The sequence below is a fragment of the Streptomyces sp. NPDC000941 genome, from assembly GCF_053599555.1.
Genome location: NZ_JBSFMM010000093.1, coordinates 1 through 42,535 on the forward strand (window position 1 = coordinate 1; position 42,535 = coordinate 42,535).

46 protein-coding genes are annotated in these 42,535 nt (G+C 71.4%); 17 read left to right on the forward strand and 29 right to left on the reverse strand.

The genetic code is table 11. The annotated features are described in order from the left end of the window. Positions 1-53: 53 nt before the first annotated feature. The 4 genes from ACWDSL_RS27490 to ACWDSL_RS27505 form a co-directional block, all read right to left on the reverse strand. Positions 54-1,181, reverse strand: a complete 1,128-nt coding sequence (locus ACWDSL_RS27490; RefSeq protein ID WP_450489780.1) for a GuaB3 family IMP dehydrogenase-related protein — start codon at positions 1,179-1,181, stop codon at positions 54-56. A 70-nt stretch (positions 1,182-1,251) separates the two neighbouring features. Next, positions 1,252-2,754, reverse strand: a complete 1,503-nt coding sequence (gene guaB / locus ACWDSL_RS27495) for an IMP dehydrogenase (RefSeq protein ID WP_450489782.1) — start codon at positions 2,752-2,754, stop codon at positions 1,252-1,254. 111 nt (positions 2,755-2,865) lie between these two features. Further along, on the reverse strand, positions 2,866-3,477 hold the full coding sequence (locus tag ACWDSL_RS27500) for a sigma-70 family RNA polymerase sigma factor (protein ID WP_089509638.1): 612 nt from the start codon (positions 3,475-3,477) through the stop codon (positions 2,866-2,868). A 324-nt stretch (positions 3,478-3,801) separates the two neighbouring features. Further along, positions 3,802-4,413 (reverse strand): response regulator transcription factor, encoded by a 612-nt coding sequence (locus ACWDSL_RS27505; protein WP_003948568.1) that lies wholly within the window; start codon positions 4,411-4,413, stop codon positions 3,802-3,804. Positions 4,414-4,801: 388 nt separating this feature from the next. On the opposite strand from ACWDSL_RS27505, the gene ACWDSL_RS27510 reads away from it, so the two are divergent. Beyond that, complete coding sequence (locus tag ACWDSL_RS27510) at positions 4,802-5,122, forward strand: WhiB family transcriptional regulator (RefSeq protein WP_014178839.1); 321 nt, start codon at positions 4,802-4,804, stop codon at positions 5,120-5,122. A gap of 125 nt (positions 5,123-5,247) precedes the next feature. Here the strand turns inward: ACWDSL_RS27510 and ACWDSL_RS27515 are convergent, their stop codons facing one another. Further along, positions 5,248-6,198 carry a LysR family transcriptional regulator gene (locus ACWDSL_RS27515; RefSeq protein ID WP_450489785.1) on the reverse strand — a complete coding sequence of 317 codons (951 nt, stop codon included), beginning with the start codon at positions 6,196-6,198 and terminating at the stop codon, positions 5,248-5,250. A gap of 125 nt (positions 6,199-6,323) precedes the next feature. On the opposite strand from ACWDSL_RS27515, the gene ACWDSL_RS27520 reads away from it, so the two are divergent. Continuing rightward, entirely contained in the window at positions 6,324-7,046 is a 723-nt protein-coding gene (locus ACWDSL_RS27520) for an MOSC domain-containing protein (RefSeq protein ID WP_450489787.1), read from the forward strand. A gap of 48 nt (positions 7,047-7,094) precedes the next feature. Beyond that, positions 7,095-7,904: an SDR family NAD(P)-dependent oxidoreductase gene (locus tag ACWDSL_RS27525; RefSeq protein WP_450489789.1), complete on the forward strand. Its 810-nt coding sequence runs from the start codon at positions 7,095-7,097 to the stop codon at positions 7,902-7,904. Positions 7,905-8,000: 96 nt separating this feature from the next. Here ACWDSL_RS27525 and groL read toward each other — a convergent pair whose 3' ends face one another. From groL to ACWDSL_RS27540, 3 genes are all read right to left on the reverse strand, one after another. Beyond that, positions 8,001-9,623 (reverse strand): chaperonin GroEL, encoded by a 1,623-nt coding sequence (groL, locus tag ACWDSL_RS27530; RefSeq protein WP_450489791.1) that lies wholly within the window; start codon positions 9,621-9,623, stop codon positions 8,001-8,003. Between the two features lie 91 nt (positions 9,624-9,714). Then, complete coding sequence (groES, locus tag ACWDSL_RS27535) at positions 9,715-10,023, reverse strand: co-chaperone GroES (RefSeq protein WP_014178834.1); 309 nt, start codon at positions 10,021-10,023, stop codon at positions 9,715-9,717. A 274-nt stretch (positions 10,024-10,297) separates the two neighbouring features. Then, entirely contained in the window at positions 10,298-11,209 is a 912-nt protein-coding gene (locus ACWDSL_RS27540) for a polysaccharide deacetylase family protein (RefSeq protein ID WP_450489793.1), read from the reverse strand. 90 nt (positions 11,210-11,299) lie between these two features. Between ACWDSL_RS27540 and ACWDSL_RS27545 the strand changes: the two genes are divergently transcribed. Next, entirely contained in the window at positions 11,300-12,487 is a 1,188-nt protein-coding gene (locus ACWDSL_RS27545) for a THUMP-like domain-containing protein (protein WP_450489795.1), read from the forward strand. 80 nt (positions 12,488-12,567) lie between these two features. Here the strand turns inward: ACWDSL_RS27545 and ACWDSL_RS27550 are convergent, their stop codons facing one another. Beyond that, positions 12,568-13,050: an ATP-binding protein gene (locus ACWDSL_RS27550; protein WP_450489797.1), complete on the reverse strand. Its 483-nt coding sequence runs from the start codon at positions 13,048-13,050 to the stop codon at positions 12,568-12,570. Between the two features lie 164 nt (positions 13,051-13,214). On the opposite strand from ACWDSL_RS27550, the gene ACWDSL_RS27555 reads away from it, so the two are divergent. Continuing rightward, the gene (locus tag ACWDSL_RS27555; protein WP_450489799.1) at positions 13,215-14,069 is read left to right on the forward strand and encodes a Scr1 family TA system antitoxin-like transcriptional regulator; all 855 of its coding nucleotides are present in this window, start codon (positions 13,215-13,217) and stop codon (positions 14,067-14,069) included. Positions 14,070-14,099: 30 nt separating this feature from the next. Then, on the forward strand, positions 14,100-14,303 hold the full coding sequence (locus tag ACWDSL_RS27560) for a DUF397 domain-containing protein (protein WP_450489801.1): 204 nt from the start codon (positions 14,100-14,102) through the stop codon (positions 14,301-14,303). Here ACWDSL_RS27560 and ACWDSL_RS27565 read toward each other — a convergent pair. After that, positions 14,266-15,828, reverse strand: coding sequence for an MFS transporter (locus ACWDSL_RS27565; RefSeq protein ID WP_450489803.1), 1,563 nt, complete (start codon positions 15,826-15,828; stop codon positions 14,266-14,268). The two genes, ACWDSL_RS27560 and ACWDSL_RS27565, sit on opposite strands and share 38 nt — an antisense overlap. A gap of 92 nt (positions 15,829-15,920) precedes the next feature. Between ACWDSL_RS27565 and ACWDSL_RS27570 the strand changes: the two genes are divergently transcribed. Further along, positions 15,921-16,658, forward strand: a complete 738-nt coding sequence (locus tag ACWDSL_RS27570) for a TetR/AcrR family transcriptional regulator (RefSeq protein WP_450489804.1) — start codon at positions 15,921-15,923, stop codon at positions 16,656-16,658. 88 nt (positions 16,659-16,746) lie between these two features. Then, on the forward strand, positions 16,747-17,124 hold the full coding sequence (locus tag ACWDSL_RS27575) for a hypothetical protein (RefSeq protein ID WP_089509649.1): 378 nt from the start codon (positions 16,747-16,749) through the stop codon (positions 17,122-17,124). Positions 17,125-17,158: 34 nt separating this feature from the next. Here the strand turns inward: ACWDSL_RS27575 and ACWDSL_RS27580 are convergent, their stop codons facing one another. The 5 genes from ACWDSL_RS27580 to tsaB are packed head-to-tail and all read right to left on the reverse strand — an operon-like array spanning position 17,159 to position 20,567. Continuing rightward, entirely contained in the window at positions 17,159-17,863 is a 705-nt protein-coding gene (locus ACWDSL_RS27580; RefSeq protein WP_450489806.1) for a hypothetical protein, read from the reverse strand. A gap of 5 nt (positions 17,864-17,868) precedes the next feature. Beyond that, positions 17,869-18,174 carry a hypothetical protein gene (locus tag ACWDSL_RS27585; RefSeq protein WP_450489807.1) on the reverse strand — a complete coding sequence of 102 codons (306 nt, stop codon included), beginning with the start codon at positions 18,172-18,174 and terminating at the stop codon, positions 17,869-17,871. Continuing rightward, positions 18,171-19,313, reverse strand: a complete 1,143-nt coding sequence (gene tsaD, locus ACWDSL_RS27590) for a tRNA (adenosine(37)-N6)-threonylcarbamoyltransferase complex transferase subunit TsaD (protein ID WP_450489809.1) — start codon at positions 19,311-19,313, stop codon at positions 18,171-18,173. Before tsaD ends, ACWDSL_RS27585 begins: the two co-directional genes overlap by 4 nt. Then, positions 19,306-19,848 carry a ribosomal protein S18-alanine N-acetyltransferase gene (gene rimI / locus ACWDSL_RS27595; RefSeq protein WP_450489851.1) on the reverse strand — a complete coding sequence of 181 codons (543 nt, stop codon included), beginning with the start codon at positions 19,846-19,848 and terminating at the stop codon, positions 19,306-19,308. Before rimI ends, tsaD begins: the two co-directional genes overlap by 8 nt. 50 nt (positions 19,849-19,898) lie before the next feature. Next, positions 19,899-20,567 carry a tRNA (adenosine(37)-N6)-threonylcarbamoyltransferase complex dimerization subunit type 1 TsaB gene (tsaB, locus tag ACWDSL_RS27600; RefSeq protein ID WP_450489811.1) on the reverse strand — a complete coding sequence of 223 codons (669 nt, stop codon included), beginning with the start codon at positions 20,565-20,567 and terminating at the stop codon, positions 19,899-19,901. Positions 20,568-20,794: 227 nt separating this feature from the next. Here tsaB and ACWDSL_RS27605 point away from each other — a divergent pair, with 227 nt between their 5' ends. Further along, entirely contained in the window at positions 20,795-21,367 is a 573-nt protein-coding gene (locus ACWDSL_RS27605; RefSeq protein WP_450489813.1) for a hypothetical protein, read from the forward strand. 25 nt (positions 21,368-21,392) lie between these two features. Here ACWDSL_RS27605 and ACWDSL_RS27610 read toward each other — a convergent pair whose 3' ends face one another. The 4 genes from ACWDSL_RS27610 to alr form a co-directional block, all read right to left on the reverse strand. Beyond that, positions 21,393-21,614 carry a hypothetical protein gene (locus ACWDSL_RS27610; RefSeq protein ID WP_450489814.1) on the reverse strand — a complete coding sequence of 74 codons (222 nt, stop codon included), beginning with the start codon at positions 21,612-21,614 and terminating at the stop codon, positions 21,393-21,395. Between the two features lie 195 nt (positions 21,615-21,809). After that, a complete protein-coding gene (gene tsaE / locus ACWDSL_RS27615) occupies positions 21,810-22,337 on the reverse strand; it encodes a tRNA (adenosine(37)-N6)-threonylcarbamoyltransferase complex ATPase subunit type 1 TsaE (RefSeq protein WP_385613962.1) in 528 nt (175 codons plus the stop codon). Between the two features lie 106 nt (positions 22,338-22,443). Beyond that, positions 22,444-23,673, reverse strand: a complete 1,230-nt coding sequence (locus tag ACWDSL_RS27620; RefSeq protein WP_450489816.1) for an alpha/beta fold hydrolase — start codon at positions 23,671-23,673, stop codon at positions 22,444-22,446. Between the two features lie 2 nt (positions 23,674-23,675). Then, on the reverse strand, positions 23,676-24,830 hold the full coding sequence (gene alr / locus ACWDSL_RS27625) for an alanine racemase (RefSeq protein ID WP_450489818.1): 1,155 nt from the start codon (positions 24,828-24,830) through the stop codon (positions 23,676-23,678). A gap of 65 nt (positions 24,831-24,895) precedes the next feature. On the opposite strand from alr, the gene ACWDSL_RS27630 reads away from it, so the two are divergent. After that, positions 24,896-26,344 carry an NAD(P)H-hydrate dehydratase gene (locus tag ACWDSL_RS27630; protein WP_450489819.1) on the forward strand — a complete coding sequence of 483 codons (1,449 nt, stop codon included), beginning with the start codon at positions 24,896-24,898 and terminating at the stop codon, positions 26,342-26,344. A 205-nt stretch (positions 26,345-26,549) separates the two neighbouring features. On the opposite strand, the gene ACWDSL_RS27635 is transcribed toward ACWDSL_RS27630, so the two are convergent. Continuing rightward, entirely contained in the window at positions 26,550-27,116 is a 567-nt protein-coding gene (locus tag ACWDSL_RS27635) for a GNAT family N-acetyltransferase (protein WP_450489821.1), read from the reverse strand. After that, positions 27,116-28,390 (reverse strand): hypothetical protein, encoded by a 1,275-nt coding sequence (locus tag ACWDSL_RS27640; protein ID WP_450489823.1) that lies wholly within the window; start codon positions 28,388-28,390, stop codon positions 27,116-27,118. The genes ACWDSL_RS27635 and ACWDSL_RS27640 overlap by 1 nt, the downstream gene beginning before the upstream one ends. A 239-nt stretch (positions 28,391-28,629) precedes the next feature. On the opposite strand from ACWDSL_RS27640, the gene ACWDSL_RS27645 reads away from it, so the two are divergent. Both ACWDSL_RS27645 and ACWDSL_RS27650 read left to right on the forward strand, forming a co-directional pair. Next, complete coding sequence (locus tag ACWDSL_RS27645) at positions 28,630-28,965, forward strand: hypothetical protein (RefSeq protein ID WP_450489825.1); 336 nt, start codon at positions 28,630-28,632, stop codon at positions 28,963-28,965. A gap of 50 nt (positions 28,966-29,015) precedes the next feature. Continuing rightward, positions 29,016-29,150: a hypothetical protein gene (locus tag ACWDSL_RS27650; RefSeq protein ID WP_450489827.1), complete on the forward strand. Its 135-nt coding sequence runs from the start codon at positions 29,016-29,018 to the stop codon at positions 29,148-29,150. A 259-nt stretch (positions 29,151-29,409) separates the two neighbouring features. Here the strand turns inward: ACWDSL_RS27650 and ACWDSL_RS27655 are convergent, their stop codons facing one another. Both ACWDSL_RS27655 and ACWDSL_RS27660 read right to left on the reverse strand, forming a co-directional pair. Further along, a complete protein-coding gene (locus tag ACWDSL_RS27655) occupies positions 29,410-30,348 on the reverse strand; it encodes a sigma-70 family RNA polymerase sigma factor (protein WP_450489829.1) in 939 nt (312 codons plus the stop codon). A 10-nt stretch (positions 30,349-30,358) separates the two neighbouring features. Then, entirely contained in the window at positions 30,359-31,549 is a 1,191-nt protein-coding gene (locus tag ACWDSL_RS27660) for an NAD(P)/FAD-dependent oxidoreductase (RefSeq protein WP_450489831.1), read from the reverse strand. Between the two features lie 401 nt (positions 31,550-31,950). Between ACWDSL_RS27660 and ACWDSL_RS27665 the strand changes: the two genes are divergently transcribed. After that, positions 31,951-33,072 (forward strand): hypothetical protein, encoded by a 1,122-nt coding sequence (locus tag ACWDSL_RS27665; protein WP_450489833.1) that lies wholly within the window; start codon positions 31,951-31,953, stop codon positions 33,070-33,072. An 84-nt stretch (positions 33,073-33,156) separates the two neighbouring features. Here ACWDSL_RS27665 and ACWDSL_RS27670 read toward each other — a convergent pair whose 3' ends face one another. The 4 genes from ACWDSL_RS27670 to ACWDSL_RS27685 all read right to left on the reverse strand — a co-directional run bounded on the left by ACWDSL_RS27670 (position 33,157) and on the right by ACWDSL_RS27685 (position 35,790). Continuing rightward, complete coding sequence (locus ACWDSL_RS27670; protein ID WP_450489835.1) at positions 33,157-33,342, reverse strand: DUF2283 domain-containing protein; 186 nt, start codon at positions 33,340-33,342, stop codon at positions 33,157-33,159. 101 nt (positions 33,343-33,443) lie between these two features. After that, positions 33,444-33,953 (reverse strand): hypothetical protein, encoded by a 510-nt coding sequence (locus tag ACWDSL_RS27675; protein ID WP_450489837.1) that lies wholly within the window; start codon positions 33,951-33,953, stop codon positions 33,444-33,446. 65 nt (positions 33,954-34,018) lie between these two features. After that, a complete protein-coding gene (locus tag ACWDSL_RS27680) occupies positions 34,019-34,918 on the reverse strand; it encodes a serine hydrolase (RefSeq protein WP_450489839.1) in 900 nt (299 codons plus the stop codon). Then, on the reverse strand, positions 34,915-35,790 hold the full coding sequence (locus ACWDSL_RS27685; RefSeq protein WP_450489841.1) for a LysR family transcriptional regulator: 876 nt from the start codon (positions 35,788-35,790) through the stop codon (positions 34,915-34,917). Before ACWDSL_RS27685 ends, ACWDSL_RS27680 begins: the two co-directional genes overlap by 4 nt. A 118-nt stretch (positions 35,791-35,908) precedes the next feature. On the opposite strand from ACWDSL_RS27685, the gene bla reads away from it, so the two are divergent. Next, entirely contained in the window at positions 35,909-36,829 is a 921-nt protein-coding gene (gene bla, locus ACWDSL_RS27690; RefSeq protein WP_450489843.1) for a class A beta-lactamase, read from the forward strand. 221 nt (positions 36,830-37,050) lie between these two features. On the opposite strand, the gene ACWDSL_RS27695 is transcribed toward bla, so the two are convergent. Together ACWDSL_RS27695 and glmS are read right to left on the reverse strand one after the other, a co-directional pair. Next, a complete protein-coding gene (locus ACWDSL_RS27695; protein ID WP_089509669.1) occupies positions 37,051-37,419 on the reverse strand; it encodes a holo-ACP synthase in 369 nt (122 codons plus the stop codon). A 52-nt stretch (positions 37,420-37,471) separates the two neighbouring features. Then, on the reverse strand, positions 37,472-39,319 hold the full coding sequence (glmS, locus tag ACWDSL_RS27700; RefSeq protein ID WP_450489845.1) for a glutamine--fructose-6-phosphate transaminase (isomerizing): 1,848 nt from the start codon (positions 39,317-39,319) through the stop codon (positions 37,472-37,474). A 178-nt stretch (positions 39,320-39,497) separates the two neighbouring features. Between glmS and ACWDSL_RS27705 the strand changes: the two genes are divergently transcribed. The 3 genes from ACWDSL_RS27705 (at position 39,498) to ACWDSL_RS27715 (ending at position 42,467) form a co-directional block, all read left to right on the forward strand. Then, positions 39,498-40,319, forward strand: a complete 822-nt coding sequence (locus ACWDSL_RS27705; protein ID WP_450489847.1) for a hypothetical protein — start codon at positions 39,498-39,500, stop codon at positions 40,317-40,319. A gap of 101 nt (positions 40,320-40,420) precedes the next feature. Beyond that, entirely contained in the window at positions 40,421-41,470 is a 1,050-nt protein-coding gene (gene coaA, locus ACWDSL_RS27710; RefSeq protein ID WP_450489849.1) for a type I pantothenate kinase, read from the forward strand. 55 nt (positions 41,471-41,525) lie between these two features. Next, entirely contained in the window at positions 41,526-42,467 is a 942-nt protein-coding gene (locus tag ACWDSL_RS27715) for a DUF389 domain-containing protein (protein ID WP_450489853.1), read from the forward strand. Positions 42,468-42,535: the final 68 nt, after the last annotated feature.

The window sequence follows — 42,535 nt, forward strand, 5'->3', positions numbered from 1 at the left end:
GCATCGCGGTCGGGGCCCAACCCGTTTGTGCCGCACCCGTTTGTACTGCGCGCTCAGCGATTGTCGTGCTGCGAGGGAGCGACCGTCACCTCGACCCGCTGGAACTCCTTGAGCTCCGAGTAGCCCGTCGTGGCCATCGCCCGGCGCAGCGCACCGAAGAAGTTCATCGAGCCGTCGGGGGTGTGGGAGGGGCCCAGCAGGATCTCCTCCGTGGTGCCCACCGTGCCCAGGTTCATCCGCTTGCCGCGCGGCACCTCGTCGTGCACGGCCTCCATGCCCCAGTGGTGACCCCGGCCCGGCGCGTCCGTGGCCCGCGCCAGCGGCGAGCCGATCATGACCGCGTCCGCACCGCAGGCGATGGCCTTGGGCAGATCGCCGCTCCAGCCGACGCCGCCATCGGCGATCACATGCACATACCGGCCGCCGGACTCGTCCATGTAGTCCCGGCGAGCGGCGGCGACATCGGCGACTGCGGTCGCCATCGGCACCTGGATGCCCAGCACATTGCGCGTGGTGTGCGCGGCGCCGCCGCCGAACCCGACCAGCACACCGGCCGCGCCCGTCCGCATCAGATGCAGCGCGGCGGTGTACGTGGCACAGCCGCCCACGATGACCGGGACGTCCAGCTCATAGATGAACTGCTTCAGGTTCAGCGGCTCGGCGGCGCCGGAGACATGCTCGGCCGAGACCGTGGTGCCACGGATCACAAAGATGTCGACCCCGGCGTCCACGACGGCCTTGGAGAACTGCGCGGTGCGCTGCGGGGAGAGCGCGGCGGCCGTCACCACGCCCGAGTCGCGCACCTCCTTCAGCCGCTGTCCGATCAGCTCTTCCTTGATCGGCGCGGCGTAGATCTCCTGCATACGCCGGGTCGCGGTCTGCTCGTCCAGCTCGGCGATCTCCGCGAGCAGCGACTCCGGGTCCTCGTAGCGGGTCCACAGGCCCTCGAGGTTGAGCACCCCGAGACCGCCCAGCTCGCCGATGCGGATGGCGGTCTTCGGGGAGACCACCGAGTCCATCGGGGCGGCGAGGAACGGCAGCTCAAAGCGGTAGGCGTCGATCTGCCAGGCGATTGAGACCTCCTTCGGGTCCCGGGTACGACGACTCGGCACAACGGCGATGTCGTCGAACGCGTACGCCCTGCGGCCGCGCTTGCCGCGCCCGATCTCGATCTCAGTCACGTGGGTGCCTTTCGCTCTTCAGGTCTGCCGTCCCAGTATCCCTGCCCTCTTCGCCGCCCCCTCGTACGGGCTAACGAGCGGAGTAGTTGGGTGCCTCGGCGGTCACCTGGATGTCGTGCGGGTGGCTCTCCTTGAGCCCGGCCGCCGTGATCCGTACGAAGCGGCCCTTCTCCTTGAGCTCCGCCACATTCGCCGAGCCGACATAGCCCATCGACGCCCGCAGACCGCCCACGAGCTGGTGCGCCACCGAGGCGAGCGGGCCCCGGTAGGGCACCTGGCCCTCGATGCCCTCGGGCACCAGCTTGTCCTCGGAGAGCACATTGTCCTGGAAGTAGCGGTCCTTGGAGTACGAGCGGGCCTGGCCGCGCGACTGCATCGCGCCCAGCGAACCCATGCCCCGGTAGGACTTGAACTGCTTGCCGTTGATGAAGACCATCTCGCCGGGCGACTCCTCGCACCCGGCCAGCAGGCTGCCCAGCATGACCGTGTCAGCGCCCGCCGCGATCGCCTTCGCGATATCGCCGGAGAACTGCAGGCCACCGTCGCCGATCAGCGGCACCCCGGCCGCATGGCACGCCTGCGCGGCCTCGTAGATCGCCGTCACCTGCGGCACACCGATGCCCGCGACCACCCGGGTGGTGCAGATCGAGCCCGGCCCGACGCCGACCTTGACCCCGTCCACACCGGCGTCGATCAGCGCCTGGGCGCCGTCCCGGGTGGCGACATTGCCGCCCACCACATCGACCCTGATGTTGGACTTCAGCTTGGCGATCATGTCGAGGATGCCCCGGCTGTGGCCATGGGCACTGTCGACCACGAGGAAGTCCACCCCGGCCTCGACCAGCGCCTGCGCCCGGTCGTACGACTCGTCCCCGACGCCGACCGCCGCGCCGACGATCAGCCGACCGTCGGCGTCCTTGGCCGCGTGCGGATACTTCTCGGCCTTCACGAAGTCCTTGACGGTGATCAGGCCCTTGAGCACGCCCGCGTCGTCGACCAGCGGCAGCTTCTCGATCTTGTGGCGGCGCAGCAGCTGCATCGCGTCCTCGCCGGAGATCCCGACCTTGCCGGTGACCAGCGGCATCGGGGTCATGACCTCGCGGACCTGGCGGCCCCGGTCCGTCTCGAAGGCCATGTCACGGTTGGTGACGATGCCGAGCAGCTTGCCCGCCGCGTCCGTCACCGGGACGCCGCTGATCCGGAACTTTCCGCACAGGGCGTCCGCCTCGGCCAGCGTCGCATCCGGCCGGACCGTGATCGGGTCGGTCACCATACCGGACTCGGACCGCTTGACCAGGTCGACCTGGTTGGCCTGGTCCTCGATCGACAGATTGCGGTGCAGCACGCCCACACCGCCCTGACGGGCCATGGCGATGGCCATCCGGGACTCGGTCACCTTGTCCATGGCGGCGGACAGCAGCGGCACATTGACCCGGACGTTTCGAGAGACTCTGGACGAGGTGTTGACCGCGTTCGGCAGCACCTCGGAGGCGCCCGGCAGCAGCAGCACATCGTCGTACGTCAGCCCGAGCATCGCGAATTTCTCAGGCACTCCGTCGACGTTGACAGTCATGACACCCTTCCAATGGTCTTGCCCCAGCGCGGACTCCCATGCTAACGGGCGCGACAGGTGCCCCATTCCTGCCTGTGGAAAACCCCGTGGCCTGCTGAAACCCGCCGAGACCTACTGCTCGGCGAGCGCTCGCAGCCTGCTCAGGGCCCGGTGCTGGGCCACCCGCACCGCACCAGGCGACATCCCGAGCATCTGCCCGGTCTCCTCCGCGGTCAGCCCGACCGCGACCCGCAGCAGCACCAGCTCGCGCTGGTTCTCGGGGAGGTTCGCCAGCAGCTTCTTGGCCCACTCGGCGTCGCTGCTCAGCAGCGCCTGCTCCTCGGGGCCGAGCGAATCGTCCGGCTGCTCCGGCATCTCGTCCGAGGGCACAGCCGTGCTGCCCGGGTGGCGCATGGCCGCGCGCTGGAGATCGGCGACCTTGTGCGCGGCGATGGCCACGACGAACGCCTCGAAGGGCCGGCCGGTGTCGCGGTAGCGCGGCAGCGCGCACAAGACCGCGAGGCAGACCTCCTGCGCCAGGTCGTCCACGAAATGGCGGGCATCGCCCGGCAGCCGCGAAAGCCGCGTACGGCAATAGCGCAGGGCGAGCGGATGCACATGGGCGAGCAGATCGTGGGTGGCCCGCTCGTCCCCCTCTGCGGCGCGCCGGACAAGGGCGCCGATGGCCCCTTGGGTCCCGGAGCCGCCGACCGGCGGGGACCCCTGGGTCTCGTCGTCGCGCATCCGTCCATGGTGCCTTGGCGCCGCGCCTTCCGCGGCACCGCGTCCGTAGTTGTGCGCTGAAGCGTTATGAGCAGGTGCGCCGGCTGTCGTCACGTCCTGCGCTCTCCCCTCACGCCCGACCGACATGTCCCCGAGGAACTCCACACCTTCAAGGATGCGGCATCGCCCGGCGAACCAACATAAGCCGCCGCCCTTCGCCCCGCCCGCCACCCGACGGGCGGGGACCGTCGGCCCCCTGTTTTGGGCTCTTGCCTCCCCCGGCCACCGCTGGGAAGTGCCCCCGTTGGGGCGTTACAGCCGCCGCGGCCGGGGCCCGGGCCGGGTCTAGCGAACCAGGCCCCAGCGGAAGCCGAGCGCCACCGCGTGTGCCCGGTCCGAGGCGCCGAGTTTCTTGAACAGCCGCCGGGCGTGCGTCTTGACGGTGTCCTCGGACAGAAACAGCTCACGGCCGATCTCCGCATTGGACCGGCCGTGGCTCATGCCCTCCAGCACCTGGATCTCACGGGCGGTGAGCGTCGGCGCCGCGCCCATCTCGGCGGAGCGCAGCCGGCGCGGGGCCAGCCGCCAGGTCGGGTCGGCCAGCGCCTGGGTCACGGTGGCGCGCAGCTCGGCGCGCGAGGCGTCCTTGTGCAGATAGCCACGGGCCCCGGCGGCTACGGCCAGCGCGACACCGTCCAGGTCCTCGGCGACCGTGAGCATGATGATCCGGGCGCCGGGGTCGGCCGAGAGCAGCCGCCGCACGGTCTCGACACCGCCGAGGCCGGGCATCCGCACGTCCATCAGAATCAGATCCGAACGGTCGGCCCCCCAGCGGCGGAGGACTTCCTCGCCGTTGGCCGCCGTCGTCACACGCTCGACGCCGGGCACGGTCGCCACCGCACGGCGCAGCGCCTCTCGGGCAAGCGGGGAGTCGTCGCAGACGAGGACGGATGTCATGACCGCCCTCCGCAGCTGATGCGCGTCACCTTGAGCCTCCAGGCTGGTACATATCGTCACCTGTGCGATTGACAGCCTCGGACATCCGTCCGAGAGCTTTACCCATCAACCGCCTCCGCACTCTCAACGACGGTCACCCGAAAGAGTTACGGGGTCCAGCGGCCACCTTCGACACTCTACGTGAGGGAACGGACACAGAGCTGCTTCATCGCGGCCGCCGCGCCTCACCCCGACTTTCGCCCTCTTCGATGGCATTTGGCGACCTTGCTTCCAATTTGCCGGTCTCTGTGGCTAGATTCGCAATGAGTCATATTTACATCTACTTACACAGTAGGTGTACGACCCAGGACGCAGCGTCCGCACCAGATCGCTTCGAGGAGATAAGGCAATGGCAGATTTCTCCCGTCTTCCCGGTCCGAACGCCGACCTGTGGGACTGGCAGCTGCTGGCCGCGTGTCGCGGGGTCGACAGCTCGCTCTTCTTCCATCCGGAGGGAGAGCGCGGCGCTGCCCGCAGCGCTCGCGAGATGTCAGCCAAAGAGGTGTGCATGCGATGCCCTGTACGCGCGGAGTGCGCGGCGCACGCGCTGGCGGTTCGTGAGCCGTACGGCGTGTGGGGCGGACTGACCGAGGACGAACGTGAGGAGCTCATGGGGCGGGCACGCCACCGGGCCGTGGCCACCTCGGGCGCCGGAGCTCCCGGCGCCTGATCGCGCCCGCGATCACCACAATTCTGAAGAAACGTATCGGCACCGACCGCGGAGCCTTCTACTGAGGGCTCGGCCGCCGCTGCCGCCCGCCCAGGCCTGCCTCCGAACCGTCGTTCAGCCGCCCGTCACGGCCGCGGTTCGCCTCGCGCCGCCGACTCCAGCCGATCCAGCATCGCCGCCACCGCCGGGACCCGGGCGAGGTCCGGCAGGGTGAGCGCGACGACCTCCCGCCGCACGGCCGGCTCCACCGCCACCATCGCGGCGCCCTTGGCCCGTACGGCCTCCAGCGCCAGCTCCGGCAGCACCGCCACCCCAAGCCCGGCCGCCACCAGCCCGATCACCGCCGGATAGTCGTCCGTCGCGAAGTCGATCCGGGGCGTGAAGCCCGCCGCCTCGCACACATCCACCAGATGCCTGCGGCAGCGCGGGCAGCCCGCGATCCACGGCTCCTCGGCCAGTTCCCCGATGCCCACCGCGCCGGCCCCCGCCAGCCGGTGCCCCTCGGGCACCACGCCCACCAGCCGGTCGCTCAGCAGCGGCCGTACGACCAGGTCGTCCTTGCCCCACGGGCCCTCGGCCGGAGCGATCAGCTCCTCCGCGTCCGCCACCGCCGGCTCGACCTCCGGGTAGCGGAAGGCCACGGCGATCTCGACGTCGCCCGCGCGCAGCAGCTCCACCGAGCGCGGCGGCTCGGCCTCCACCAGCGAGACCCGGGTCCCCGGGTAGTCCTTGCGCATCTCGGCGAGCGCGGTCGGCACAAGCGTCGAGCTGCCGCTGGGGAAGGACGCCAGCCGCACCCGGCCGGCCCGCAGCCCGGCGATCGCGGCGACCTCCTCCTCGGCGGCGGTCAGCCCGGCCAGGATCCCCGCCGCATGCCGCACCAGCGCCGCGCCGGCCTGCGTCAGCCGCATCTCCCGGCCCGTACGGATCAGCAGCGGCGTGCCCGTGGACTGTTCGAGGGCCTTCATCTGCTGGCTGACGGCGGGCTGGGTGCAGCCCAGCTCGCGGGCGGCCGCGGAGAAGGAGCCCGTGGCGGCCACGGCGCGCAGCACCCTCAGATGACGAGGCTCGATCATGCTTCGAGCATAAGCGACCCTTGGGTACGACCTCGAATATCGCGTCGCCGCTTTGGTCGCTGCTTTGACGCTCGAAGGCCGAAACAGCTTTGAACCGCGCCGCCGCGGTCCCTTAGCGTGTTGTCATGACCCGTATCCCCGAGGCCGGGCCCGCGCACCCGCCGACCGCGACCGTGCTCACCGTGAACGTCGGCCGCCTCATGCCGGTCGAGTACACCGACGCCCCCTCCGGCGGCACCGGTATCGACAAGCGCCCCGCCGACGGGCCGGTGCGGGTGGTGGCCCCGGGCCCCAAGGGCGAGGCCGGGAGCGGACTCGTCGGCGACACGGTCAGCGACACCCGTCACCACGGCGGGAACGATCAGGCGGTGTACGCCTACGCGCGCGAGGACCTGGACGCCTGGGCGCGCGAGCTGGGCCGCGAGCTGCCGAACGGCGTCTTCGGCGAGAACCTCACCACCCAGGGCCTCGACGTGACCGGCGCCCGGATCGGCGAGCGCTGGCGGATCGGCCCCGACCTGCTGCTCGAGGTGGCCTCCGCGCGTATCCCGTGCCGGACCTTCGCGTCCTGGCTGGGCGAGGAGCGCTGGGTGAAGCGGTTCACTCGCGCGGCCGTCCCCGGCGCGTATCTGCGGGTCCTCGAACCGGGCGAGATACGCGCCGGGGACCCGGTCGAGATCGTGCGCCGGCCCGACCACGAGGTGACCGTCGGCTTTGCCTTCCGCGCCGCCACCACCGAACGCGCCCTGCTGCCGCGGGTGCTGGCCGCGGGCGACGCGCTCCACCCCGAACTGCGGGAATCCGCGCGCTCTTTCCCCGGAACTCCTTCCATCACATCGAAGAACTGATCCGGACGAGTGCGCTCCGACCCCCTCCATGGCCGCTAACGTGCGCGTATGACGACTGCGTTGATTACGGGAACCACAGCGGGCATCGGCGCCGCCTTCGCGAGCCGGCTCGCGGCGGACGGGCACAACCTGGTGCTGGTGGCGCGGGACGAGAAGCGGCTGCGCGAACAGGCCGCCGACCTCCACGACCGCCACGGGGTGGAGGCGGACGTGCTGCGGGCCGACCTGTCCGAGGACGACGGCATCGCGGCGGTCGAGGCGCGCCTGGGCGACCGCACGCACCCGATCGATCTGCTCGTCAACAACGCCGGGTTCGGCAACAAGGGCCGCTATCTCGAGGTGTCCCTGGCGGATGAGCTGCGGATGATGAAGGTGCACTGCGAGGCCGTCCTGCGGCTCACCACCGCCGCGGCCGAGACCATGCGCGCCCGGGGGCGCGGCGGGGTGATCAACGTCGCCTCGATCGCGGCGTTCTTCCCGCGCGGCACGTACGGGGCCAGCAAGGCATGGGTCGTGCAGTTCACCCAGGGTGCGGCGCGGGACCTGGCGAGCTCGGGGGTGCGGCTGATGGCGCTGTGCCCGGGGTTCGTACGGACCGAGTTCCACGCGCGGGCCGGGATCAAGCCGGACAGCGTGCCGAGCTGGATGTGGCTGGACGCGGACCGGTTGGTGACGGCGGCGCTCAAGGACTTCGCGCGGGGCAAGGCGCTGTCGATCCCGGATCCGCGGTACAAGGCCATGACGGGGCTGGCGAAGATCGCGCCGCGGGCCGCGGTCTCGGTCATCTCGTCGAACGTGGGACGGCCCCCCAAAGGACAGCCGAAGGACAGCCGAAGGAACGCCGACCCCGAGATCTGAAACGGCCCCGGCAGACCTGAGACCGCCCCGGAACGCATCAGGCGCGGCCACCCGCGAGGGGTGACCGCGCCGTGCGTGGAGTGCGCGGTGGGCGCGTCAGTGCGAGTGACCGTGGCCGTGGCCCGCGGCCTCCGGCTCTTCCTCGGCCGGCTTCTCGACCACCAGCGTCTCGGTGGTGAGCAGCAGGGAGGCGATGGACGCCGCGTTCTCCAGGGCGGAGCGGGTGACCTTGACCGGGTCGATGACGCCGGCCTTCACCAGGTCGCCGTACTCGTCGGTCGCGGCGTTGAAGCCGTGGCCCTTCTCGAGCTCGGCCACCTTGGAGGTGATGACGTAGCCCTCAAGGCCCGCGTTCTCGGCGATCCAGCGCAGCGGCTCGACGGCGGCGCGGCGGACGACCGCGACACCGGTGGCCTCGTCGCCCTCCTTGCCGAGGTTGTCCTCCAGCACCTTCACGGCGTGGACGAGCGCGGAGCCACCACCGGAGACGATGCCCTCCTCGACCGCGGCGCGGGTCGCGGAGATGGCGTCCTCCAGACGGTGCTTCTTCTCCTTGAGCTCCACCTCGGTGGCGGCGCCGACGCGGATCACGCACACGCCGCCGGCCAGCTTGGCGAGGCGCTCCTGGAGCTTCTCGCGGTCCCAGTCGGAGTCCGTGGCCTCGATCTCGGCCTTGATCTGGTTGATCCGGCCGGTGACGTCCTCGGACTTGCCGCCACCGTCGACGATGGTGGTGTCGTCCTTGGTGATGGTCACCCGGCGGGCGGTGCCCAACACGTCCAGGCCGACCTGGTCGAGCTTGAGGCCGACCTCCTCGGCGACGACGGTGGCGCCGGTGAGGGCGGCCATGTCGCCGAGCATCGCCTTGCGGCGGTCGCCGAAGCCGGGGGCCTTCACCGCGACGGCGTTGAAGGTGCCGCGGATCTTGTTGACGACGAGGGTGGACAGGGCCTCGCCCTCCACGTCCTCGGCGATGATCAGCAGCGGCTTGCTGCCACCCTGGATGACCTTCTCCAGCAACGGCAGCAGGTCCTGGATCGAGGCGATCTTGCCCTGGTGGATCAGGATGTACGGGTCGTCGAGGACGGCCTCCATGCGCTCCTGGTCGGTGACCATGTACGGAGACAGGTAGCCCTTGTCGAAGGCCATGCCCTCGGTGAAGTCGAGCTCCAGGCCGAAGGTGTTGGACTCCTCGACGGTGATCACACCGTCCTTGCCGACCTTGTCCATCGCCTCGGCGATGAGCTCGCCGACCTGCTTGTCCTGGGCGGACAGCGCGGCCACGGCGGCGATGTCGGACTTCTCGTCGATCGGGCGGGCGGTGGCCAGCAGCTCGTCGGAGACCGCCTTGACGGCCGCGTCGATGCCCTTCTTCAGGGCGGCCGGGGAGGCGCCGGCGGCCACGTTGCGCAGGCCCTCGCGGACCAGCGCCTGGGCCAGCACGGTGGCGGTGGTGGTGCCGTCGCCCGCGATGTCGTTGGTCTTGGTCGCCACCTCCTTGACGAGCTGGGCGCCCAGGTTCTCGTACGGGTCCTCGACCTCGACCTCACGGGCGATGGTGACACCGTCGTTGGTGATGGTCGGGGCGCCGAACTTCTTGTCGATGACGACGTTGCGGCCCTTGGGGCCGATCGTCACCTTGACGGTGTCGGCGAGCTTGTTGACGCCGCGCTCGAGGGCGCGACGGGCGTCCTCGTCAAACTTCAGGATCTTCGCCATGGGTTGCGTATGTCCTCTCGAACGAACCGCGCCCCGGCCCCGGTATGGACAGGGGTACCGGGGCGCGGCTCACAGGCAAAACTTCGGTGACTTACTTCTCGATGATCGCGAGGACGTCGCGAGCCGAGAGGACGAGGTACTCCTCGCCGTTGTACTTCACCTCGGTACCGCCGTACTTGCTGTAGAGCACGACGTCGCCGACGGAGACGTCGAGCGGGAGACGGTTGCCGTCCTCGAAGCGGCCCGGGCCCACGGCCAGGACGACGCCCTCTTGGGGCTTCTCCTTGGCAGTGTCCGGGATAACCAGGCCAGAGGCCGTGGTCTGCTCGGCGTCGAGCGGCTGGACCACAATGCGGTCCTCGAGCGGCTTGATGGCAACCTTGGAGCTGGCGGTCGTCACGATCCGACCTCCCCCTTCGGAGATCTCACGGGGTTAACTGTCTGAGGTGGCGACCAGGTGGATCCGTCGTCGCGGGTGCCGGACCTGCCCGTCGCTGTGTTTGGCACTCATCGATGCCGAGTGCCAGCCACGACATTATGACGCGGTTAGCACTCAGTCAACCAGAGTGCCAAAGCGGCGGGGTGACGCGGCGCCCTTCAGATGCCCCTCGGGCGCCCCGGCAGCGCCCCTCAGGCGGCCCTCAGGCGGCCCTCAGACGGCCTCCGGGCGCCCCTCAGAGGTAGTCCTCCAGCCGCGCCACGGCGAAGCCCTGCGACTGGATCTCCCGCAGCAGCGAGGTCATCACATCGGTCATCGTCCGCCCCTCCTGCTGGGCGGGGCCGCGGAAGTGGGCCAGGATGATGTCGCCGGAGTGCAGCCGGTCGCCGGCCGCGTACTCAAGACCGCCGGCCTTCATCTCGGCCGACCACATCACGAGCGCCCGCACCCCGCAGGCCGCCGCCGCGCGCACGGTGTCGTCGTCGACCGCCCCGTACGGCGGGCGGAAGAGATACGGCCGGGTGCCGAACTCGCGGGTGAGGTTCTCCTGCTGGCCGCAGATCTCGTAGACCTGATGCTCGTACTCCAGATCGGGCAGCCTCGGATGGGTGAGCGTGTGGTTCTGCATCCCGTTGCCGAGCCGGCGCAGCTGCTCGAAGTAGCCGTAGTCGCCGGCCACCACGTCGTCCGTCAGAAAGCCGGTGAACGGCAGCCCCAGGTCATGGGCCTGCTGCAGAAAGGCCGGGTCCTTCTCGGCGCCGTCGTCGATGGTCACGAAGACGACCGGTTCGTGGGTCGGCACATGGTCGATGATCGGCGGCCCGGCGGGCGCGCCCGCGGCCGGCGGTACGAGGGCCGGTTTGGCCGAGGGCGGCGGCGCCGTCTCCAGCGGCCCGTCGAGCCCCCAGCGGTGGTAGCCGTCCGGAGCCGCGGCGGAGGGCGAGGGCAGGCCGGAACCGGAGCCCGAGTCCGACGCATGGGGCGAGTCGTGGCCCGCGCCCGGGGCATGGGTCCCCGACCCGGACGACGACGTGAAGGACGGCGAAGACGATGCGGCGGCGCCCGAGCCCTTGTCCACCCGCGCGGTCCCGGCACCGGCTCCGTCGACATCCGAGCAGCCCGCGAGCAGAGCCGCGGCCGCGACCAATACGAGACACCTCGAAAGGCCATGCTTGATCATCATCACATAAGCGATCTTCGGCCGGGTGTCGCGAACGCGCTCGCTGGAGCGAGGAGAATGGGCGACGTGGACGTTGACGCCTTCGACTCACTGCTCCGCGACGAAGGGCAGGCACTGCTCCGCGAGCTCCAGGACTACGACCCGGCGCGAGAGCTCGCCACGGCGACCCGGCTGCGCCGCGAGCACCCCGCGGACCTGGTTTCCGCGGCCCTCACCCAGGCGCGGCTGAGGCAGCGCGCGGCCGCGAAGTTCGGCGCCGACGACGCCCACCGCATGTACTTCACGCCCAACGGCGTGGAACAGGCCACCCGCGCCTCCGTCGCCGCCTACCGCGCCGACCGATTCGTCGAGCTCGGCGTGCGCCGCGTGGCCGACCTGTGCTGCGGCATCGGCGGCGACGCGGTCGCGTTCGCCCGCGCGGGCATCCCCGTCCTGGCCGTCGACCGGGACCCGCTGACCTGCGCGGTGGTCCAGGCCAACGCCGAGGCCCTGGGCCTGGCCGAGCTCATCGAGGTGCGCCACGCGGACGTCACCGAGACCGACACCTCCGGATGCGACGCGGTCTTCGTGGACCCCGCCCGGCGCGGCGGGCGCGGCCGCGTCTTCGACCCCGAGGCGTACTCCCCGCCGCTGTCCTGGGCCGTTCAGGCCGCCCGTACGGCCCCGCACGCGGCCCTCAAGGTCGCACCGGGCATCCCGCACGAGGCGGTCCCCGAGGACGCCGAGGCCGAGTGGATCTCGGACCACGGCGATGTGAAGGAGGCCCTGCTGTGGTTCGGCACCGCCCGCCCGGGCATGCGCCGCGCCACGCTGCTCCCCGACCACCACTCCCTCCTCGGCACCCCGCTGCTGCCGGACCCCGAGCCGGGGCCGGTCGGCCGCTGGCTGTACGAGCCGGACGGTGCGGTGATCCGCGCGCATCTGGTCGCGGACGTCGCCGCCCGGATCGGCGGCCGTCTCATCGACCCGACCATCGCCTACGTCACGGCGGACGATCTGCGCCCGACGCCGTACGCCCACGCGTACGAGATCACGGATGTGCTGCCCTTCAACCTCAAGAAGCTCAAGGCGCTGCTGCGCGAGCGGAAGGTCGGCGTCCTGACGGTGAAGAAGCGCGGCTCGGCGGTCGAGCCGGAGGAGCTGCGGAAGAAGCTCCGTCTCGAAGGGGTGAATTCCTGCACGGTCTTCCTGACCCGGGTCGGCGGCGCCCCGACGATGCTGCTGGGGCACCCGGCGCAGGTCTAGGACCTCGCTTCCGAGGCGCCCGGGCCAGGCTTTCAGCCCGGGCCAGGCTTTCAGGGCACCCGGCCCGGGGCGGCGGCCTCTCAGGCCCGCTCGCCGCCCCCGCCCCTCGTCCGCAGCTCGAACCAGACGCCCTTGGCGTACATCCCCGCCGGGTCCCCGTCCGCCGTCCCCCACTCGTCGGCCAGCGCCGCGACCACCCCCAGGCCGCGCCCGTACATCCGGTCGCCCTCCGGGAGATACGCACCGGTGGGGAGCTCGCTGCTCGCGTCGTACACGCTGATGCGCAGCCGCGGCTGCTCGATCATCACGCGCAGCATCAGGGAGTCGCCCTCGGCGTGCAGATAGGCGTTGGTGGCCAGCTCCGAGGTGCAGGCGGTCGCGGTCTCGACGAGGTCTTCATGGCCCACGGAGTTCAGCACACAGGCGACGAAATCCCGGCAGATCTTGGGTGAGGTGGCCCGGCGGGTGCTCTGCAGCGTGTACACGTACGGCTCTTCGGGGCCCGGGGAGGGCGAACTGCCCGCAGGACTGTCGTCAGGCTCGTGGTCGGGTCCCAATGTCAACGTCAACTCCCTGCGACGGGGCTGTTGGTGCGCGTACCGTTACGATGATCAACGCTTCGTAGCGGCGACACCACCTACCGTAGGACAGCGCTGCAAACAAGTGCTACGGATTCGTTGAATTTCCCCGACAAATAGCCCGCGAGGGTGACACGTATGGGAGGAACATGCCACCCAGGAGCGCCCCAACCGCCCGGCAACAGCGGTTGGGCACCGAGCTGCGCAGGATGCGGGAGGACGCGGGCCTCAGCATCCAGGAGGCCGCCGACCGGCTCGGCATCAACCGGACCCACATCACCAATCTGGAACTGGCCCGGTTCGGGGTGAGCGAGGAGCGGGTACGCACCCTCGCCGCCATCTACGCCTGCCCGGACACCGCGTACATCGACGCCCTCGCCGCCATGACCCATGAGCGCAAGGGCGGTTGGTGGGAGGACTACCGGGGCCTGATCGCCACCGGTGGACTCGACCTGGCCGAAATGGAGTACTACGCGGCAAGCCTGCGCGTAGTCGGCCTCATCCACATCCCGGGGCTGCTGCAGACAGAGGAGTACGCGCAGGCGGTGATGGGCCAGGCCGTGCCCCCATGGTCACCGCCGGAACTGCGCCGCAGGCTCTCCCACCGGATGAAGCGCCGGGACATCCTGGACCGGGACGCCCCTCCGCTGTGCAGCTTCATCATCCACGAGGCCGCCCTGCACACCCGGTTCGGCGGGACACGGGTCCTGCGGGCGCAGCTGGAGCGGCTGCTGGAGGCGTCGGAGCGCGAGAACGTCACCGTACGCGTCATCCCGCTCGTCACGGACGGATTCCCGGTCGCCGGTTCCACGGTCACCTATGCCTCGGGGCCCGTGCCCCAGTTGGACACCGTGCAGTTCGACTCGGCGCTCGGCTCGATGTTCCTGGACGCGGAGTCCCAGCTGCGGAAGTACGGAGGGGTCCTGGACCACACCGTGGAAGTGGCCCTGCCCGTCGAGGAGTCACGGGACCTCGTACGCGCCGTCGCGCGACGCCTCAGATGAAGGCAACAGGCAAGGCAACGGGCAAAGGGAATGTGCACCATCAACTGGCAGAAGTCCTCCTACTCCGGCCAGGGCGAAGGAGACGCCTGCGTCGAGGTCGCCTCCATGGGCGATGACATAGCGCTCCGCGAGAGCGATGACCCCGACAGAGTCGTGATCACCACCCCCGCGAAGCTCGGTTCGCTCCTCGCCGGCATCAAGTCCGGCGAGTTCGATCGGCTGGCGCCGCCGTGACCTTGCCGTCGCCGCCCAGAACGCCGGACGCATCCGGCGCCGCCGGGACACCCGTCGCCGCGCCTGTCGCCACGCCTGTCGAGGCACCCTTCGCGGCACCCGCCGAGGCACCCGTCGAGGCGCCCGTCGCGGCCTCCTCGCCCCGCGCCCGCCCCGGGAGCAGCAGCGCCGCGCTCAGGGCGGCCACGGCCAGCAGCGTGCCCGAGACGCCGAAGGCCGTGGCGTAGCCGCTCGCGAGGGACCGCGGATCGTCACCGCCCGCCGCATGCGCGGCCACCGTCACCAGCACCGCGAGCCCCAGCGAACCCCCGATCTGCCGCGAGCTGTTGACCAGGCCCGAGGCCATGCCCATCTCCGGCGCCGGCACGCCCGTCGTGGCCGCCGTCCCGAGCGGGACGACGCACAGGCCGACGCCGACGCTCGCGACCAGCGACGGGCCGAGCACCGAGTCGGCGAAGCCGCCGTCCACGCCGATCGCCAGCCCGAACCAGCCCATTCCGGCCGCCCCCAGCAGCCCGCCGCCGACCAGCAGCGTCCGCACGCCGAGCCGGGCGACGGCGCGGGTGGCGACGAGCGACCCGATCACGTTCCCGGCGCAGAAGGGCAGAAACGCGGCCCCAGTCGCGATCGATCCGTATCCGAGGATCTGCTGCATGTACAGCGAGGCGAAGTAGAAGGCCCCGAACTGGCCCGAGAAGAGCAGCAGGACGAAGAGGTTCCCGGCCAGCACCGGCCGCCGCCCCAGCAGCCCGATCCGCAGCAGCGGCCGCTCCACCCGGCGCTCGACCACGACGAACGCGGCCAGCAGCACCAGCGCCGCGCCCAGCGTGCCCAGCGTCGTCGCCGAGCCCCACGGATAGGTCTGGGTCCGTACGAGCGCGAACACCAGCGCCGTCATACCGCAGGTGACCAGCAGCGCACCGGCGACATCGAGCCGCGGCCGCGGGCCCTCACGCCGGTCGGGCTCGACCGCGGTCCGTGCCGCCACCAGCGCGAGGACGACGATCGGCACATTGATCAGCAGCACGGAGCGCCAGCCCGCCCATTCGGTGAGCAACCCGCCCACCAGCACCCCGACCGCCCCGCCCGCCGCCGCGGCCATGCCCCACAGCCCCAGCGCCCGGGAGCGCGCGGGCCCCGCCGGGAAGGCCACGGTGATCAGCGTGAAGGCCACCGGCGCGAGCGCCGCCGCGCCGACGCCCTGGACCGCGCGGGCGGCGATCAGCGCGCCCGGCGATCCCACCAGGCCGCCGCCGAGGCTGGCGGCGCCGAACAGCGCGAGCCCGCCCATCAGCGTCGCCCGCCTTCCGACGATGTCGGCGAGCCGCCCGCCGAGCATCAACAGCCCGCCGAAGGCGAGCGCGTAGGCGTTGACGACCCACAGCAGGGCGTCGGGCGTGAAGCCGAGGTCTTCGCGCATATCGGGCAGCGCGACATTGACCACCGACATGTCCAGAGCCACCACGAATTGCACGGTGAGCGCCACCGCGAGCACCAGGCGGGCGTGTCCCGCACGGTCGTTCATGAACTGCCTCCCTCTCGGGTCCCCAAGGCCAGGGCAGTTAGTATACGCGTACACAAACTCGAAAGGCGATGCCTCGGGTGGACAATGAGGCGGTGACGAGCGAGACGGGCGACCCGGCGGGCGATACGGCAGGCGATACGGCGGGTGGCACGGGCGGGGCGCGCACCGAGGGCAGACGGGGCGGCGGGCGGCCCCGTCGGCTGGAACTGGAGACGATCGTCGGCACCGCGCGCCGCATCCTCGAGGAGGAGGGCACGGCGGCCCTGTCGATGCGGCGGCTGGCCAAGGAGGTCGGCTCCACGCCGATGGCCCTCTACCGCCACGTCCGCGACAAGGACGAGCTGCTGATCCTCGTCCTGACCGGAGTCTCCAAGACGCTCCCCCGCCCCGAGCTGCCCGAGGAGCCGCGCGAGCGGGTGTATGTGACGGCCCGCCACATGTACGAGGCGCTACGGGAGCTGCCGTGGGCGGTGGAAGTGCTCAGCCTCGGCGAGCTCACCGACCGGCACGCGCTGTGGATCGTCGAGGAGATCGTCGACTCGGCCATGGCCTGCGGGCTGAACGAGCGCCAGGCCGTGCACGCCTACCGCACCCTGTGGCACTACGTCCTGGGCACGCTCACCTTCCAGGCGGCCCTCGCCGGCCGCTCCCAGGATCCGGAACGGCGGCCCCACTTCCCCGACATGCTCTCCGAGCTGGACGCCTCCGAGCTGCCGCGGCTGGCCGCGCTGGGCGGGCGCTGGCAGGCCATCACCGACGCGTACGACGTCGCGGACCAGCTGCGCGCCCTCGTGGACGGGCTGCTCGGCCGCCCGAGCGCGTCCAATTGACGACGTAATCCCTCCTACGGGGACGCGCAGGCCCCCGCCCATGGCACGATCATCCCGCTAATGGGCGGATGAGAGGGTGGCAGGGGGCATGGGCAAAGAAAAACTGTCCGTATCGGATCAGGATCTGACAAGCCTGATCAAAGACCTGGAGGGGATGCAGAGCTACGTCGAGACGAAGATCGAACGGCTGAACCTCCTGGTCGAGTCCGTCGACAAGGACGGGAAGGGGCCCGCGGCCACCGCCTACAAGAAGCTGCAGCGCGATGTGAGCATGGACGCGGTACGGATCAGGCAGATGCTGAACGCCGTCGAGGAGGCGACGAAGGCACAGGGGGCGGACCCCGACCCCCGGTATCTGGACCTGCTGAAGCGGTTCCAGGCGCTCCAGAAGTCACCGGAGGGGCAGCATGGGCTGCACCCCCTGGGAGCCGCTGACGGCGACGACGATCCGGAGCCCGCGGCCTGAGCCTCCCCGAGAGGCGCCCACCAAGGCCGGGCGCTCAGCGCATGTCGTCCGGCCGACCGCCCGCCGGGTCCGCTTCGAACTCCCCGGGCTCTTCGGGCTCTTCGGGCTCTTCGGGCTCTTCGGGCTCTCCGAGCGCTTCGGGCTCCTCAGGTTCTTCGGGCGCGGGGGTGAGTTCGCGGCTGACCAGGCGGTAGTAGCCGACCGCCTTGACCATCCCCAGCGCTCCCGTTCCCGCGGCGACGAGAGCGAACCCCAGGGCCCGGGCGGAGCCGTCCGCGGCCGCCACGGCCGTCGAGGCCGCGCCGAAGCAGCACAGCACGAGGGACGGCAGCAGCCAGAAGAGAGCGCGGCCCGGGGAGTGCCACCGGGCCAGGGAGTCCCGGTCCCGCGCCGACCCGGCCCAGGCGCGCAGCCGTTCGCGCGCCTCCAGGTCGTCACGGACGCCGGAGGCCACGGCCAGCGTCGAGGGCACCACAAGACCCACCGCCACGGCCAGGAAGAAGGCGCCCACCACGACGCTGACCACGTCGTCCATCACCACATAGCGGCACCCCACCCAGATCGCCGCCCACCCCGTCGCGACCAGCCCCGCCGCCAGCCACAGCAGCAGCGCCCGCCGCCGCGCCAGATACGACGGGACCAACTCCCGCAGCACCTCTGCCCGCTCGGCGGGATCGGGCGGCGGGGAGGGTCTGTCCGAGTCGGGGTCGGGCGGGGACGGAAGGCTGGAACCCGGCACGCGGCTCACACCTCGGGCGAGACGGGCTCGACGGGCGCGGCCGACCCGACCGGACCGTCGTACGCGACCGACTCGAACCGCCAGCGGTGCACGGCCCGGCACACCAAGTCCTCCCCGGGCTCGGGCAGTTCGGGCAGCTCGGCGTCGTACGGGGCGTCCCACCAGGTGATGACCAGCACGCGGTCCACGGGGGCGCGGAAGGTCTCGCGGCGCAGCGGCGCGGGGTCGAGCTCCTGGCGGCGGGCCCAGGACAGCAGCCGCTCGCCGCCGCCGTCGACGGCCCGCGCCTCCCACATCAGGGCGACGGTCATGCGTAGAGGTTCTTCCGGCTCAGCTCGTGCACGTGATCGTGGTCATGTACGTGGTCATGTACGTGTTCGTGATCGTGATCGTGATCGTGCCCGGCGGGGGCCGGGACGTGCGGATCGGTCACCGGCAGCGAGGAGTCCGCCGACAGGCCCCAGGACGACGCGGCCCGCCCGCGCGCCACCATCTCGGCGCCCATCGCCGCGACCATCGCGCCGTTGTCCGTGCACAGCTTGGGCCTGGGCACGCGCAGCGTGATGCCCGCGTCCTCGCAGCGGCGCTCCGCCATCGCGCGCAGCCGGGAGTTGGCCGCCACGCCGCCGCCGATCATCAGGTGGTCGACGCCCTCGTCCCGGCAGGCGCGTACGGCCTTGCGGGTCAGCACGTCCACGACCGCCTCCTGGAAGGAGGCCGAGACATCGGCGACCGGCACGTCCTCGCCCGCCGCCCGCTTCGCCTCGATCCAGCGGGCCACAGCGGTCTTGAGGCCGGAGAAGGAGAAGTCGTACGCGGCGTCGCGCGGACCGGTCAGCCCGCGCGGGAAGGCGATCGCGTCCGGGTCGCCCTCGCGCGCGATGCGGTCGATGACCGGGCCGCCCGGGAAGCCGAGGTTCAGCACGCGGGCGATCTTGTCGAACGCCTCGCCCGCCGCGTCGTCGATCGTCGAGCCGAGCGGGCGGACGTCGGAGGTGATGTCGGGCGCGAGGAGCAGCGAGGAGTGGCCGCCGCTCACCAGCAGGGCCATCGTCGGCTCGGGCAGCGGGCCGTGTTCCAGCTGGTCCACGCAGATATGCGAGGCGAGGTGGTTGACGCCGTAGAGCGGCTTGCCCAGTGCGTACGCGTACGCCTTCGCGGCCGAGACGCCGACCAGCAGCGCGCCCGCGAGCCCGGGCCCGGCGGTGACCGCGATGCCGTCCAGGTCGGAGGGGGCGACCCCGGCCTCCTTCAGGGCGCGCTTGATGGTGGGGACCATCGCCTCCAGATGCGCCCGGCTGGCGACCTCGGGGACCACGCCGCCGAAGCGGGCGTGCTCGTCGACGCTGGAGGCGACGGCGTCGGCGAGGAGGGTGTGGCCGCGGACGATGCCGACGCCGGTCTCGTCGCAGGAGGTCTCGATGCCGAGTACGAGCGGTTCGTCAGCCATGGGTCTTCGTTCCTTGTACGGGGCCTGCTGGTACGGAGGACGGCGATACGGAAGCCGGACGCGGGCCGGCGGACGTGGTCGGGGGCGCCGGGGAAGCCTGGTTGGGCAGTCGCATCACGAGCGCGTCGACGTTCCCGGGCTGGTAGTAGCCCTTGCGGATGCCGATGGGCTCGAAGCCGAAGCGCTCGTAGAGGCGCTGCGCGCGCAGATTGTCGACGCGCACCTCCAGAAGCACCTCACGGCATTCGAAGGCGGTGGCGGCCGTGACGAGGTTCGTCAGCAGCCGGGCGCCGAGCCCGGTGCCCCAGTGGTCGCGGGCTGCGGCGATGGTCTGCACGTCCCCGGTGCGGTCGACGGCGGCGAGCCCGGCGTAGCCGACCAGCCGGCCGCCCGTCTCGGCGACCACGTAGTGGCGGGTGGCCGCCGGGCCGCGCGCATGGGCGAGCTCGGACCAGAACATGCCGGGCGACCAGGCGTCGTCGGGGAAGAGGTCCGCTTCGAGCCGGAGCACGGGCTCGATGTCCCACCAGCGCATCTCGCGGATGTGCACCACCAGGGTCTCCGGGGTCCGGGGTGTGCCGGGGGTCACCGGGGCGTGACCACCTTGTAGTTGGCGGGCACCTGGGCGTCGGGTCGGCGCAGATACAGCGGCCGGTTGGGCAGCAGCTCCGCGCCGCGCGCGAGCCGCTCGGCGGCCAGCGCCGCCAGCGCCCCCGCCGACTGGTGCTCGGGCATTCCGGCCGGTACGTCCCCGAAGGCGTCCGGGTAGAGCAGGGCGCCCGCGCCGACCGCCGGCAGCCCGGCGACCCGCTCCCCGAGGTCCGCGGGCCGGTCGACGGCGGGCTCGGTCACGCGGGTGCGGGCGTCCTCGTACCGCGCCCAGTAGACCTCCTTGCGCCGCGCGTCCGTGGCCACGACGAAGGGACCGGTGAGGCCCGCCTGCCCGGCGGCGTACGCGATCCCGTCGAGCGTGCACAGCCCGTGCACGGGGATGTCGAGGGCCGCCCCGAAGGTGGCCGCCGTCACCAGGCCCACCCGCAGCCCGGTGTACGGCCCGGGCCCGACGCCCACGACCAGATCGGTCACCTCGCCGAGCGCGGTGCCCGCCTCGGCGAGCACCCGGTCGACGGCGGGCAGCAGCAGCTCGCCGTGGCGCCGCGCGTCGGTCTGACGCGATTCGGCGAGGACGGCGGTGCCGTCGTGCAGGGCGACGGTGACGGCGGGGGTAGCGGTGTCAAGCGCGAGCAACAGCACGAGGACAGCCTACGGCGGCCGTACGGGAGCGGGAGCACGGGCGGGAGCGCGCGACCGTGGCGTAGCCGGTGCGCGAGCCAGAGCGCGCACGACACTGCGCACCCGCGCGCCGGTGCTACGGTCGGCTTGCCCCCTGTCCTCACGGGTCCTCACGGCCACCGCGGTCCCCCTCGCGGCCCGGCCCGCGGCGACAGGGAGATCCGGACCTGAGGAGAGGGTGGCAAGCCGTGCCAAGGAGCAGCACCGGGACCGTCGTGGCAGCGCTCACCGCCGCCGCACTCGGCGGCGTCGGCGTCCTCACTTACCAGGCCGCGGCCACCAACGACCGCCCCGCCCACTCCGTGCACGACTCACAGGCGGGCGACTCCAAGTCCAAGGGCAAAGGTAAGGACAAGGGCAAGGACGGCGGGAAGAAGTCCACCGCGTTGCCGGGCGACTCCGGCACCGGGCTGCGCGTGGTGTACGCGCTGGAGGACCGGCGGGTGTGGCTGGTGGGCGCCAACGAGCAGCCGACCCGCACCTTCGAGGTCTCCCCCAGCACGGCGAGCCCGAGCCCGGGGACGTACCAGGTCACCTCGCGGGTGCCGAGCACGATCGGCTCGGACGGGGTACAGATCGAACACGTCGTCGTCTTCAACACGGAAGACGGAGTCGTCTTCGGCTTCAGCGCGGCGGTCGACGGCTCGGCCCCCGACACGAGCGCGGCGAAGAAGACCGGCGGCATCCGGGAGAGCCGCGCGGACGCCACGGCGATGTGGGAGTTCGCACCGGCCGGCACGAAGGTCGTCGTCATCGCCTGACCGATCGCTCCCCGAGGCCAAAGGGCTACGCCGCGTCGCGCCGCCGCTCGCCCTCTCCCTCGCACACGGAGTCCTCCGCGGACGCCGCGCTCGGCGAAGTCGACTCCGGCGAAGTGGACACCGGTGAAGTGGACACCGGCGGAGTGGACACCGCGTTCGCCGCCGCGCAGGCCGCCAGCAGCTCCCTCATCGTCGGGGGCCGGTCATCGCGCCGGCCCGCCTCGGCAGCGGGCTCTTGGGACGGCATGGATGCCTCCTGAGGGTCCTCGGGCGGTCGAGCAGGCACAGCAGGCGGCCGACTTAGGCACACCTAACCTGCCCTCCCTTCCCATGTGACCACGGAGGATGCCCCTCGCGCAACATTTTGCCGACGGCCTGTCGGAATCTTGTAGCCGCCCAGCCCTCGGCCCGGCTCGAACCTCAGCCCGGCCCGGCCTAGCCCTCAGCCCGCCAGTGACGCCAGGTCCTCACCGGCCCAGCGCGGCCCGACCCCGGTCACCACCACACCCCGTACGTCCTCGGGCGCGGCCGCGGCGTCGTCCCCGACCGCCCGCTCGATGACGACGTGCAGCCGGTCCTCCGAAAGCCCCTCGACCTTCCCCTCGCCCCACTCCACCGCGATCACCGAATCCGGCAGCGATACGTCGAGGTCCAGGTCCTCCATGTCGTCCAGGCCGCCGCCCAGCCGGTAGGCGTCCACGTGCACCAGCGGCGGGCCGTCGCCCAGCGGCGGGTGGACGCGCGCGATCACGAACGTCGGCGAGGTGACCGCCCCGCGCACCCCGAGCCCTTCCCCCAGACCGCGCGTCAGCGTCGTCTTGCCCGCGCCCAGCTCGCCGGTGAGCAGCACCAGATCGCCTGGGCGCAGCAGTTTGGCGAGCCTGCGCCCCAGGTCCCGCATCTGCTCGGGGGAGGTGACGGTGATGCGCTGGGCAGCGGCGTACGGGTCGTCGGCGTGCGGGTTGTCCATACCGGCCGATGTTACGGCTCGGGCCCGGGCCCTGGCCGAAGTCGGCTACCCGTGCCTGGGGCAGCTACCGGTCGACGGGGGCGGCTGCCCGCGCGCCGCAGGGCAGCTATCCGCGCGCCGAGCGCCGTCGGCCGTTCCCGCTCCCGCCGGACGCGGCCCGCGTGGTGTCCGTGCCGGCGGCCTGCGCCAGCAGGTCGATCAGATGTCCGTTCACCTCTTCGGGGTGCTCCAGCATCACCAGGTGTCCGCCCTCCTCGACGATCACCAGACTCGCGCCGGGCAGCACCTCCGCGATGGCCTCGCTGTGCTCCATCGGGGTGATGAGGTCCTTGTCGCCCGCCAGCACCAGCACCGGCAGCTCGTCGAAGACCGGCAGCGCCTCCGCCTTGTCGTGCTCGACGAAGGCCGGGTAGAACTCCGCGACCACATCGATCGGCGTCGCCTCGATCAGCCGCTCCGCGAACCGCGCGACGCCCGGGTCCACGTCCTTGGACCCGAACGAATAGCGCTTGATCACGCCCGCGAACAGATCGGCCGTGGCCCGTCGCCCCCGCTCGACCAGCTCCGCCTGCCAGCCCAGCGCCTTCAGCAGGCCCGGCAGCAGCCGCCGCACCGCGTTCACCCCGACCACCGGCAGACCGAAGCTGACCTCGCTCAGCTTGCCCGACGACGTACCCACGAAGGCCGCGCCGATCACCCGCTCCCGCACCAGCTCCGGGTACTGCGCGGCCAGCGCCATCATCGTCATACCGCCCATGGAGTGCCCCACCAGCACCAGCGGCCCCTCGGGCGCGGCCGCGTCGATCACGGCCTTCAGATCGCGGCCGAGCTGGTCGATGGTGACCTGGACGCCCTCCATCTGGGCCCGGCCGCGCGCGGACCGGCCATGGCAGCGCTGATCCCAGTAGACGGCCCGGACCGCCCCGCGCAGCACCGCCCGCTGGAAGTGCCAGGAGTCCTGGGCCAGGCAGTAGCCATGGCTGAAAATCACCGTGAGCGGGGCGGGGGTGCGCCGCCCGAACAGCCGCTTACGGCGCGCCGGCGCCTGCGGCTGTATGTCCTCGACCTCGTAGTGCAGTTCGGTGCCGTCGTCGGCGATCGCCGTACCGGGGGTGCCACGCAGCGTGCCGAAAGGGCCCGCCGCGTCCAGCTCAAGACGCGCCTTGCGCCGTACACCACGGCCCACCGTCAGCCGCTCGAGCCCCACGCCCACAGCCGCGCCGGCCGCGACGACGCCGATCGCGACGCCCGCGAACCCCGCACCGCGACGCCACCCCACGGCCGTTGCCCCCGCCGCCACCCGTGCCGCCGTCTCTGCCGTGCTGTCGCCTTCCATGGTCAGTTCCCTGTGCCCTCGGTCCGACCGACATAAACGCGCGGCACACGCGCCGAGATCCGGGTGACGATCTCGTACGCGATCGAGCCGACCGCCCGCGCCCAGTCCTCCGCGGTCGGCTCGCCCCGGTCACCCGGCCCGAACAGCACCGCCTCGTCCCCCGGCGCCGCGGCGTCCCCGCCGAGGTCCACCACGAACTGGTCCATGGCCACCGTGCCCGCGACCGTCCGCCACTTTCCCGCGACCAGGACCGGACCGGTCCCCGAGGCGTGCCGCGGGATCCCGTCCGCGTAGCCCACCGGCACCAGCGCGAGCGTGGTCGGGCCTGGGGTGATGTAGCGGTGCCCGTACGACACGCCGTGTCCGCCCGGCACCCGCTTCACCGAGGCCAGCGAGGCGACCAGCGTCATCACCGGCCGCAGCCCGAAGTCGCCCGGATGGCCGACCTCGGGGCTCGGCGAGATCCCGTACATCGCGATCCCGGTCCGTACGAGGTCGAAATGCGACTCGGGCAGGGTCAGCGTCGCCGGCGAGTTGGCGATATGCCGCACCTCCGGGCGCAGCCCCACCCGCTCCGCCTGTGCCAGCAGCGTCCGGAACGCCTCCAGCTGCGCGGCGATCGAGGGGTGCCCCGGCTCGTCCGCGCAGGCGAAGTGCGACCACACGCCGGTCACCGTGACCGTGCCCTCGGCCTCGGCGGCGCGCGCGGCGGCGACGAGTTCCGGCCAGTCCTCGGGCGGGCAGCCGTTGCGGCCGAGACCGGTGTCCGCCTTCAGCTGGACGCGCGCGGTACGGCCGCACGCCCGGGCCGCGGCCACGGCCTCCCGCAGCGCCCACATCCCGCTCAGCGACACGTCGACGTCCGCCTCGATCGCCTCCCGCCACGGGCCGCCCGGCGTCCACAGCCAGCACAGCAACCGGCCCCTGTCACCCGCGGCGCGCAGCGCAAGCGCCTCCTCGGGCGTGGCCGTGCCCAGCCAGCTCGCACCCGCCTCGCGCGCGGCGCGCGCACACGGCACCGCGCCGTGGCCGTAGGCGTCCGACTTGACCACGGCCATCAGCTCGGCCCCGGGCGCCGCGGCGCGCAGCGCGCGCACATTGGCCCGCAGGGCGGCCAGGTCGACCACGGCACGGGCACGCATCGGTGTCTCGTTCATCAGCGCCAGTCTCTCAGGCCCGCGGCGCCCAGCGGGTGTGGGCAGGGTCCGGGAAACTGGTCGCCATGAGGATTGCGTACAGCGTCGAGACCGTACGGGCCGCAGAGCGGGACTTGATGGCGCGGCTGCCCCAAGGAGCGCTCATGCAGCGCGCGGCCGCGGGCCTGGCAGCCGCCTGCGCGGGGCTGCTGGGCCGCGTCTACGGGGCCCGGGTGGCCCTCCTGATCGGCAGCGGCGACAACGGCGGCGACGCCCTGTACGCCGGTGCCCGCCTCGCCCGCCGCGGGGCCGGGGTGACGGCCGTACTGCTGGCGCCGGACCGCGCCCACGCGGGCGGGCTGCGGGCGCTGCGCGACGCGGGCGGCAGCGCACTCCCCGCCAACGCCCCCTCCGCCGAGGAAGCCCTGACCCAGGCCGACCTGGTCCTGGACGGAATCGTAGGCATCGGCGGCAAGGGCGGTCTGCGCCCCGACGCCGAACGCCTGACCCGGGCCGTACGCGGCACCGTGGTCGCCGTCGACCTGCCCAGCGGTGTGGACGCCGACACCGGCGAGGTACGCGGCCCCGCCGTACGCGCCGACGCGACCGTCACTTTCGGCACCTACAAGCCCGGCCTGCTCATCGACCCCGCCCATGAACACGCGGGCGCGCTGCGCCTGATCGACATCGGCCTGGCCCCCCACCTGCCGCCCGTCCCCGACGCCGAGGCCCTGCAACACGGCGATATCGCGGCCCTCCTCCCCCGCCCCGACGCGGAGAGCGACAAGTACCGCCGCGGCGTCGTCGGCGTCGTGGCCGGCTCGGCCCGCTATCCGGGCGCCGCCGTCCTCGCCGTCGCGGGCGCCCTGCGCGGCGGGGCGGGCGCGGTCCGCTACGTCGGCCCGGCCGCCGAGGCGGTCATCGCCCGCTTCCCCGAAACCCTCGTCCACTCCGGCCCGCCCCACAAGGCGGGCCGCGTCCAGGCGTGGGTGGTCGGCCCCGGCCTCGGCGACGACGCGGCCGCCCGCCAGTCCCTAGCCGACGTCCTCGCCTCCGACGTCCCCGTCCTGGTCGACGCCGACGGCCTCCGCCTCCTCCCGCCCGGCGACCTGCGCTCCCGCACCGCCGCCACGATCCTCACCCCGCACGCCGGGGAGGCCGCGGCGCTGCTCGGCGTCCCGCGCGAGGAGGTGGAAGGAAGCCGCCTGGCCTCCGTACGCGCCCTGGCCAACCGCTACGGCGCGACGGTCCTCCTCAAGGGCTCCACCACGCTCGTCTGCTCCGGCCCGGGCCCCGTACGCGTCAACCCCACCGGCACCGGCTGGCTCGCCACGGCGGGCAGCGGCGACGTCCTCTCCGGCCTCACCGGCTCCCTCCTCGCCACCGGCCTGACCCCCCACGACGCCGCCTCCACCGGCGCCTACCTCCACGGCCTGGCCGCCCGCCACGCCACGGCCCCCACCGGCGCGCCCATCGCCGCGTACGACGTGGCGACGGCCCTGCCGGAGGTCTGGCGGAACGTGCTGCTGGGCTGAGCGCGCTTGGGTGCGGGTGTGTGGGTGGTGCGCCTGCTGTTCGTGGTGGGTGCGGAGGCGGGGCCTCCGGGGCTGTCACCCTGGACCGCATATTTACGGCGCCGACGCTCAGAAGCGCGGGGCCGGGCGGAACTTGGCGCCACAAATATGCGTAAGCGTCCAGGGCACCACCCCTGCACCCCCACCCCCTCCTGCCGTCTCGCGGCTATCCGCCCAGTTCGTTCAGCTCCAGCACCATCACGTCATGCAGGTCGGCCCCATCCCACGGGTGCGCTTCCCCCACCTTGCGGTACCCCCACGACCGGTACGCGGCCTGTGCCGCCTCGACATCTGGCCGCGCGTTGAGCAACACCCGTTCCGCGGTGGAGTCGGCCAGGACCGCCTCGTGCAGTCGGCGGGCCACATGCCGGCGGCGCCACGGAGCGCGTACGGCGAGCTCCATCAGCCCGAACGTCCGCCGCCCGTCCTCGCGGCGCAGCTCGTCGCTCACCGGTGTGGTCAGCCGGTCCCACCAGCCGGTGCTCGGGCTGAGCGGATAGCCATAGGCGATGCCGACGGGTTCGCCGTCGGTTGTGCGGGCGAGGGCGCCGCGGAAGGTCGCCTTGCGGACCTGTGAGCGGAACCGCCGGAAGTTCGCATCGACCGAGCCCGGAGTCTCCTCGTACGGCTCTTCCGCGAAGGCCTCAGCGTAGACGAGCCTGAACTCCGCCTCGGCCTGCGCGGCAGCCGGGCCGTCCATGCGCTCGACAACGATCGTCTCCGACACGGTCATCAACAGCCTCCTCGTGTGGACTCACGGATGCGCGCGGAAGTGTCACGCGCCGCTGCGGTGTCAATAGCCGTGGCTGCCTTCTGGAAAGCGTGAATGCGCTGGGTGAGGCGGTCCGAGTCGACCTCTCCGTAGACGTCCAGCACTATCCCCATCTCGGCGCACGCCTCCTCGACCTCACCAGCGTCGAGGAGCGTGCTGGCCAGCTTGGACCGGTACCAGGCTGTGTTGCGGGCATAACCGCCTGCCAAACCATCGACAGCCGCACGCAGAAACGGCACGGCACGTCGTGGTTCGCCAGCTCTCACATACATGTCCGCTGTGGCGTAGTCGACCTCAATCGGGCCGGCGAACCGGGCCCAGTCCGGTACTTCTACGTCCATGTCGGCGCGGCTCTGGTACGAGAGCGCGCGACTGAGTGCCCGCCGGGCGGCGGTGGTGTCCCCAGCATGCGTGGCCACGTTGGCCTCGCGAAGAGCGATCACGAGATACACGGTCGGTCCGGCACCATTTCTGCCGGCCAGGCCATACGCATGCTCAACCGCTGACGCCGCTTCCCATAACCGGCCCGCCTTGATGTCGATCAACACGAGCGTTTCCAACGCAGAAAGCTGCAAGAGACCGTCACCGATGAGTTGGGCGGCGGTCAATGCCTCCACGGCGGCGGCGCGTGCCTCCCCGATCGGCCCGCCGTCATAGCCGTACCAGGCTTGATTGCTGTGCAGCTCGGAAAGCATGGCCTGAAGATCCCGGCCGACCCCGCTGGTATAGACGCTATGACTCAGGGCACGCGTGATGTACTGCTCAAGCCGCCGGGCTCGCGCCTTCGCGGGAACGCCTCCCGAGCGATGATCCACGGTATAGAGCTCGACCAGCCGGGCGCGGAACGCCGCCACTTCACTGGCGCCAATACGGGGGCCGTGCTGGTTCGGGAGGATCGCCGATGCCGCGATCGCCCCTGATCCTGTGACGAATGTTCGACGTCTCACCTCTTCATCGTCGCCGATCCACTCGGCGGTCATGCGCCTATGGGAAGGGACTTCAAATCCCATCGCCGCGAGCGGAAGGCCGAACATGGCTTCAAGCACGGCCTGTTGACCCGGGTGCGGTAACGGCGGAGGGGATTCGCGCTCCCAACGCCGGAATTGGCGGACGCTCAACGAGGCGTCGATGCACAGCCGGGCGGCCTCGCGGACGAACGCGGCAACGAAGGTCACTTGGGTATACCCCGCCGCCTTGCGCAACCCCGCAAGCCTGCTGACGCCGCTGTCCGCCATCAACCTCTCCCCACGCGCACGACCGCACACTCAGCGTAGCGACATCAGGGATGCGCCGTCAGGAGAAAACGTCCGCCCAAACGTCCGGTCGCGAACGGCCCACGACTCCCGCCGACGCGCTGCACTGGTGGGCACAGGTGCAAGACCCCCGCGACGTTGTGCGACGTCCGGGGGCGTGGCCCACCAGCTGATGGGAGCTGATGAACATGAACCACCTTATGGCCCGTGTCCTCGAACGAGTGAGTACGGTTTCCGCCGCTCATACGACCCGTCGGCGCCGTAACCCAGAGGGCAGGCCCTGCTACCTGTCCTCGGACAACGGCAACAGTCTTCTGAACCGACGAGCGGACCAGATCGAGGCACTGCAACTGTCCATGGGAACAGAACTCCTCGGTCACGCCCACGCGCTGCTGGACGACCGCAAGGCAAACGCCGCAGAGCTCCGCTTCCTCGCGCAGCGGCTGTGCGAGGCGCTGCACGACGCGCTGCGAGTAGCCGAGAGCAGGGGCAGGCGCCTGCCTGACTACAGCGAAGACGAGAGCCCCGCGCCCGAGGACAGCCGAGGAACCTCATGACCGCCCAGCAGTGACGCTCACTGGGCCCCTACGCCATCGCCTTCGCCTTGGTGGCGCGTGTGCACCTCTTCGACGCCGGGCACCTCACCTGCGGGCCGCAAGCACTCACTCCCGCCGAGGAAGGCTTCACACTCTCCTGGTGGCAGATGGACGACGCCATCCACGCGGCAGTAGAAGGCCGGTAGGCGTTCGCCTAGCAGTAGGGCTTGCCGGCGGCCGTTGTCCGTCAGCTGTGACTTCGAGCGATAGGTGGCCAGGGGCGCTCGGATCCGCCCTGGTCGGCCCTTCGTGACGATTCGTAGTTGGCCATCGGGGACCCGAACCGCATGGCCGAGTCTGACTCAGGAGACCGACGTGCTTCGGCCCTGTGCTGCTGTGCAGCGCGGGGGCCGAAGGGGGGCCGTCCTCGCTCCGCCTCAGGTCACTGGTTTCCGGTGGATCTGGTCACCATGCGTTGATGACCGGTGCTTCGGGTTCGTGCTGCCGCCAGGCCTCATTGAGGCGCGCGAGCCGGTCCGCGGCGGCGATGCCGCGCAGGGACGCGACCTTGCTGTCGCTGACTTCGAACGCCACGGCGCCCACGACCCGGTCGTCGACCACGGCGAGGACGGCCGGGGAGCCGTTGACCAGCGCAATGTGGAACGCGGGAGAGCCTCCGGCCAGCCGCTGCTTCGCCGGCGTGGGCTTGAAGCCGGCCCGCACGTAGGAGGCGACGCGCTCGCGCGTCTTGTACCGCAGCAGCCGCCTGGCCAGTCCGGCGCCGTCCGAGACCGCCGTCACGTCGTCGGTGAGCAGCGCCACCAGCCGTTCGGTGCGCCCCGACGCGGCGGCGGCGAGGAACTCCTCGACGACCCGGCGCGCGGACGCGGGGTCCACCTCGTCGCCACCGCGGCGCTCGGCGGCGACCCGGCGTCGGGCCCGGTGGACATGCTGCTGGCTCGCGGACTCGGTGATGTCGAGGATCCCGGCGATCTCGGCGTGGGAGTACGAGAAGGCCTCACGCAGGACGTAAGCGGCCCGCTCGACCGGCGAGAGGCGCTCCAAGAGGGTCAGTACGGCCAAGGACACCGATTCGCGCTGCTCGAAGGTGTCGGCCGGGCCGAGCATCGGGTCGCCCTCGAGGAGCGGCTCGGGCAGCCAGGCACCGGCCGCGCGCTCGTGGCGCGCCTGCGCCGAGCGGAGCCGGTCGAGGCAGAGATTGGTGACGACCTTGGTCAGCCACGCCTCCGGCACCTCGACCCGTTCGCGGTCTGCGGCCTGCCAGCGCAGGAACGTGTCCTGCACGGCGTCCTCGGCGTCGGCCGCCGAGCCGAGCAGACGGTACGCGAGCGAGGCCAGCCGACCCCGGCTGGCCTCGAACCGATCGATGGCCGCGCTGTCCATGCGGAGCAGCCTATGCGGCGGCTCTCACACCGGCCCGGTCAGGCGCGGTGGCCAGGCGGCGCTTGCGCCTCGGCATACCGAAGGTCGGGTGGGCGATGCCCCACCCGGCCCCCTTGAGCACGCCCGACTTGAGGCGCGCGGCGGTCCGGCCGCCCAGGTACCAGGACTTCGGCTGGACGTCCCCGTCCACCATCTGGAAGATCGCGTCTCGCCGCCCGAGGCTGATGTGGTTGCCGTGGTACTTCAGCCCGGTGGCCGGGACCTCGCTGCCCGTCAGGCGCGCGATGATCGCGGCGGTCGCCTGCATGTTGGTGAAGCCGGCCGAGGCGCAGGACATCGGCAGCGGCCGGCCGTTCTCGCCGATCGCGTAGGCGCAGTCACCGGCGGCGTAGACGTCCGGGTGCGAGACCGAGCGCATGGTGCGGTCGACGACGATCTGGCCGGTCTCGGCGACCTCCAGGCCGCTGGCGGCCGCGATGGGGTGCACGGCGAACCCGGCCGACCACACAGTCACGTCGGCCGCGATGGACGTACCGCCGGCGGCGATCGCCCGCGTCGGCTCGACAGCTTCGATGCCGGTGTGCTCGTGGACGGTGATGTTGAGCCGGTCGAATGCCTGGCGCAGGTGACGGCGGGCCTTCGGCGAGAGCCAGGCGCCCAACTCGCCGCGGGCGGCGAGCGCGACCGAGAGGTCGGGCCGCGACTCGGCGAACTCGGTGGCGGTCTCGATGCCGGTCAGCCCCTCACCGACGACCAGCACGGCCCCGCCCTCGCCCAGACCGGCCAGGCGCTCGCGCAGACGCAGCGCCGAGGACCGGCCGGTCACATCGAAGGCGTACTCGGCCACGCCGGGGACGCCATGGTGGGCGACGGAGCTGCCGAGCGCGTAGAGAAGCGTGTCGTAAGCGAGCTCGCCATCGCCGTCCTCGCCGGTCACGGCGACGGTCCTGCGCTCGGGGTCGACGCCGGTGACGCGCGCCAGGCGCAGCCGCACCCCGGTGCCCGCGAATACGTCGGTGAGCTTGCGGAACGCCAGGTTCTGGCCGATCGCGAGCTGATGGAGCCGCATCCGCTCAACGAAGTCGGGCACGGCGTTGACGACGGTGATCCCGGTGTCGGCGTGGGAGAGCCGGCGGGCCAGGTTTCCGGCGGCGAAGGCCCCGGCGTATCCAGCGCCGAGCACGACGATGCGATGCTTCATGGCGTTGCTCCTGTCTCGTTCGCGTGCCCCTTGAACGAGACGGCGCCCCGATTGCTGACAGGAGCCGGATGTGACGCCGGTCACCGAACTCAGACGAGCGGCTGAGCCTCCGACAGACGCTTGGGCCTGTCTTGGGCAGTCGAAACGGGGCGATGGCCAACTATCGGTCGGCGTCACATCGGCTCGCTCTCACCTGGTGAGGCCTCGTCAGTGATCTTGTGAGAGGGCAGACGCTGACAGACGTCAGGGGGTTCTCTCGCGCGGGGCTGAGGCGATCGACGGGCCAGGTCAGCGCCTCGCCGACGTCACCTTCTGACGCTGGGCGGGCGTGTCGCCGACGAGCGAGTGGGGCCTGCTAGCGTCCGTGGCGCGGTCACGACAGGTCGAGCAAAGGTGCCAGGGTGAAACGGGGAACGCCGATTCGGCGACGGGCCATGCGCTACGGCGGCATCGCGCTGGCGCTGCTCGTCAGCGCGGCGGGATGGTTCTACTTCAGCGGCGGCTACGACCGCTGGCGGGACGAGAAGTCCGTGGCCGACGCGTGCGACGGCACGGTGGCCGTCGGGGAGGTACGGGCGTTGCTCGGCACCGACGACGTCAGCGGCGATACCAAGCACAGAGCGGTCGACAGAACGGCCGGAGAGAAGTACCGGAATGGGTCCGGCCCGCCTGTCATCTGCTGGCTCGACGGTCCGGGCGGGTACCAGCAGCGGGCCGTGGTCCGGATGGAATGGCGGTCCCAGGCGTGGGGCCCGCACATCGAGTCCGGGCGGGACCCCGGCTCCTTCACCACCACGGTCCCGGTGCCGATCGGCGCGGGATGGTCGGGCATGGTGAACCTCGCGGGCGATGGCGCCGCGACCACCGTGGTCCTCGACTGCCGGAACACGGACGGTCCGCGCGCCGGAGACAGCCTGACGCTGTTCGTGCACAGCTGGGGTTCGCGGCCGTACGAAGAGGCGGCACAACGGGTACGGCTGGCCCGGTTCGCGACGCGGACCGCGCAGGCCGCCGCTCGCGAGTACGGCTGCGACGCCCGCTTCGGCAGCCGCGTACAGCGAGTGGGGCCGCTCGACTCCGGGAAGCCGAAGTACCGGGAGGCGCCACCACTCGCCGAGGCGGGCGGCACATGCGCGGGCATCAAGCCGGGCTCGGTGATCACGCGTGCTCATGAGACGGCCGCAGGTCGCGCGCCCGTGGAAGATTGCCTGCTGATCGACGCCAAGGGCGAGGCCCTGTTCCGTCTGTCCTCCTACTACGGCACCTTCGCGGACGACCAGCGCATGAAGACGCAGACCGGCAGGGAGCTCGACTCGGTGGTGACCAAGCCGCTGCGGACGGACTTCCTCTTCCGGGCCGAGGCGGCTTGCCCCGGCTCACCGCGGCAGGCGGTCTTCGTGGTCGACTACCGCGACTACGACCATGACCCCGAGCCGCAGCGTGGGTACGTCCGCGAAGCGTTGCGGCAGTTTGCGGAGCGGTCCGCGGCCCGGCATGGCTGCACGGACGTGAAACTGTTCTAGGGTCCGTCGTCAAAGAGGGCTCCGGCCGCGAGCGGCGTCTGGTGCAGGGGACACCTCCCAGCGTTAGCCGGGGGCGGGCGCGGCTCACCCGATTTTCTCGGCGATGGCCATGAGATCGGGGTGCAACCGGCTCCTGGCGTCGAAAAGTTCGACGCCCAGAAGCCGTCCCTGCGCGTCGAAATCGAGCACTGCGGTCATGTCGTCCCCAGCGATTTCCTGACGGACGGCTTCGCCTGGACCGATCTCCTCGACAAGGTAGATGTACGCCATGTTCGCCTCGGCGTCGTATGTGAACGGGCCCATCCCAGACCAGGCCCTCCCACAGGTCGAGCGAAAACCTCTGAACGCCCATGTCTCACCTCGACTGGAGCTCAGATGGATTCGTCCAGCGTCGAGTTGCGGCCGTACCGCAACTCGCGCCCGTCGAGCGTGACGCCAACCCCGGTCGGCAGCACCGGAGAGACCAGTTCCGGCAGGGCAACGCCATCCCAGTCGACGGTCACCTCAATGGCCTCGGGGGATTCCGACGCGATCTCGTACATCTCCTGGGGCAGCACTTCCCAGACGGCGTCTCCGTCCATGCCGTCGTACGGCCCACCGGGCTCCGGTACGCCACCACTCGCTCGCCCGTCCTCGGCGGACCGCATCGCCGTCAGCCCGGGGACCTTCACCGTCAGGAACCGCTCAAGCTCCCTTTCGACCAGCAGCTCGCCCTGGCGATACACCCTGACCACGAACGTATGGCCGGCCGCCCACGAACCCGTGCGCACGTAGTACGCGACCGAGGCGTCGAGCTCTTCGAGGTTGTTGCACACCTCAAGGTGCTCCCAACCGCCGCCGCCTTGCCAGCAGGAGCCCTCGAACAGGTAGAAGCTGTACACGCCACACCCCCGAAACAGTCCGCACCATTCGCGCGGCTGCCGACGATATTGCTCAACCAGCGCGCCTACAGCTGCCGCAGGTGGTCGCGGAGCGTCCGGGCGACCTGGGCCATCAGGGCCTCGGCGCCGGGCTGGGTGATGGCGGGGACGAGGGACTCGGTCAGGACGGCGATGGCGAAGGCCTGGCCGTCGGAGTGCTCGACGACGCCGATTTCGTGGCGGAGGTTGAGGAGGGTGCCGGTCTTGGAGGACCAGGTGGTGGCGTCGGAGCCGAAGTCCGGGGCGAGGCGGTGGCGTAGCACGTTGTGGGCCATGAGGCCGCGCACGCGCTCGGCTACGTCCGGGTGGATCGTCGACGGCGTCCACAGCGCCTGGAGCAGTTCGGCCCAGGCGCGTGCGCTGCCGGTGTTGGCGCGGGTGGTGTCGAGCTGTGGCACCCGGTGTCCACGGCCGTGGGTGCCGGCGTCGATGGCGAGGGCGTGGGCGAGATGTGCCTGTGTGGTGTCGAAGCGTTCCACGGGCGTGTCACTCAGCTCGTCCGTGATGTGCCGGACGGTGATGCCGTGGAGGTCGAGCTCGTGGAGCAGGTCCGAGACCTGGGCGGGCGGGGTGAGGTCGAACAGCGCGTCGGCGGCCGCTCCGTCGCTGATGCAGGTGGACAGATAGAGCAGGTCGTCGATCGCGATCCGGGCGGGGTGGCGGAATCGGCTCAGCCCGGTCGGGCCGGGCGTGGTGATCCGCCCGGGTCGCACGTCGAGCATCGTGGCTCCGTCGAGCTCGCCACGCCGGATGCGCTCCGCCGTCGCCAGCGCGAGCGGAACCTTGACCAGGGACGCGGACGGCAGCTGGACATCCGGATCGATGCCCAGCTCTTCGCCGGTGTGCAGATCCCGTACGAGGAGATACCCGCGCAGGCCACCGTCGTGCAGTCGCCCGCGCATCTCGCGGAGCAGCGCCTCGGTCATGCGACCGTCCCCTCAGCCCCCAGGCAGCGTGCGATCGCGTCACCCAGGCGCTCCCGTATCTGCTGTGCGTCGCCGGCGGCGGTGAGGGCGTACCCCCGGGTGAGCGTGATGTCTCCGAGGGGGCGCCAGCTCAAGGAGAGTTCCCGGGCCTGCGCGGGCGAGCACAGCAACAGGTCGCGCGAGCACAGCACTTCCGCCGCAGCGGTGGTGAGGTCGGTGGCGACGGCGAGTTGTACGGGCCGCAGGCCGAGGGCGTCGCGCAGCCTCGTCAGGGGGTCGCGGAGGTGCGGGGCGTCGTCCTCGGGCTGGATCCAGATACGGCGGGCCGGTTCGGGGTCGGCCCGGCCCATCCGAAGGGTGTCGAGGTAGACGCGGGTCACGCCGGGGTCCTGGGCGCCGGCCAGTCCGAGCGGTACGGACCATGTCGCCTCGTCCGGCGGTACGGGGAGCAGGGCTGCGCGTACCTGTTGGGAGTGGATGAGCTCCAGCCGCCGCGGCGGCGGGCCGACGCGGAGTTCGAGAGTGACGCCGTGCGCCCGCGCGTCGGCGACCAGGCGGGCGAGGTCGACGGTGGAGCAGATCCCGGGCACCGCCAGCCGCCACGGTTTGCGCTTGGCGGTGGCCGCCTCGTGTTCCAGTACGTCTGCGGCCAGGACGAGCTGACGGGCCGTTGGCAGCATGTCGCGGCCGAAGGGCGTGAGGACGGCCCGCCGCGAGGTGCGCTCGAACAGCTGCTCACCGAAGCGCTCCTCCAGGGCGGCGATACGGCGGCTGGCCACCGGCTGGGACATCCGGGCGGCGGCCGCTCCGACGGTGAAACTGCCGCGCTCGCTCACGCTGACGAACGCGCGACACGCTCCCACCAGATCCACGGCGCCCAACCCCTATGTCGTATCAGCATGAAAGGCCACTCAAGCGTATTGGACCGCATAGCCGTGGGGAGGCGAGGGTGCTCGCAGTCGTCCTGTCGCCAACCAGGAGGTATGGAACATGTGGCACACCCGTGCCCGGCGCGCCCTTCGCGGTGTGCTCGCCACGCTCACCCTCGTCCCGCTCGCGGCTTGCGGCCAGGGCGATTCCGCGGACTCATCGCCGCCGCCGGCCAAAAAGGCGGCCTCTCCCGCGAAGCCGTACATCGGCGAATTCAAGGACCTTGAGCGCAAGTTCGACGCGCGCCTGGGCGTCTACGCCATCGATACGGGCACCGGCCGGGAGGTGGCGTACAACGACGGCGAGCGCTTCGCCTACAACTCCACCTTCAAGGCGATGGCGGCCGGTGCCGCCCTGAAGAAGTTCTCGCTCAGCGGGATGGACCGAAAAATCACGTACTCCAAGGACGTGCTGGTCGCCAACTCCCCGGTGACCGAAAAGCACGTGGACACCGGGATGACCCTGGGCGAGCTGTGCGACGCCGCCGTCCGCTACAGCGACAACGCCGCGGCCAACCTGATCCTCAAGGAACTCGGCGGGCCCAAGGCCCTCGACGCCACACTCGAGAAGCTGGGCGACGACGTCACCCGGATGGATCGCCCCGAGCCGGATCTGAGCGAATGGGTGCCGGGCGAGCTACGGGACACCACGACGCCGCGGGCGTTCGCGAAAGACCTGCGCGCGTTTGTCCTCGGGGACGTCCTCGCCAAGGGCGAACGCGCGCAGCTCACCACATGGCTGCGGACCAACACGACAGGCGACAAGGTCATCAGGGCCGGTGTGCCCAAGGGCTGGGTGGTCGGCGACAAGACCGGAACCGGCAGCTACTACGGGGGCCGTAACGACATCGCCGTGGTCTGGCCCCCGGACTCGGCCCCCATCGTGATCGCGATCCTGTCGCACCGCGGCAAGAAGGACGCCGAACCCGACGACAGGCTGCTCGCGGAAGCGGCATCCGTGGTCGCCGACACGTTGTCATAGGGGCCACCGGCGGAGAGCCGCCGAGCGGCGGGAGGGGGTGGGGGTGCAGGGGTGGCGCCCTGGACGCTTACGTGTATTTGTGGCGCCAAGTTCCGGCCCACTCCGCGCTTCCGGGCACCGGCGCCGTAAATATGCGGTCCAGGGTGACAGCCCCGGAGGCCACGCCCCCGGCACCCACCACGCACCCGAGGCGCACCCCCACACACCCGCAGGGCAACCGCTCACCCCTCCGCGATCACCACCGCCGACGCGACCCCCGCATCATGGCTGAGCGACACATGCCACGCCCGTACGCCCAGCTCCGCCGCCCGCGCCGCCACCGTCCCGCGCACCGTCAGCCGTGGCTGCCCGCTGGCCTCCGTCTCCACCTCCGCGTCGGTCCAGCGCAGCCCGCCGGGTGCGCCCAGCGCCTTGGCCAGGGCTTCCTTGGCCGCGAACCGGGCGGCGAGCGACGCGATCCCGCGCCGCTCGCCGCTCGGCAGGGTCAGCTCGGACGGGACGAACAGCCGGTCGGCCATCCCCGGCGTGCGCCGCAGCGCATCGTCGAAGCGGTCGATCTCGGCCACGTCGATGCCGACCCCGATGATCATCGGCCGCTCACTCCACGGTCGCCACGAACCCCACGAACCCCACAGTCACCGCTCACTCCACGGTCACCGACTTGGCCAGGTTGCGCGGCTGGTCGACCTCGTTGCCGCGCGCCGTGGCCAGTTCGCATGCGAAGACCTGCAGCGGCACGGTCGCGACCAGGGGCTGCAGCAGGGTCGGGGTGGCGGGGATCTCGATCAGGTGGTCCGCGTACGGGGCCACCGTCGTATCGCCGCGCTCGGCGATGACGATCGTCCGGGCGCCGCGCGCCCGGATCTCCTGGATATTGGAGACGATCTTGTCGTGCAGGACGGACCGGCCACGCGGCGAGGGCACCACCACCACGACCGGCAGGTCCTCCTCGATCAGCGCGATCGGCCCGTGCTTGAGCTCACCGGCCGCGAAGCCCTCGGCGTGCATATAAGCGAGTTCCTTGAGCTTGAGCGCGCCCTCCAGGGCTACCGGGAAGCCGACGTGGCGGCCCAGGAACAGCACGGTGTTCTTGTCCGCCAGCGTCCGCGCCAGCTCCCGCACCGGCTCCATGGTCTCCAGCACCTGCTCGACCTGGGTGCCCATCTCGGACAGCTCGCGGATCACGGACTGGATCTCGTCGCCCCACTTGGTGCCGCGCACCTGCCCCAGGTACAGCGCCACCAGGTAGCAGGCCACCAGCTGGGTGAGGAACGCCTTGGTGGAGGCGACCGCGACCTCGGGCCCGGCGTGGGTGTACAGCACGGCGTCGGACTCGCGCGGAATCGTGGAGCCGTTGGTGTTGCAGATGGCGAGCACCTTCGCGCCCTGTTCCCGCGCGTGCCGCAGGGCCATCAGCGTGTCCATGGTCTCGCCGGACTGCGAGATGGCGATCACCAGCGTCCGCCGGTCCAGGATCGGGTCACGGTAGCGGAACTCGCTGGCCAGCTCGGTCTCGCAGGGGATACGGGTCCAGTGCTCGATGGCGTACTTCGCGATCATCCCCGCGTGGTAGGCGGTGCCGCAGGCCACGATGACGACCTTGTCGACCTCGCGCAGCACCGACGCCGGGATCCGGACCTCGTCCAGCGTCAGGTTCCCCGCCACGTCGATCCGCCCCAGCAGCGTGTCGGCGACGGCCTTCGGCTGCTCGGCGATCTCCTTGAGCATGAAGTAGTCGTAGCCGCCCTTCTCGGCGGCGGAGGCGTCCCAGTCCACGTGGTACGTACGGACCTCCGCGGGCGCCCCGTCGAAGTCCGTGACCGTCACACCGTCCCGGCGCGCCTCGACGACCTGGTCCTGGCCGAGCTCGATGGCCTCGCGGGTGTGGGCGATGAACGCGGCCACATCGGAGGCAAGAAACGCCTCGTCCTCGCCGACGCCGACGACCAGCGGCGAGTTGCGGCGCGCGCCGACCACCACATCGGGCGCGTCCGCGTGCACCGCGACCAGCGTGAAGGCGCCCTCCAGCCGGCGGCAGACCTGCCGCATCGCCTCGGCGAGGTCGCCGCACGAGGAGAAGGACTCGGCGAGCAGATGCGCCACGACCTCGGTGTCGGTCTCGGAGGCCAGCTCGTGGCCGCGCTCGGCCAGCTCGGCGCGGAGCGCGGCGAAGTTCTCGATGATGCCGTTGTGGACGACGGACACCCGGCCCGCGTTGTCCAGGTGCGGATGGGCGTTGGCGTCCGTCGGGCCGCCGTGGGTGGCCCAGCGGGTGTGGCCGATGCCGGTACCACCGCTGGGCAGCGGGCGGTCCGCGAGCTCCTTCTCCAGGTTGGCGAGCTTGCCGGCCTTCTTGGCCGCGGCCAGCCCACCGTCGGCGAGCACGGCGACGCCCGCCGAGTCATAGCCGCGGTATTCGAGCCGCTTCAGCCCGGCGAGGACGACATCGAGGGCGGACTGCCCTCCCACATAACCAACGATTCCGCACATGCAGTGCAGCGTACGGCCCGTGGCCGCACCCGCGAGCCACCCCCCACCCGCAATCCGCCACCTGCCGGTCATCCGTCGCACGTCCGGCATCCACGGCGGTGCGTAGGCGATGTATAGGCGATGCATAATGCGCATGGGCGGCCGGGAGGCCGCCCATCTCATCTTTCAGGGGGGAATCTTGCGCCGCGCCACCACCCATGCCCTCAGAGCCTGCGCCACCGCGACCGCGCTGCTCGCACTCGCCACCGGATGCTCCTCCGACGAGCAGGACGATACGAAGTCCGCCGCGAAGAAGGACCCCGGAAAGACGGCCACCGAAGCCGTCCGCGCCGCCGTGGCGAAGGTCCGCGGCACGAGCGCCGACATCCACGAGACCGTGGCGATCGCCGAAGGGGAGACCCGGTACACCATCTCCGTCGACGGCCCCTTCGACCTGGCCAAGGACAAGGGAAAGCTGTCGGTGGACTTCCCCGGGGGCGCGATCGACCACGTCGACGAGATCTTCGACGGCGACACCATCTACCTCAGCCAGATCCAGGGCACGGACGACGGCACCTGGGGCTCGGTCGCGCGCGACAAGGTCGAGGCCCACTATCTGCTCCGCGCCCCGCTCAACGACCCCGAGCACTATCTCCGCCAGATCTCCGCGATGCGCAAGGCGGAGCGGTTCAGCACCAACGAGACCGTCGGCGGAGCCCTCACCACCCGGTACCGCGGCTCGATCGACCACGCCACCCTCACCCTGCGCCTCGCCGGCAAGCCCCGGAAGGGCGCCGAGAAGATGCGGGATCTTCAGGGCACCGACCTGCCGGTGTTCGCCGACGCCTGGGTGGACCGCCAGGGCCGGCTGGTGCGGCTGAAGATGACCTACCGCATGGCGACGGTGTCCGTCACGACCACGGTGACGCTGTCCGCGTTCGGGAAGCCGGTGAAGGTCACCGCGCCCGACACCTCCCGGACCGTCCCGGCGACCACGAAGGGCGGCGTCCTGCTCGGCTGACCGAAAGCCGTATGTAGTGAACGCCACGCGAACGCCACGCGTGATGGACCCCACGCTCCGCCCGCCCCCACACGCCCGCGCCGAGCCCCGACAATGAGAGGATGATCACGTCTCCCGCGCAGGACGCGCACCCCGCGCACCCGGAGCACGACTCACACCCCCAGCACCCCCAGCACCCTCCCCGCACTCCACGGCGGCCCGAGCCGAGCCCGTACGTGGATCTGTCCCGCGCCGAGTGGAGCGCGCTGCGGGACAAGACCCCGCTGCCGCTCACCGCCGAGGAGGTCGAGCGGCTCCGCGGCCTCGGCGATGTCATCGACCTCGACGAGGTACGGGACGTCTACCTCCCGCTCTCCCGGCTGCTGAATCTGTACGTGGCCGCCACCGGCAGTCTGCGCGGCGCGCTCAACACCTTCCTCGGCGACACCAAGAAGGGCAACGGCACCCAGCCCGGTACGCCCTTCGTCATCGGCGTGGCGGGCAGCGTCGCGGTCGGCAAGTCCACCACCGCCCGGCTGCTCCAGGCGCTGCTGGCCCGCTGGCCCGAGCATCCGCGCGTCGAGCTGATCACCACCGACGGCTTTCTGCACCCCAACGCCGAGCTGCACCGGCGCGGCCTGATGTCCCGTAAGGGCTTCCCCGAGTCGTACGACCGCAGGGCCCTGACCCGGTTCGTCGCGGATGTGAAGGCGGGCAAGGAGGAGGTCTCGGCGCCCGTCTACTCCCACCTCATCTACGACATCGTGCCGGGCGAGCGGCTGACCGTACGCCGCCCCGACATCCTGATCGTCGAGGGGCTGAACGTGCTCCAGCCCGCGCTGCCCGGCAACGACGGCCTCACGCGCGTCGGCCTCGCGGACTTCTTCGACTTCAGCGTGTACGTGGACGCCCGCGGCGAGGACATCGAGCGCTGGTACCTGGGCCGTTTCCGCAAGCTGCGCGAGACGGCCTTCCAGGACCCGTCCTCGTACTTCCGCAAGTACACCCAGGTCTCCGAGGACGAGGCGCTGGACTACGCCCGGATGATGTGGCGCACCATCAACCGGCCCAATCTGCAGCAGAACGTGGCGCCCACCCGTGGCCGCGCCACGCTGGTGCTCCGCAAGGGCCCGGACCACAAGGTCCAGCGGCTGTCCCTGCGCAAACTCTGAGACCGACCCGAACCTCTGAGACCCGAACCTCTGAGACCCGAACGGGAGCATGACCGTGCTGCATCTGCGGCTGATCGTCCCGGCCGACCGCACCGACGAGGTGGTGCGCACCGTGGAGCACACGGTGGGCACCACCCACCTCGTGGTCATGCCCGGTGTCGCGCGCAACCCGGCGGGGGACGTGGTGCTGGTCGATGTGGCGCGCGAGGCGGGCGACGCCCTGCTGGGCGAGTTGCGGGCGCTGGGCGTGGACACCTACGGCTCGATCGCCGTCGAGAACATCGATCTGTCGCTGTCCAAGCGCGCCGACAAGGCGGAGGAGGAGGCGCCGGGCGAGGGCGCGGACGCCGTCCTGTGGGAGCACCTGGCCGAGGCCACCCACGAGGAGTCCACGCTCTCCGTCACCTTTCTGGCCTTCCTCGCCATCGCCACGATGATCGCGGCCTGCGGTGTGGTGCTGGACAACGCGATCCTGATCGTGGGCGCGATGGCGGTCGGCCCGGAGTTCGGCCCCCTGGCCGGGCTGTCCACCGCGCTGGTCCAGCGGGCCCCGCGGCTCGCGGCGCGTTCGCTGATCGCGCTGGTCGTGGGGTTCGCGGTGGCGATGGTGCTGACGACGGGCTTCGGCGTGCTCATGGACGCCTTCGGGCTGTTCTCCAAGGATCAGCTGGAGCGGCCGCGGCCGAACACCGACTTCATCTGGAAGCCGGACATGTTCTCCTTCGTCGTGGCCCTGCTCGCCGGGGTCGCCGGAACGCTCTCGCTGACCTCGGCGAAGTCCGGGGCGCTGGTCGGCGTGGCGATCTCCGTCACCACGGTGCCGGCCGCGGCCAACGCGGCGGTGGCGCTCGGCTACGGCGAGATCGACCAGATGTGGGGCTCGACGCAGCAACTGCTGCTGAACCTGGCCGGGATCGTGGTCGCGGGCACGCTCACGCTGCTGGCCCAGAAGTATCTGTGGGCCAGGCAGCGGGAGCGCGCGCTGCGGCGTCAGTAGCCCGGCGTTGGGTTTGCGGTGAGTATGAGACAGCGACACGCCGACCGCCTCCTGGGGGCAGATGATCG

Coding starts and splice junctions, on each gene's coding strand:
- tsaE (WP_385613962.1), bottom strand. CDS start 22,337: ATGGACAACCCGCACGCCGACGACCCGTACGCCGCTGCCCAGCGCATC.
- ACWDSL_RS27560 (WP_450489801.1), top strand. CDS start 14,100: ATGTGCACCATCAACTGGCAGAAGTCCTCCTACTCCGGCCAGGGCGAA.
- ACWDSL_RS27520 (WP_450489787.1), top strand. CDS start 6,324: ATGACCCGTATCCCCGAGGCCGGGCCCGCGCACCCGCCGACCGCGACC.
- ACWDSL_RS27680 (WP_450489839.1), bottom strand. CDS start 34,918: ATGACCGAGGCGCTGCTCCGCGAGATGCGCGGGCGACTGCACGACGGT.
- ACWDSL_RS27555 (WP_450489799.1), top strand. CDS start 13,215: ATGCCACCCAGGAGCGCCCCAACCGCCCGGCAACAGCGGTTGGGCACC.
- ACWDSL_RS27660 (WP_450489831.1), bottom strand. CDS start 31,549: ATGAAGCATCGCATCGTCGTGCTCGGCGCTGGATACGCCGGGGCCTTC.
- ACWDSL_RS27670 (WP_450489835.1), bottom strand. CDS start 33,342: ATGGCGTACATCTACCTTGTCGAGGAGATCGGTCCAGGCGAAGCCGTC.
- ACWDSL_RS27500 (WP_089509638.1), bottom strand. CDS start 3,477: ATGCGCGACGACGAGACCCAGGGGTCCCCGCCGGTCGGCGGCTCCGGG.
- ACWDSL_RS27630 (WP_450489819.1), top strand. CDS start 24,896: ATGAGGATTGCGTACAGCGTCGAGACCGTACGGGCCGCAGAGCGGGAC.
- bla (WP_450489843.1), top strand. CDS start 35,909: ATGTGGCACACCCGTGCCCGGCGCGCCCTTCGCGGTGTGCTCGCCACG.
- ACWDSL_RS27575 (WP_089509649.1), top strand. CDS start 16,747: ATGGGCAAAGAAAAACTGTCCGTATCGGATCAGGATCTGACAAGCCTG.
- ACWDSL_RS27655 (WP_450489829.1), bottom strand. CDS start 30,348: ATGGACAGCGCGGCCATCGATCGGTTCGAGGCCAGCCGGGGTCGGCTG.
- alr (WP_450489818.1), bottom strand. CDS start 24,830: ATGAACGAGACACCGATGCGTGCCCGTGCCGTGGTCGACCTGGCCGCC.
- rimI (WP_450489851.1), bottom strand. CDS start 19,848: ATGCGCTGGTGGGACATCGAGCCCGTGCTCCGGCTCGAAGCGGACCTC.
- ACWDSL_RS27695 (WP_089509669.1), bottom strand. CDS start 37,419: ATGATCATCGGGGTCGGCATCGACGTGGCCGAGATCGACCGCTTCGAC.
- ACWDSL_RS27545 (WP_450489795.1), top strand. CDS start 11,300: ATGGGCGACGTGGACGTTGACGCCTTCGACTCACTGCTCCGCGACGAA.
- ACWDSL_RS27515 (WP_450489785.1), bottom strand. CDS start 6,198: ATGATCGAGCCTCGTCATCTGAGGGTGCTGCGCGCCGTGGCCGCCACG.
- groL (WP_450489791.1), bottom strand. CDS start 9,623: ATGGCGAAGATCCTGAAGTTTGACGAGGACGCCCGTCGCGCCCTCGAG.
- ACWDSL_RS27510 (WP_014178839.1), top strand. CDS start 4,802: ATGGCAGATTTCTCCCGTCTTCCCGGTCCGAACGCCGACCTGTGGGAC.
- guaB (WP_450489782.1), bottom strand. CDS start 2,754: ATGACTGTCAACGTCGACGGAGTGCCTGAGAAATTCGCGATGCTCGGG.
- ACWDSL_RS27635 (WP_450489821.1), bottom strand. CDS start 27,116: ATGACCGTGTCGGAGACGATCGTTGTCGAGCGCATGGACGGCCCGGCT.
- ACWDSL_RS27565 (WP_450489803.1), bottom strand. CDS start 15,828: ATGAACGACCGTGCGGGACACGCCCGCCTGGTGCTCGCGGTGGCGCTC.
- ACWDSL_RS27610 (WP_450489814.1), bottom strand. CDS start 21,614: ATGCCGTCCCAAGAGCCCGCTGCCGAGGCGGGCCGGCGCGATGACCGG.
- ACWDSL_RS27640 (WP_450489823.1), bottom strand. CDS start 28,390: ATGGCGGACAGCGGCGTCAGCAGGCTTGCGGGGTTGCGCAAGGCGGCG.
- glmS (WP_450489845.1), bottom strand. CDS start 39,319: ATGTGCGGAATCGTTGGTTATGTGGGAGGGCAGTCCGCCCTCGATGTC.
- ACWDSL_RS27505 (WP_003948568.1), bottom strand. CDS start 4,413: ATGACATCCGTCCTCGTCTGCGACGACTCCCCGCTTGCCCGAGAGGCG.
- ACWDSL_RS27620 (WP_450489816.1), bottom strand. CDS start 23,673: ATGGAAGGCGACAGCACGGCAGAGACGGCGGCACGGGTGGCGGCGGGG.
- ACWDSL_RS27525 (WP_450489789.1), top strand. CDS start 7,095: ATGACGACTGCGTTGATTACGGGAACCACAGCGGGCATCGGCGCCGCC.
- ACWDSL_RS27585 (WP_450489807.1), bottom strand. CDS start 18,174: ATGACCGTCGCCCTGATGTGGGAGGCGCGGGCCGTCGACGGCGGCGGC.
- tsaD (WP_450489809.1), bottom strand. CDS start 19,313: ATGGCTGACGAACCGCTCGTACTCGGCATCGAGACCTCCTGCGACGAG.
- coaA (WP_450489849.1), top strand. CDS start 40,421: ATGATCACGTCTCCCGCGCAGGACGCGCACCCCGCGCACCCGGAGCAC.